This is a genomic window from Novosphingobium hassiacum (assembly GCF_014196055.1).
Taxonomy (GTDB): domain Bacteria; phylum Pseudomonadota; class Alphaproteobacteria; order Sphingomonadales; family Sphingomonadaceae; genus Novosphingobium; species Novosphingobium hassiacum.
In genome coordinates this window covers 1-57671 of record NZ_JACICY010000010.1, presented here as the reverse complement: position 1 = coordinate 57671, position 57671 = coordinate 1, and the positions used below count along the sequence as shown (strand labels likewise).

49 protein-coding genes and 1 pseudogene (1 of these 50 running past the window's edge) are annotated in these 57671 nt (G+C 60.9%); 32 read left to right on the top strand and 18 right to left on the bottom strand.

Going from position 1 to position 57671, the window contains the following annotated elements:
* The 4 genes in view from GGQ88_RS17005 to GGQ88_RS16990 are tightly spaced (at most 16 nt apart) and all read left to right on the top strand, a layout consistent with a single transcriptional unit that may run on beyond the window.
* A protein-coding gene (locus GGQ88_RS17005; protein ID WP_343057257.1) for an AMP-binding protein crosses the window boundary here: on the top strand, nt 1–467 show its final stretch. 1039 nt of this gene lie to the left of the window's left edge; only the last 467 of its 1506 coding nucleotides appear in the window; its start codon lies beyond the left edge, outside the window; its stop codon occupies nt 465–467.
* 12 nt (nt 468–479) lie between these two features.
* A complete protein-coding gene (locus GGQ88_RS17000) occupies nt 480–1880 on the top strand; it encodes an MFS transporter (protein ID WP_183614649.1) in 1401 nt (466 codons plus the stop codon).
* A 16-nt stretch (nt 1881–1896) separates the two neighbouring features.
* Nucleotides 1897–2706: an enoyl-CoA hydratase gene (locus GGQ88_RS16995; protein WP_183614648.1), complete on the top strand. Its 810-nt coding sequence runs from the start codon at nt 1897–1899 to the stop codon at nt 2704–2706.
* Entirely contained in the window at nt 2706–3857 is a 1152-nt protein-coding gene (locus GGQ88_RS16990) for a CaiB/BaiF CoA transferase family protein (RefSeq protein WP_183614647.1), read from the top strand. Before GGQ88_RS16995 ends, GGQ88_RS16990 begins: the two co-directional genes overlap by 1 nt.
* Before the next feature lie 25 nt (nt 3858–3882).
* Here GGQ88_RS16990 and GGQ88_RS16985 read toward each other — a convergent pair whose 3' ends face one another.
* The 5 genes from GGQ88_RS16985 to GGQ88_RS16965 all read right to left on the bottom strand — a co-directional run bounded on the left by GGQ88_RS16985 (nt 3883) and on the right by GGQ88_RS16965 (nt 10593).
* Entirely contained in the window at nt 3883–6057 is a 2175-nt protein-coding gene (locus GGQ88_RS16985; protein ID WP_183614646.1) for a molybdopterin-containing oxidoreductase family protein, read from the bottom strand.
* 163 nt (nt 6058–6220) lie between these two features.
* Nucleotides 6221–6967, bottom strand: coding sequence for an SDR family NAD(P)-dependent oxidoreductase (locus GGQ88_RS16980; RefSeq protein ID WP_183614645.1), 747 nt, complete (start codon nt 6965–6967; stop codon nt 6221–6223).
* Between the two features lie 23 nt (nt 6968–6990).
* Nucleotides 6991–7782 carry an SDR family oxidoreductase gene (locus tag GGQ88_RS16975; protein ID WP_183614644.1) on the bottom strand — a complete coding sequence of 264 codons (792 nt, stop codon included), beginning with the start codon at nt 7780–7782 and terminating at the stop codon, nt 6991–6993.
* Nucleotides 7783–7794: 12 nt separating this feature from the next.
* A complete protein-coding gene (locus GGQ88_RS16970) occupies nt 7795–9768 on the bottom strand; it encodes an oxidoreductase (protein ID WP_183614643.1) in 1974 nt (657 codons plus the stop codon).
* Nucleotides 9769–9825: 57 nt separating this feature from the next.
* Complete coding sequence (locus tag GGQ88_RS16965; protein WP_183614642.1) at nt 9826–10593, bottom strand: enoyl-CoA hydratase/isomerase family protein; 768 nt, start codon at nt 10591–10593, stop codon at nt 9826–9828.
* Nucleotides 10594–10763: 170 nt separating this feature from the next.
* On the opposite strand from GGQ88_RS16965, the gene GGQ88_RS16960 reads away from it, so the two are divergent.
* Complete coding sequence (locus GGQ88_RS16960) at nt 10764–11534, top strand: SDR family NAD(P)-dependent oxidoreductase (RefSeq protein ID WP_183614641.1); 771 nt, start codon at nt 10764–10766, stop codon at nt 11532–11534.
* 11 nt (nt 11535–11545) lie between these two features.
* A complete protein-coding gene (locus GGQ88_RS16955) occupies nt 11546–12307 on the top strand; it encodes an SDR family NAD(P)-dependent oxidoreductase (RefSeq protein WP_183614640.1) in 762 nt (253 codons plus the stop codon).
* Between the two features lie 51 nt (nt 12308–12358).
* Here the strand turns inward: GGQ88_RS16955 and GGQ88_RS16950 are convergent, their stop codons facing one another.
* Together GGQ88_RS16950 and GGQ88_RS16945 are read right to left on the bottom strand one after the other, a co-directional pair.
* Nucleotides 12359–13144, bottom strand: a complete 786-nt coding sequence (locus GGQ88_RS16950; RefSeq protein ID WP_183614639.1) for a glucose 1-dehydrogenase — start codon at nt 13142–13144, stop codon at nt 12359–12361.
* Nucleotides 13145–13192: 48 nt separating this feature from the next.
* Nucleotides 13193–14917: pseudogene (locus GGQ88_RS16945) on the bottom strand (FAD-dependent oxidoreductase); the annotation flags it as partial.
* Between the two features lie 216 nt (nt 14918–15133).
* On the opposite strand from GGQ88_RS16945, the gene GGQ88_RS16940 reads away from it, so the two are divergent.
* From GGQ88_RS16940 to GGQ88_RS16895, 10 genes are all read left to right on the top strand, one after another.
* Nucleotides 15134–16264 (top strand): acyl-CoA dehydrogenase family protein, encoded by a 1131-nt coding sequence (locus tag GGQ88_RS16940; RefSeq protein ID WP_246386205.1) that lies wholly within the window; start codon nt 15134–15136, stop codon nt 16262–16264.
* A 36-nt stretch (nt 16265–16300) separates the two neighbouring features.
* A complete protein-coding gene (locus GGQ88_RS16935) occupies nt 16301–17059 on the top strand; it encodes a crotonase/enoyl-CoA hydratase family protein (protein WP_183614636.1) in 759 nt (252 codons plus the stop codon).
* Between the two features lie 4 nt (nt 17060–17063).
* Nucleotides 17064–18629: a long-chain-fatty-acid--CoA ligase gene (locus GGQ88_RS16930; protein ID WP_221214739.1), complete on the top strand. Its 1566-nt coding sequence runs from the start codon at nt 17064–17066 to the stop codon at nt 18627–18629.
* A 117-nt stretch (nt 18630–18746) separates the two neighbouring features.
* Nucleotides 18747–19910, top strand: coding sequence for an NADH:flavin oxidoreductase (locus tag GGQ88_RS16925; protein ID WP_183614635.1), 1164 nt, complete (start codon nt 18747–18749; stop codon nt 19908–19910).
* Nucleotides 19911–20037: 127 nt separating this feature from the next.
* A complete protein-coding gene (locus tag GGQ88_RS16920) occupies nt 20038–21219 on the top strand; it encodes a thiolase family protein (RefSeq protein WP_183614634.1) in 1182 nt (393 codons plus the stop codon).
* 13 nt (nt 21220–21232) lie between these two features.
* Nucleotides 21233–21994, top strand: coding sequence for an SDR family NAD(P)-dependent oxidoreductase (locus GGQ88_RS16915; RefSeq protein WP_183614633.1), 762 nt, complete (start codon nt 21233–21235; stop codon nt 21992–21994).
* Nucleotides 21991–22791 carry a crotonase/enoyl-CoA hydratase family protein gene (locus GGQ88_RS16910; RefSeq protein ID WP_183614632.1) on the top strand — a complete coding sequence of 267 codons (801 nt, stop codon included), beginning with the start codon at nt 21991–21993 and terminating at the stop codon, nt 22789–22791. Before GGQ88_RS16915 ends, GGQ88_RS16910 begins: the two co-directional genes overlap by 4 nt.
* 20 nt (nt 22792–22811) lie before the next feature.
* Nucleotides 22812–24002, top strand: coding sequence for an acyl-CoA dehydrogenase family protein (locus tag GGQ88_RS16905; protein WP_183614631.1), 1191 nt, complete (start codon nt 22812–22814; stop codon nt 24000–24002).
* On the top strand, nt 23999–25060 hold the full coding sequence (locus GGQ88_RS16900) for an acyl-CoA dehydrogenase family protein (protein WP_183614630.1): 1062 nt from the start codon (nt 23999–24001) through the stop codon (nt 25058–25060). The genes GGQ88_RS16905 and GGQ88_RS16900 overlap by 4 nt, the downstream gene beginning before the upstream one ends.
* Before the next feature lie 3 nt (nt 25061–25063).
* Nucleotides 25064–25876 carry an enoyl-CoA hydratase/isomerase family protein gene (locus GGQ88_RS16895; protein WP_343057255.1) on the top strand — a complete coding sequence of 271 codons (813 nt, stop codon included), beginning with the start codon at nt 25064–25066 and terminating at the stop codon, nt 25874–25876.
* Nucleotides 25877–25939: 63 nt separating this feature from the next.
* Here the strand turns inward: GGQ88_RS16895 and GGQ88_RS16890 are convergent, their stop codons facing one another.
* The 8 genes from GGQ88_RS16890 to GGQ88_RS16855 form a co-directional block, all read right to left on the bottom strand.
* Nucleotides 25940–26356: a nuclear transport factor 2 family protein gene (locus tag GGQ88_RS16890; protein ID WP_183614629.1), complete on the bottom strand. Its 417-nt coding sequence runs from the start codon at nt 26354–26356 to the stop codon at nt 25940–25942.
* 49 nt (nt 26357–26405) lie between these two features.
* Nucleotides 26406–27395, bottom strand: coding sequence for a quinone oxidoreductase family protein (locus GGQ88_RS16885; RefSeq protein ID WP_183614628.1), 990 nt, complete (start codon nt 27393–27395; stop codon nt 26406–26408).
* A gap of 29 nt (nt 27396–27424) precedes the next feature.
* Nucleotides 27425–29041, bottom strand: a complete 1617-nt coding sequence (locus GGQ88_RS16880) for an AMP-binding protein (protein ID WP_221214738.1) — start codon at nt 29039–29041, stop codon at nt 27425–27427.
* Between the two features lie 8 nt (nt 29042–29049).
* On the bottom strand, nt 29050–29436 hold the full coding sequence (locus GGQ88_RS16875) for an EthD domain-containing protein (protein ID WP_183614626.1): 387 nt from the start codon (nt 29434–29436) through the stop codon (nt 29050–29052).
* Nucleotides 29437–29463: 27 nt separating this feature from the next.
* Nucleotides 29464–29853 (bottom strand): nuclear transport factor 2 family protein, encoded by a 390-nt coding sequence (locus tag GGQ88_RS16870; RefSeq protein ID WP_183614625.1) that lies wholly within the window; start codon nt 29851–29853, stop codon nt 29464–29466.
* Nucleotides 29854–30005: 152 nt separating this feature from the next.
* A complete protein-coding gene (locus GGQ88_RS16865) occupies nt 30006–31436 on the bottom strand; it encodes an aromatic ring-hydroxylating oxygenase subunit alpha (RefSeq protein WP_183614624.1) in 1431 nt (476 codons plus the stop codon).
* 480 nt (nt 31437–31916) lie between these two features.
* Nucleotides 31917–32285, bottom strand: coding sequence for an EthD domain-containing protein (locus tag GGQ88_RS16860; RefSeq protein ID WP_183614623.1), 369 nt, complete (start codon nt 32283–32285; stop codon nt 31917–31919).
* Between the two features lie 46 nt (nt 32286–32331).
* Nucleotides 32332–33132: a glucose 1-dehydrogenase gene (locus GGQ88_RS16855; protein WP_183614622.1), complete on the bottom strand. Its 801-nt coding sequence runs from the start codon at nt 33130–33132 to the stop codon at nt 32332–32334.
* Between the two features lie 198 nt (nt 33133–33330).
* Here GGQ88_RS16855 and GGQ88_RS16850 point away from each other — a divergent pair, with 198 nt between their 5' ends.
* From GGQ88_RS16850 to GGQ88_RS16825, 6 genes are all read left to right on the top strand, one after another.
* Nucleotides 33331–34215 carry a LysR family transcriptional regulator gene (locus GGQ88_RS16850; RefSeq protein WP_183614621.1) on the top strand — a complete coding sequence of 295 codons (885 nt, stop codon included), beginning with the start codon at nt 33331–33333 and terminating at the stop codon, nt 34213–34215.
* Between the two features lie 87 nt (nt 34216–34302).
* Nucleotides 34303–35358, top strand: coding sequence for a DUF2889 domain-containing protein (locus GGQ88_RS16845; protein WP_183614620.1), 1056 nt, complete (start codon nt 34303–34305; stop codon nt 35356–35358).
* An 87-nt stretch (nt 35359–35445) separates the two neighbouring features.
* Nucleotides 35446–36600 (top strand): acyl-CoA dehydrogenase family protein, encoded by a 1155-nt coding sequence (locus tag GGQ88_RS16840; protein ID WP_183614619.1) that lies wholly within the window; start codon nt 35446–35448, stop codon nt 36598–36600.
* The gene (locus GGQ88_RS16835) at nt 36597–37571 is read left to right on the top strand and encodes an acyl-CoA dehydrogenase family protein (protein ID WP_183614618.1); all 975 of its coding nucleotides are present in this window, start codon (nt 36597–36599) and stop codon (nt 37569–37571) included. Before GGQ88_RS16840 ends, GGQ88_RS16835 begins: the two co-directional genes overlap by 4 nt.
* A 1-nt stretch (nt 37572) precedes the next feature.
* Entirely contained in the window at nt 37573–38655 is a 1083-nt protein-coding gene (locus GGQ88_RS16830; protein WP_183614617.1) for an FAS1-like dehydratase domain-containing protein, read from the top strand.
* A 28-nt stretch (nt 38656–38683) separates the two neighbouring features.
* Nucleotides 38684–39217: a nuclear transport factor 2 family protein gene (locus GGQ88_RS16825; RefSeq protein ID WP_183614616.1), complete on the top strand. Its 534-nt coding sequence runs from the start codon at nt 38684–38686 to the stop codon at nt 39215–39217.
* Nucleotides 39218–39227: 10 nt separating this feature from the next.
* On the opposite strand, the gene GGQ88_RS16820 is transcribed toward GGQ88_RS16825, so the two are convergent.
* Complete coding sequence (locus tag GGQ88_RS16820; RefSeq protein WP_246386214.1) at nt 39228–41240, bottom strand: PQQ-dependent dehydrogenase, methanol/ethanol family; 2013 nt, start codon at nt 41238–41240, stop codon at nt 39228–39230.
* 121 nt (nt 41241–41361) lie between these two features.
* The gene (locus GGQ88_RS16815) at nt 41362–43818 is read right to left on the bottom strand and encodes a TonB-dependent receptor (RefSeq protein ID WP_183614614.1); all 2457 of its coding nucleotides are present in this window, start codon (nt 43816–43818) and stop codon (nt 41362–41364) included.
* Nucleotides 43819–44231: 413 nt separating this feature from the next.
* Here GGQ88_RS16815 and GGQ88_RS16810 point away from each other — a divergent pair, with 413 nt between their 5' ends.
* The 10 genes from GGQ88_RS16810 (at nt 44232) to GGQ88_RS16765 (ending at nt 56452) form a co-directional block, all read left to right on the top strand.
* On the top strand, nt 44232–45692 hold the full coding sequence (locus tag GGQ88_RS16810; protein WP_183614613.1) for an aldehyde dehydrogenase: 1461 nt from the start codon (nt 44232–44234) through the stop codon (nt 45690–45692).
* 32 nt (nt 45693–45724) lie between these two features.
* Complete coding sequence (locus GGQ88_RS16805; RefSeq protein WP_183614612.1) at nt 45725–46888, top strand: phosphotransferase; 1164 nt, start codon at nt 45725–45727, stop codon at nt 46886–46888.
* Nucleotides 46870–47079 (top strand): ferredoxin, encoded by a 210-nt coding sequence (locus GGQ88_RS16800; protein WP_221214737.1) that lies wholly within the window; start codon nt 46870–46872, stop codon nt 47077–47079. Before GGQ88_RS16805 ends, GGQ88_RS16800 begins: the two co-directional genes overlap by 19 nt.
* A gap of 27 nt (nt 47080–47106) precedes the next feature.
* The gene (locus GGQ88_RS16795) at nt 47107–48369 is read left to right on the top strand and encodes a cytochrome P450 (protein ID WP_183614611.1); all 1263 of its coding nucleotides are present in this window, start codon (nt 47107–47109) and stop codon (nt 48367–48369) included.
* Nucleotides 48370–48386: 17 nt separating this feature from the next.
* A complete protein-coding gene (locus tag GGQ88_RS16790) occupies nt 48387–49967 on the top strand; it encodes a GMC family oxidoreductase (RefSeq protein ID WP_183614610.1) in 1581 nt (526 codons plus the stop codon).
* Between the two features lie 143 nt (nt 49968–50110).
* Nucleotides 50111–50968, top strand: a complete 858-nt coding sequence (locus GGQ88_RS16785; RefSeq protein ID WP_183614609.1) for a helix-turn-helix transcriptional regulator — start codon at nt 50111–50113, stop codon at nt 50966–50968.
* A 38-nt stretch (nt 50969–51006) separates the two neighbouring features.
* Nucleotides 51007–52863 (top strand): outer membrane protein assembly factor BamB family protein, encoded by a 1857-nt coding sequence (locus tag GGQ88_RS16780; protein WP_183614608.1) that lies wholly within the window; start codon nt 51007–51009, stop codon nt 52861–52863.
* 2 nt (nt 52864–52865) lie between these two features.
* The gene (locus GGQ88_RS16775; RefSeq protein ID WP_183614607.1) at nt 52866–53324 is read left to right on the top strand and encodes a VOC family protein; all 459 of its coding nucleotides are present in this window, start codon (nt 52866–52868) and stop codon (nt 53322–53324) included.
* 160 nt (nt 53325–53484) lie between these two features.
* Nucleotides 53485–55890, top strand: a complete 2406-nt coding sequence (locus GGQ88_RS16770) for a TonB-dependent receptor (protein ID WP_183614606.1) — start codon at nt 53485–53487, stop codon at nt 55888–55890.
* A gap of 22 nt (nt 55891–55912) precedes the next feature.
* Nucleotides 55913–56452, top strand: a complete 540-nt coding sequence (locus tag GGQ88_RS16765) for a MaoC family dehydratase (RefSeq protein WP_183614605.1) — start codon at nt 55913–55915, stop codon at nt 56450–56452.
* 46 nt (nt 56453–56498) lie between these two features.
* Here GGQ88_RS16765 and GGQ88_RS16760 read toward each other — a convergent pair whose 3' ends face one another.
* On the bottom strand, nt 56499–57254 hold the full coding sequence (locus GGQ88_RS16760) for an SDR family NAD(P)-dependent oxidoreductase (RefSeq protein ID WP_246386202.1): 756 nt from the start codon (nt 57252–57254) through the stop codon (nt 56499–56501).
* Nucleotides 57255–57671 lie beyond the last annotated feature (417 nt).

The following is a 57671-nucleotide window of genomic DNA, read 5'->3' as shown; positions in this document are numbered from 1 at the left end:
AGATTCGTGGTCCCAGCGTGTTTTCCGGCTATTGGCGCAAGCCCGACAAGACCGCCGAGGACATGACCGCCGATGGCTTCTTCGTCACCGGCGATGTGGGCGAACTCGACGCAGATGGATGCTTGCGTATCTCGGGCCGCGCCAAGGACCTCATCATTTCGGGCGGATACAATGTCTATCCCAAGGAGGTCGAGCTTGCGCTCGACGCGATGGAAGGAATTGAGGAAAGTGCCGTTATCGGTGTGCCTCATCCGGATTTCGGAGAGGCGGTCGTCGCGCTGGCGATTGGACGTGGCGATGAAGCCGAGGTTCTGGCGCATTTGCGCGAACGGCTTGCGCGCTTCAAATGCCCCAAGCGCATCATTTTCGTCGATGAACTCCCGCGCAACGCGATGGGCAAGGTGCAGAAGAACCTCTTGCGAACCGCCTATGTGGATTGCCTCGCCGAGCCGCAGGAAGGTGCCTGATCTTCCGTGCTCATGGTGCGTGACATTCTGGTCGCCACATATCCTGTGAACAGTGCGCGCCAGCCTTCGACGACCAAGCTCTCGGCACAGGCCTGCAAGGACCCAACTTTGACGCAAACACCAACACCGGCGGCTGGCAGCGAGTTTGATCGCTCCACGGCATGGATGACGCTGCTCATGCTGACCGGGGCTAACGTGCTCATGTCGCTGGACCGTACCATACCCCAATTGGTGGCCGAGCCGGTGAAGCGAGAGTTCGGCCTCAGCGACGGTCAGCTCGGGATGTTCATCGGCCTTGCCTTCGGTGTGTCGTACGGCGTTGCAGGGCTCCTGCTCGGCCCCGTGATCGACCGTTACAGCCGCAGGAATTTCATCGCCGCAGTCCTGGCAATCTGGAGCACGATGACGTTTATGACCGGCTTTGCCGTCAACTACGTCATGCTGCTGCTGACACGCGGTGCACTCGGGGCTGCAGAGGCGGGCGGTAATCCTGCTTCCATTTCTATCATCAGCGACGTCTTTCCCCCGGCCAAGCGATCGAGCGCGATTGGCGTGTACAAGGTTGGCGTGCCATTGGGCATCCTGCTGGCCAGTGGGCTTACGGGGTGGCTGGCAACGGCCTATGGATGGCGCGCGGTCTTCTTCGCAGGGGGATTGCCGGGTCTGCTGTTGTCGATCCTGATCTTCTGGCGGCTGCGTGAGCCGTCTCGCGGGCAATTCGACGCGGAGACTCCGGCCGGCACCTACCAGGCCGCCTCGTATCGCAGCGCGCTTGCATTTGTGTTCAGCGACCGCCGCATGGCGCCTTTTGCACTGGCGCTGCTGCTCTCGGTTTTCGCCGGCGCGCCGCTCTCGGCGTTCGGCGCATCGCTACTACAACGAAATCATGGTTTCAGCCTTCAGCAAGTAGGACTGTTCACTGGCATCGGATCGGCGCTTGCGCTGGTGAGCCCGTTTCTCGTGGGCCTGTTGGCCGACCGGATGGTGCAGAAAGGACAGCATCGCCTGTTCCTTTTGTTGAGCGTGCTGAGCTTTGCCACGCTGGCTGCCGCCGTTGGTATGCTTGTCGCGCATGAAGCAGTCGTCGTCGTGATCTGCTTCGTGGGCTGGCAGTTCCTGTCACTCGGGCTTACCACGCCCGGCATGGCGGCCGTAATCGCTCTGACCCCGGTCGGAATGCGCGGGACACTAGTGGCGCTGATTTCTGTCGGCAACATGTGCATCGGCTTCGGGCTCGGTCCGCTCGCTGTCGGCTATGCGTCGGATATGATCGGTGGCGCAAATTCGCTTGGCATCGCCCTGCTGATCGTGACCGGCAGTGGGTATGTGATTGCGACTGCCCTGTTCCTTCTGACTGCACGCAGCGCGCAGCGCCTGTCCCTGATGCACGCACCAAGCAGCACAGCAGCCTGACCTGAGAGGATTGAAGATGTCGGATGAAAAGCAGGCGGTAGCCGTACGGCAGGTCCGATGTGAGGTGGATGGCGCTATCGGCTGGTTGCTGATCGACAATCCTGCCCGCATGAACGCGATGTCGCTTTCGATGTGGCGCGATCTTGAAGTTGGCGCCACCCGGCTCGCACAAGATGCTTCGATACGCGTGGTTATCGTGACCGGCGCTGACGGGCGAAACTTCTGTGCTGGCGGCGATATCTCGGAGTTCAGCGCGCTGCGCGCGGATGCCTCGGCGCTCGACGAATATGACCAGATCGGACGGATGGCGATGGCCAGTCTGAAACGCATGGAAAAGCCCACGATTGCCATGATCCGTGGCTATTGCCTTGGTGGTGGTATGGGCTTGGCTGCGTCCTGCGACATCAGGATTGCCGCGCACGATGCGAAACTGGGCATCCCTGCCGCCAAGCGTGGCTTGAGCTATGATCTCCAGGGCCTGCGCCAGCTGGTTGCGCTTGTCGGTCCGTCGCAGGCAAAGCGGATCATGTTTTCCGCTGCCAGTTTCGATGCGGCCGAAGCGTTGCGGATCGGACTTGTTGACGAGGTCTCGGCTTCGGACGGTCTGGCCGACCACGTAAAGGAGGTGGCCATGGCGTTTGCAGGAAACGCCCCGCTTTCGATCGCAGCTTCGAAGTTCATCATTGATATGATTGTGGGCCCATCGGGCGATCTGGACGAGGCGGCATGCCGGACCCGCGAGGCGCAGTGCCTGCAAAGCGAAGACTATGCAGAAGCAACCCAGGCCTTCCGCGAAAAGCGCGCCGCGATCTTCAAGGGGCGATAATGATGGACACGCAACGCCTGCCATTTTCTCATCTCCGTATCCTCGATCTCACCCGAGCCCGGTCTGGACCGACGGCCGCACGCCAGTTCGCAGACTGGGGCGCAGACGTCATCATGATCGAGTCGCCGGATGGCGGTGACGAGCTGACCGGCGGGAGGCACAGTCCCGATTTCCAGAACCTGCACCGCAACAAGCGCAGTATACTGCTGAATCTCAAGGACGAGGGCGACCGGGCCGTTTTCCTCGATCTTGTGCGCAGCGCCGACGTGCTGCTGGAAAACTACCGGCCCGACGTGAAGCACCGGCTTGGTATCGACTACGAAACGCTCCATGCGGTGAACCCTCGCCTGGTTTATGGTAGCATTTCGGGGTTCGGCCAGGACGGGCCGAACGCAATGCGCCCCGGCATCGATCAAATTGCGCAGGGCTACGCCGGGCTGATGTCGGTTACCGGCATTCCCGGCCAAGGGCCGGTTCGGGCCGGTTACGCCGTGACTGACAGCGTGGCGGGGCTTTACTGTGCGCTGGGTGTGATGACTGCGCTGATCGATCGTGAGATCAGCGGTGTAGGCCGATGGGTGCGCACGTCGCTGTTGGAGGCCGGGATTGCGCTGCTCGATTTTCAGGCCGCGCGCTATCTTGCCGAAGGGGTGGTGCCCGGTCAGGAAGGCAACCAGCACCCGACCGGCGTGCCGATGGGCATGTTCGCCACGGCTGATGGACATGTGAATATCGGAGCGGCAACCTCCGCGACATTCGCAAAGTTCGCCAGAGTGGTGGGACGGACGGAGTGGTTGGAAGATCCGCGTTTCGCCGATGCCAGTGCGCGCTACCAATCTCGCGATGCGCTGCGCGAGGAAATCGGTCACGCGCTCGCGCGCCGGACCAGCGCCGAATGGATCGCGGACCTGGCCGACGAGGGCGTGCCGTGCGGCCCGGTCTATGGCCTTGACGAAGTGTTCGCCGATCAGCAGGTCCAGCATCTCGGCATGACCCGCAATGCCACTTCGGCGACGCGCGGGGCCCAGATACTGGTGAGCCAGCCGATACAGATCTCGGGCATTCCCTTCGTAGTCCGCACGTCCGCACCTGAAGCAGGGTCAGATGGCGATGCGGTCATCTCGGCACTTCGTTCAGGTGGCCATAGCTGATTTCAGCGCTGGTATCCTTGCCATTTTAAAGACGCCGTAGATTAACCGGGATGGCGGACATGTGCGGCATCGCGTTGATGGCTTCGTAGTGGGTGCTGGTGTCGATCAGCCGGTTGACCGCAGTTCCGCTTGCTTCGACCGGTGCGTTGCTCCCCGATGGATCGCCCCAGCCGTGGGCGATTGAGACCACCCCTGCGCGCAGGCTTTCATCGGCATCGGCAATGGCCACTACGCGACCATGGGCAGATGTGATCTCGATCTTGTCGCCCGCAGCGATTCCCAGCTCCGCGAGGTCGGACGGGTGCAGGAAGGCCGGGTTGAAAGGCGTTCGCGCACGCACCGTATCGACAAAGCGACCGTTCGAGTTGAACAGATCGCGCATCCGGCGCGAGGAGAGCAGGTGGGTGAACGATTGCCCCTTGCGCAACCACTGCCCGGGAGTGGACCGATCGGTAATGAAGGTGCGCAGTTCGTCGGCGACGTCATCAGGCATGGGTGCAAACTGCCCAGATGATCCTGGATCGCTTGGCAGCACGGTCGTCTGTTCAATCACGGCGTGGAGCCCGTGAGGGTGCGCTTTCAAGGTCTCGAGTGAGTGCGGAGCCCCGGCCAGGACCGTCTCAAGCAATTCGTCGGTCGTTGGCGGCGTGGCCATGTCGAGCGGCTTGACCCCGCAATAGGTGATCGTGCGGCCCAGACGCTGCGCCAGCGACCAGAATACGTACCAGTCTTCCACGAGATCGGCGCCAACTGGCGGGGCGATGACGGGCGGGGTGTATTGCGACCAGGCTCCGGCCCAGTTGGCAAAACCCGGAAGATACATCGGAAGATCGGCCCGCTCGTACTGCATCATTGGCGGCAGGATGTAGTGCGCGAATTTGGTCGTAGGCGTGGGCCAAGGGTCGATGCAGACGAGAAGATCAAGCGATGCCAGCGCGGCTTCGGTCTTTGGCTGATCGGGCCACGAGGTCATTGGATCGCCGCCGTCAATTAACAGTGCCCGGATCTGGCCTTCGCCCGGCGTCAGGATCTCGTCGGCCAGCGTTGCCGTTGGGCGATCCTGAAACAGTCGCCGCGTGCCGCGGATACGGCTTGGGCCGCTTGCTTCCCAGAACCGCGTTGGTCCCATGGCTTGCGCCTTGAGCTGGCCGTTGGGTCCCATCCCGTTGATCTGGTGCACCGGATCGCCTTCGCGCAAGTAGCGGCCGCAAATGATATTGAGCGTCTCGATCAGATGGAAGGCAAGGTTCGAATGCGGCGCCATCGAAGTGCCCGTAGCCGCAGCGGCGCAGCCGGTCTGCGCGTCGCGAGCGAACATCTGTGCCACCTGTCGCAAAGAACCCGGCTCGATGCCCGCACGCCGTTCGACCGCGCCCTCGGTCAGTGGCTCTACCGCGAGCTGCAGCGCCGCCATTTGCTTCTCGCCCACCCAGCGGTCGCAGAAATCTGCATCGTGCCAGCCTTCGTCAAGGATCAGCCGGATGAGTCCGCCCGCGATGGCCGCGTCCTGTCCGGGGTAGGGTTGCAGTGCGATATCGGCAAAGTGGCCCGTCTCGGTCCGGCGAGGGTCGACCGTGATTAGCTTGAGGCCGCGTTTGCGCTCCTTCTTCAAGGTGCGGACGGGGTCCTCCTGCAGAAAGCCGAGCTGTGCATGGCTGACCAGCGGATTGGCGCCGAACAGCAACGCCACATCCATGTCGGCAAGTGCGGGGTAGCCTGCGCCCCATGTGCCAAGCCGCCCGGCGGTGACCATCTTGCCGGACTGGTCGATCGTTAGTGTTGAAAAGTACTGGTCGGAATCGAATGCCGCAAGGAAGCTTGGCAACATGTAGAAGCCGGCGATGTTGAACATGCCGCCGTTACCGAGAAAGATGGCCATGGCGTCGTTGCCATGCGTGTCGAGGACAGCACCCAGCTTCTCGGCAATCTCGGCCAGAGCCTGTTCAGAGGAGATCTGGACATAGCTTCCGTCGGCCAAGCGCTTCAAAGGATGCAGCAGGCGGTTGCGGCCATGGTGCGATGCAGCGGGCTGACGGCCCTTGAAGCAGGCATAGCCACGCGACAGCGGATTCTCGTCGTCGCCCCGCACCCCGACGATGCGGTCATCGTTGTCGATGGTCAGCACCACGCCGCACCCGCCAGAGCAGATGCGGCAGAAAGAGATCGCTTCGCGCGTTGTTGCGTCCGCTTGTGTTGCCATGACGTGCAATCTCCCCGGTATCATCGTTTTCTATTGCGTGGTCAGACGATACGCAGGTCTCCGCAGCGCCAAACATTGTGGCCTGATCGGACAAGGCAGGACACGCAAGAGACCGCCTGCAGACAAGCGCCGACGCGGCAGGGGCCGCGAACGGCATCCTGCATCACAGGCTGCGGCCACCATCGACGATGATCGTCTGCCCGGTTATATAGCTTGCAAGCGGCGAGACGAGATAGAGCGCAGCATTTGCAACGTCTTCCGGCAAGCCCAGGCGTCCAAGTGAAATGCTTTCGACTGCAGCTTTGAGCCGGTCAGGATGCTCGGTGGTCACGGCTGTCATCTTGGTGGCGATCATGCCGGGTGCGATGCCGTTTACGCGCACACCTTCACGCCCCCAGGCATCGCCCAGAGTGCGAGTGAGGCCTACAACACCGGCCTTCGATGCCGCGTAGCCCGGGTTTCCGATCACCGACTTGTAGGCGCCGATCGAACTGATCACGATGATCGAACCCTGCTTTGCGTGAATCGAAGGATAGAACCGGGTGCAGCAGTGCATCACGCTGATAAGGTTTATGTCGATAACGCGGCGGAAGGTCTCGATCTCGAACTCCTTGCGCCGGTAGACGACCGTCCCTTGCGCCAGAACGAGAATGTCCAGACCGTCGGGAAACGTCCCGGCAGCATCGATCGAGGCAGGGTCGGAAACGTCGACCTGCTCATATTCGAGACCGGTCAAGTCCGATCCCTTTTCGCCATCATAGTCTGCCGCACTCGCCCGCGTGCCCCACACGCGAACTTGTGCGCCCTGACTGCGGAAAAGCTGCGCGATGCCGTTGCCGATGCCGCTCGACCCGCCGACCACGAGTGCGGTCTTGCCCTCAAGGCCCAGCGTTTCCGCGCCTATGCTCATCTATCGTGTCCTTTTTCGTTCGTTCAGGGCGCGTTGGTCGGATCGGGACCGGCCATGTCGGGACGCTCGGCCAAGGTGGGCATTCGCGTCAGATGGTTGCCGCCGCTCACGGGCAGGTTGAGGCCGCTTACGAAAGAAGGTCCGGCCAGCCACAAGGCGGCATCGGCATAGTCTTCAGGCTCGCCGATCCGCCCGAGCGGAATCTCGCGGGTATAGGCCTTTTCCATGCCATCTACGGCCCACAGGCCTGAAGCCATGTCACTGCGGATCGGGCCGGGCTGGATGGAATTGACCTTTATGCCGCGCTGTCCGTATTCGATGGCCGCATAGCGCACCAGGCAATCGGTTGCGGCCTTGGCGCACGCATAGGAATAGACGAACTCCATCGGCTGTGGCGCCGCCATCGACGAGAAAAGTATGATCGAACCACCGTCGGTCATGGCCGCAGCGCTGTGGCGGATGAAGTGGACGCAGCCGAAATAGTTCACGTCCATCGAGGCGTGCGCGTCCTCGATGGGGGAGGCGGCTATCGTGCCCCCCATCGGCAAGCCAGCCGCGTTTACGGCGATGTCCAGCTTTCCGAACCTGTCGATGGTCTTGGCCACCAGCGCGGCGACCTCGGCCTCGTTGGCCACATCACAAGCGACTGCCATGCCTCCGGTCAGCCCCGCCAGTTCCTGCAGGGCACTTTCGTTGCGTGCGCCCACGACCAATTTTGCTCCCTCGGCTGCAAAGCGCCGTGCAATTGCCCAGCCACTGCCGCCGGGAGCGGATGCTCCCAGCACGATGGCGACTTTTCCTTCAAGTTGTCCCACAGCCTGTCCCCGTCAGATCGACGCGCCGGCCAGATGGCCTTCGCGAATGGCAACTTGCAGGAAACGCGGCGAATTGGCGTCGCCGACGATCCGCGTATCGGTGTTGCGATCGCTGATCGAGGCATAGAGTTCGCGGTTCGGCTGGTTAGCCGAAACGAACACAACCGTATCCGCGGGAAGGCGGCGCACATCGGCGTCATCGGTAAAGTGGGTCGGGCTGACTAACACTTCGTTTTCGGTGAACTCTACCGCGCGGTGACGGATCAGGTAATCGAACGGTTTGCCGCGCATGCGGGTAAGGAACGGTTCGACCATCAGCGGCGCCTGTGCAAGCTGTGCAAACATGCGCAAACGCGTCACATACGTGACCGAAAGGCCCGCAGCGATCAACTGTTCGGCTGCAGCCAGCCCTTCGTAGTGGCCGACATCATCGATCACCACGGCGGTCTTGCCCAAGTCTGCCGGCGGTTGCATGAACAGGTCGAATGCCGAGATTACGTTGCGTCGGTTGAAGTTGCGGATTGGCTGGCCAGGATGCGAGTGCTGCAGCCCGTCCATGCGCGGGAACGATCCGGTGGCCACGATCACCGCTTCGGCACCGCTTGCCGTGACGTCATCGGCGTCCATGTAGGTTGAAAGCTGGACCTCGACGCCGAGGCGGAACACCTCTGCCTCAAGCCATGTGGCAATATCGACCATACCGTGGCGCGTCGGCGCTTTCGCTGCCGCCCGCAGCGTGCCGCCCAGGACAGGGCTCGCTTCGGCAAGCGTGACCTTGTGACCGCGAAGGGCCGCTACGCGGGCAGCTTCGAGTCCGGCTGGCCCGCCGCCAACGACGAGGACCTTTTTCGGTTCGGCCGCAGGCGCAAGCAGCGCGTCTCCGCGATAAAGTTCATGGCCGTTGCCCGGGTTCACCGTGCATTCTAGGTGGCCATGTTCGGTTGAGACTTGCGCCACGCACGCCTGATTGCAGCCGATGCACGGACGCACTTCTTCCGCCTTGCCGGCAAGGCTTTTCGTAACGAGATCGGGGTCAGCGATCATCGCACGCACCAGCCCAACCATGTCTCCATCGCCCGCACGGATGACCTGATCGCATTCCTCAAGCGTACGGAAACGGCCCACCACCATGGTTGGCAGCTTGACCTTGCGGGTGATCGGAATGCTGGTCGGCAATTCATAGCCGACCGGTTCGTGCATACCGCCAACCATCTTGGTGTAGCTGTTGTAGTTGCCGACCGACACGTTGATGTAGTCGGTAAGCCCGCGTTCTTCGAGCATCAGCGCGATCGCCAGATTCTGGTCTTCGTCCACACCATTGACGGTGAGGTCCGGAGCGAGCCGCACGCCGACCACGAAATCACGCGAAACCGCGCTGCGCACGGCTTCCATCAGTTCGATCACAAAGCGTGAGCGCTCCTCGACCGTTGCGCCGCCGTATTCGTCCTCGCGCAGGTTGGTGTTGGCCGACAGGAACTGGCCGGGCAGGTATCCATGCGCACAGTGAACGTCGACGCCATCGATCCCCCACGCTTCCATGCGGCGCGCGGCGGTGGCGTAGGCCTCGATGATTTCGGCAATCATCGACTTGGTCATTTCGAGCGGGACGATACCGACTTCGACACTCGGCGTCGCACTTACGCCCCAGGGCGGGCTGCCATCCTTGGGCATGCCATGGTGCCCGGCGTGCCAAAGCTGCTGGAAGATCTTCATGTCGTACTTGCGGCCCATATCGCCCAGCTTGCGATAACCGGGCTCAAGCTCTGCCTTCCACAAGTCGATCGCGAGCGGGCTGGTGGGGTGGACCGAGCCGACTTCGACGATCGACAGCCCGGCGCCGCCCCGCGCACGCGCTTCGTGATAGGCGATCAGGGCATCGCTCATGCCGCCCTTGCCGAGGATGGTGGCGTGGGCAGGCCGGAAAATACGATTCTTGATCGTGGTCCGGCCGATTTGCAGCGGCGTGTGGACGTGAGTGTAGTTCATGATTCTAGACCTCTCCATTGCTGCCTTGTTCCCTGCCTTTGGCGGGGGACCGACAGGTTATTTTGCGCGCAGCTTTTCAACCGTTGCGGCCAGATCGGGGCTGGCCATGGCTTGCATCTCGTATTCCAGGCCGACTGCAAGCGCCTGTGCCGAAAGCATGCTGGTGATCCGGGCGAATGCGCGCTTGGTGCCGTTGATGCCGGCTGCAGGCATGGCCGCGATCCGCTGTGCCAGCTCTCGAGCCTTGGGCGCCGCATCTTCCGGATTTTCGACCAGTTCGGTCACAAGGCCCCAGGCGAAAGCTTGTTCTCCGGTGATGATGTCGCCCGTAAGCAGGTAGCGTTTGGCCCGGTTCACACCGATCGACTGCGACCAACTGATGATGCCGCCGTCTCCGGCCACAAGGCCGACGTTGACGTGGGTATCGGCGATCTTTGCGCCCTTCCATGCCACGACGATATCGGAAAGGGTCGCAATCGTCGCGCCCAGGCCGATTGCTGCGCCCTGAATGGCCGAGACCACCGGGATGTGCAGTTCTACTACGCCGTTGAACACGGCCTTGGCATACTTGACCATGTCGGCACGGATTGCCTGGCTGGCATGCGCTTCCAGCATTTCACCGAAATCGCCACCGGCCGAAAATGCGCGCCCTTCGGCGCTAAGCACAAGTGCCCGGATTTCGGGAACGCGGTTGGCAACCTCCTCAAGCGCGGAGGCAAACTCGATATGGGCCGGCATATCGAACCGGTTGAGCAGATCGGGCCGGGTAAAGCGGACCTCTGCCACACCATCGGAAAAAGTCAGCGCAAGGGTTTGATAGGCCATCGAGTCTTCCAGTTGTTCACCAAATGACACCTTAGCCGTGACCTGCGGGCTAAGACAGCAGCAGGCTTGTCTTGGGATGCACAGTTCTATGCGCGGGATTGTTACCTGCCAACCAATGCGCGACAGATCGCCTCACAGTGAATTTCGGTGATGAAAACCGGGAGAGTTCAATGGCCAGACTAACAGGTAAAGTGGCGCTCGTGACAGGCGGAGCAAAGGGGATCGGCAACGCTATTGCCCGTCGTTTCGTTGAGGAAGGGGCACGAGTTGCTCTTGCTGCGCGGACGATCGAGCAGGCGTCGGCTGCGGCACAGGCGCTGGGCGAGGGCGTGCTGCCGCTGGCGCTGGACACCACCAGCGATGCGCAATGGCGCGCCGCAATCGACGCGATCGACCAGGAGTGGGGGGGGCTCAACGTGCTGGTAAACTGCGCCGGCGTTACCATCGGTGCCAGCCTCGTCGATACAGACGATGCCAACTGGAACCAGCACATGGATGTCAACTTGCGCGGCCCGTTCATGGGCTGCCGTGCGGCGATCGGCCTTATGGGGCGCGATGGAGCGCCGGGAAGCATCGTCAACATTTCGTCCGCCTTCGGAGTGCGCGTCACGCCTGGCTTTGCAGCCTACAGCATCAGCAAGGCAGCCCTGAACGCGCTGACACGTGTTCTCGCACTGGAATGCGCGGCCCAGAAGCTGCCGATCCGCGTCAACACGGTAATCCCAGGCGGGATCGAGACCGAAATGTTCGAAGAAGAACTGCGCCGCACCGGAATGGAGCGCGACAAGGCCTACGCCTTGTTTTCGCGCATTCATCCGATGGGACGGATCGGCAAGCCGGAGGAAGTGGCGGAAGCTGCCACGTGGCTGGCGTCCGACGCTTCTTCGTTCACGACCGGCGTCGAACTTGCTGTCGACGGCGGCAGCACGATCCGCACATGAGGGATGCAATGATGAGTGGACAATCAGACAAGAGCGCGATCGTTTTTGGCGGATCGGGCGGGCTGGGCGCTGGTTGTGTTCGTGCGCTGGCCCGTGACTGGCCCGTGATCGGCATCGTCTACCACAACGGGCGCGAACGCGCCGAAGCGCTCGCCTCCGATTTGCCCGAGGGTTGCCGCGGGTTGCCCGTGCAGTGCGACACCACCAACAGCGCTTCGGTTCGCGCTGCGGTCGAGGCGGTCGTCGCACAAGGTGGGCAACTGGGGTGCGCTGTCTATTCGGCCGGCATCGCGATCGACCAGCCGTACATCTCGGAGATCTCCGAAGACCAGTGGCGTGCGGTATTCGAGGCCGAGACGATCGGCTTCACCCGCATGCTGTCGGTCGTGCTGCCAATGTTTCGCGCGCAAAGCGGGGGCAATATCGTGGCGGTCACCTCGATGGCTAACACCCGGGTAATCATAGGCGACACGATCTCCGCAGCGCCCAAGGCGGCGATCGAAGCGCTGTGCCGCGGGATCGCCAAGGAAGAGGGCAAGTACGGCATTCGCGCCAACACCGTTGCACCGGGGGCGATGAACTCGGGACTGGGCGAGCAGTATATGGCGGAGCGCTGGACGCCCCAATTCTGGGAAGGCTTCCGCAAGTCGATCCCGCTACGCCGTTTCGGCCTGGCCGAGGATATCGGCGAAGCGGCGGCGTTCTTCGCTTCGGATCGGGCAAGCTACCTGACCGGGCAGACGCTGATCGTCGACGGGGGCTACACCCTGTAATCCGTCAGAAGTACGTGCGGGCCGCCGCCCGAAGGCAGCGGCCCGTAACGATCATGCCTTTGCAGCGTCTTCGATTTCCTGGATGTTGGTGCCGAGCCCGGAACTCCAAGCCCCGTCGACGGCAAGCTCGGCACCGCTGACGTAGGATGCCTCGTCGCTGGCCAGGAACAGGCTGGCGGCCGCTACTTCGGCAGACTGCCCCACCCGTCCGAACGGAATGCCAAGGTCCTTGGCAAGCTTCGATGTGTCCGGGTCAGCAGCGGGATTGAGCATCGGTGTGTCGATCGCGCCGGGGTGCACCGAATTGACCCGCACGTTGAATGCGGCCCCTTCAAGCGCGATGGTCTTGGTAAGGCCTCGCACCGCCCACTTGCACATGTCATAGGCGCTCATGCCGGTAGTGCCGCGCAGGCCGTTGATCGAAGAGATGTTGACGATCGAACCCTTGCGCGCCTGCTTCATCAAGGGCAGCACCGCCTTGATGCCCAGAAACGGGCCGACGCCATTGACATCGAACAGACGGCTGAGATCGGCCCGTGTCGTATCCTCGATCGGCTTGAACAGGGGAATCGCGGCATTGTTGACCAGAATGTCGATCTTGCCGAATGCCGAAAGTGCCTCGGCCACGACTTTTGCCCAGTCGGCCTCGTTTGAAATGTCGTGCCGGCAAAAGCGGGCACCGTTACCGATGCTGGCTGCAACCGCCTGCCCTTCTTCCTCCAGTATGTCCGTCAGCACGACCGAACAGCCTTCGGCGGCGAAGAGACGCGCAGTGGCCTCGCCCTGACCGCGTGCTGCTCCGGTGATGATTGCGACTTTGCCTGCAAGACGTGCCATTGATTTGTCTCGATATTTTGAAGTGAATGAAAAGGATCGGCCAGTCGATCAGCCGGAGTTGTGGGTGAACTTTCCAAGTTCGCCCTTGGCTTCCTGCGCTATCATGTCGGCAGCGATGAAGCCAAAGACCATGGCAGGACCGATGGTGCCGCCGGCACCCGGATAGGCATTGCCGAATGGCGAGCCCGAAGCATTGCCTGCCGCGTAGAGGCCAGGGATCGGTCGATCGTTGCCATCCAGCACGCGCGCCTGCGCATCGCACTTCAGGCCACCCTTGGTGCCAAGGTCGCCGAGGTTCACGGGCATGGCATAGTAGGGCGCCTTGTCTATCGAACCAAGGCAGGGATTCGGCTTCAACTTGGGATCGCCAAAGTTGCGATCATAGGCGTTGCCGCCGCGTCCGAATTCCGGATCGACGCCAGTCTTTGCGTAGCCGTTCATGCGCGCAACGGTCGCTTCGAGCTTGGCGGGATCGAGATCGATCTTCTGCGCCAGCTCCCGCACGGTTGGGGCCCGGAAGATGTACTGGTCCCACCACGAAGCAGGGATCTTGCTGTCGGGCATCAATGCTGTCGGCATGATACCGCCCGCAGTGAACTTGTAACGGAAGGTCGCGTCGAAAATCAGCCAGCAAGGGGTGTTAGCCCCGGTTTTCAGCTGGTCTTCGAGCATGCCGTTGCCAAAGCGATCGTAGCCGCAGGCCTCGTCGACGAAGCGGTCGGCGTTGCGGTTGACGCAGACGCTGTGCGGACGGCCGACGTCGAATACGGCTTGATGGATCTCTTCAAAGTTGGAAGCGGTGGTCAGCGGCAGCGACATCGTCGGGACCCACCAGCCGGTCTCGGTGAACTCGGTCGCCGCGCCCAGCGCCATACCGGCCTCGAGCATTTCACCGCGATTGGCCTCTTCGGGCGTGCTGCTGAAGCGTGTGTCACCCGGGATCGTGAAGAAGCGATTGCGCAGTTCCTGGTTCCATTCGAACCCGCCTGCACAAACGATCACCCCATGGCGCGAGCGTACGGTCCGGCGCTTGCCAAACCGTTCGATCTCGACGCCGGTAACCTTCTCACCTTCGACGACGAGTTTCTTGACGCCCCAGCCGATCAGAAACTCTCCGCCCATGGCGCTGTAGCGTTCGACCAGCGGACCGATCAGCGCGGCACCAAGGCTGAACGCGCGGTCACGGCGATCGAGCCTGCGCGTACTAAAATCCAGCCAATAGCGCCCCATCACTTTAAGCACTTCGCGAATCCAGCCCGGGCTGCGGGTCGAGATCGTGTTGGCTTCCATGAAATCGAGCGTGTAGCGGTTCATCAGCTTGAAACGTGTGAACTGTTCGCGCACCAGCGGGAACAGCTCGCCAAGGCGGCGGCCATCATACTTGGGGAAGACAACAGAGCGATCGGCACGGGCGCCGGGCGCTTCAGGGTAGTAATCGGGCCAAGGCATGACCACCGGCTCCATGCCGATCTCCCGGAGGAAGGCGATCATTTGCGGGCCGGTTTCAAGAAAGGCGTCGATTCGATCTGAGCGGACGGGGCCATTGGCCACGGCGTTGATGTATTCGATCGCCTGCGCGCTCGAATCATCAGTGCCAAGGCCATGGTTCGGAATCCACGTCACGCCGCCGGACGTGGCCGAAGTTCCGCCGATCTTGTGGGCCTTTTCCACGACAAGCACCTTCAGGCCCTGCTTGGTGGCGCGTACCGCGGCCGTCATTCCGGCTGAGCCTGACCCGGCGATTATGACGTCGTAAAGTTCGCTCATGTAGCTCTCCCAGTTCGAGAGTGGCCTATCCGGTCAAATCGTCTGCCACGACATTGCGTACTCGATTTGCAAGTCCCGCAACGTCTCAATTCAGCTGGGGGCAAGTGCCCTGAAGACCTTCTGCTATAGCCAGCCTCGCTCGCGGGAGACCGCGATGTGGTGGGCAATCTTAAAGCAGGACCTAAACCCTTGGCAGCGTTCGACCTCCCGCGTCCCGGTTTCATGGACAATGAAGACATCCGCATGTTCGAGGACATGGTCGACAAATTCCTGGATGAGCACGCCGATCCGACTGCGCAACGTCGCTGGCGTGAACAGGGGTATGTGGAACATGATACTTGGCGCAAGGCCGGCGATGCGGGCATTCTGGGCGCGACCATTCCCGAAGTTTATGGCGGGTCTGGGCTGGATTTCCGTTACGATGCCGTGGTGATGGAGCGGCAGGGCCGGAAGAACGCTCTGAACTTCGCCTATTCGCTGCACACGACGGTGGTGGCGCCCTATCTTTACTATTACGCAACGCCCGAGCAGTGCCAGCGCTGGCTGCCCTCGGCCATTTCGGGCGAAACCTTGCTCGCGGTGGCGATGACCGAGCCTGGGGCGGGATCTGACCTGCAGGGCATGCGCACGACGGCACGGAGCGATGGCGACGATTACGTGATCAACGGGCAAAAGACGTTCATCTCGAACGGGCACGGCTGCTCGCTGGTCGTGGTTGCCGCCAAGACGGACGTGAATGCAGGCGCAAAGGGCATTTCGCTGTTCGTCGTCGAGGTCGACAAGGTCGAGGGCTTCGAGCGGGGCCGTCTGCTTGAGAAGCTGGGTCAGGAGGGGCGCGACACCGCCGAGTTGTTCTTCAACGACATGCGTGTCCCCGCCGAAAATCTGCTGGGGGGCGTCGAAGGGCAGGGCTTCCGCATGCTGATGGAGCAGCTGCCCAAGGAGCGTTTGGTCATTGCCTGGCAGGCCATGGGCATGATGGAAGCCGCGCTGGAAGTGACAGTGGAGCACTGCAAGGCGCGCAAGATGTTCGGTGGCACTCTGTTCGATCAGCAGAACACCAAGTTCAAGCTGGCCGAATGCAAGACGCGGGCAACAGTTGCCAAGGCTTTCCTGTACAATTGCACCGAGCGGCTGCTGGCCGGCGAACTCGATGCGGCAACTGCCTCAATGGCCAAGTTGTTCGTGACCGAGGCTCAGGCCTTCGTGGTTGACGAATGCCTGCAACTGTTCGGCGGCTACGGATACATGACCGAATATCCCATTGCAGAAATGTACAAGGATGCCCGCGCCTTCCGCATCTACGGCGGCGCAAGCGAAGTGATGAAGCTGCTGATTGCACGATCGATCTGATCGAAATGAACAGAAAAATCCTGAACGGAGAGTTGCATGCCGATTGAATTCCAGATCGACGATGGCGTTGCGGTCATCACCATCAATCGTCCCGAAGCGCGGAACGCGATTGATCGCGAGACAGCCCTGGCGGTTGAGGCGGCAGCGCAACAGGTCAACACCGATCCAGCCATCCGTTGCGCAGTGATCACTGGCGCTGGCGGCAATTTCTGTGCCGGCATGGACCTCAAGGCCTTCTTGCGCGGCGAAGTGGTACGTCTGCCGCAAACGGGTTTTGCCGGTATGACCCAGTCTGATCTACAGAAGCCTTTCATCGCCGCAGTCGAAGGGTACGCGCTGGCGGGTGGTTTCGAGATCATGCTGGCCTGCGACATGGTCGTTGCGGGAAGCACGGCCAAGTTCGGCCTCACCGAAGTGAAGCGTGGGCTTGTGGCCAACGCAGGCGGACTGGTGCGTTTGCCGCGGCAGATGCCGGTGAAGCTTGCCGCAGAATTCGTGCTGACGGGCGAGATCTATCCGGTCGAGCGGCTGGCAGATGCCGGTCTGGTAAACCGTGTCGTCGAGGAAGGGCAGGCCCTGGCCGAGGCGATCAAGCTGGCACAGGTTATCGCGGCCAATGGCCCCATGGCCGTTGCGGTCAGTCGCCGTGTACTCAAGGAAAGCCTTGAATGGTCCGAAGCCGAACTGTTCGAACGGCAGTTCGAGATCACTGCGCCGGTCTTTGCCTCGGCCGATGCGCGTGAAGGTGCAGCTGCCTTTGCAGAAAAGCGCAAGCCGGTCTGGAAAGGATGCTGAAAGTATGAACGGACAGGCAAGACTCGACCACGAGCGGATGACGACCGTGTGGTCGGTTCTTTCCTGTCATGCCGAACAGACCCCCGATCAGGTGGCTACCCTGTTCGAAGGGCGGTCCACGACCTATCGCGAGCTGTCCGGGCAGGCGGCTGCGGTGGCCGCTGCGCTTGTTGGGCAAGGGCACAACTCGGGCGACAGGATTGGCTACCTCGGCAAGAACAGCGATTATTACTTTGCGTTGTTCTTTGCGGTCGCCCGGCTGGGATGTGTACTCGTTCCGCTCAATTGGCGCCTGTCCGAAGACGAACTGGCTTACATCGTCGCCGATTCCGAGATGGCCTGCCTCTTCAGCGACGCGGAGTTTGCCGCGCTCGCCGCGCGCTTGGTGGGGGCTCGCGGATTGCCGCATCGACTGCTTGACCGTGCCATGCTTGAAGATCGGAGCGATGGCGCAGCATTGCCTGCATATGGGGTCGATCCGCAAGCCGTGGTTTTTCAGGTCTATACTTCGGGAACGACGGGACGGCCCAAAGGGGCCATGCTGACCAACCGGAACATGCTCGCGTTGCGAGAGCCCGGTTATCGCGCGGGTCTGGACTGGTTTCCGACGCCGGGCTGTACGATCGGGCAGGTGCTGCCCGTCGCCCATATCGCTGGCACCGCCTATGCGCTGTTTGGTTTTTACGCAGGTGCACGGGTTGTCATCACGCGCGAGTTCGAAGCCGGAGCATTGCCCGGTCTGATCGCCCGCGAAGGGATCAGTCACATCCTGCTGGCCCCCGCTGCCATGCAGCTCATGCTTGAACACCCGGAATCGGCCAGCGCGGACTATTCGTCGCTTGCCTACATTACTTATGGCGCAGCGCCCATTCCCGAAGCGCTTCTGCGCCAGGCGATCGCGCGGATCGGGTGTGGCTTCGTGCAGATGTATGGCATGAGCGAGGCCGCCGGTGGCGTCGTGGCGCTTCAGCCTGCGGATCACACGTCGGGTGTTCCCGGGCGACTGCGTTCGGCAGGAACCGCAATGCCCGGTGCCGAAATCGGCATTGTCGACGATGACTGGAACCTGCTGGGAGCTGACAGCACCGGCGAGATCGTGGTGCGATCAGGATCGGTCATGCCCGGCTACTGGAAGCGCCCCGATGCCAACGCCGAGGTATTTGGTCCGGACGGATGGATGCGTACCGGCGATATCGGGCGCATCGATGCCGACGGTTACCTCTATGTCCTTGATCGCGCGAAGGATATGATCATTAGCGGCGGTGAGAATGTTTATCCGGCCGAAGTGGAGAATGCCATTTTCGGCCACCCCGATGTTGCCGACGTTGCCGTTGTCGGTGCGCCTTCAGCGCGATGGGGTGAGGAAGTCGTGGCGCTGATCGTTCCCCGCGAGGGCACGTCCCCCGATCTGGCCTCGGTGCTTGCCTGGCTTGATGGAAAGCTTGCCCGCTTCAAATTGCCCAAGCAGGTGGTGCTGGCCCAATCCCTGCCGCGCAATGCAGGCAACAAATTGCTTCGCCGCGTGCTGCGCGAACCGTTCTGGCAGGGGCATGAGCGCCGGGTGAATTGAATTGCCCTGAATTGCATTCACAATTGCCTCGCGCAGGAAGGGCATTGGCAGTTCGCGCGTAGGCGGCAAGACGGGCGCCTTGAGACAAATCATCCCGACGTGAAGGAATGGGCATCGATGACTGAACAGCAGAGCGCAACCCGCGAGGCCCTGTTCCAACCGCTTGAAATTCGCGACATGCACTTGCGCAATCGCATCGTCATGTCGCCGATGACCCGCGGTTTCTGTCCCGACGGCGTGCCGACCGATGATGTCGTTGCATACTACCGCCGCCGCGCTGAGGGCGGCGTTGGCCTGATCGTGACCGAGGGCGTTGCGGTCGATCATCCGGCGGCGCTGGGCGATGCAGGCCTTGGTGAAAACAACATTCCGCTGCTGGGCAGCGCAGCTTCGATCGAAGGTTGGCGCAAGGTCGTCGACCAGGTTCATGCCAACGGGGCAAAGATCATCCCGCAGCTCTGGCATCAGGGCGTCATGCGCAAGCCCGGGACCGGACCTTACCCGGATGTGGCAAGCGTCAGTCCTTCCGGTATCTGGGGGCCGCTCGGTCGGATGACCTCGATCGATCCCAAGAGCATTCCGGCCGATCCTAACATCGGCGATCCGATGAGTGATGCGCTTATCGAGGATACTATCGAAGCGTTCGTTCGCAGTGCCGTGAATGCGGTGGAAGCCGGTTTTGATGGTATCGCGCTACACGGTGGCCATGGCTATCTTCTCGACAACTTCCTGTGGGAAGGCACCAACCAACGCACCGACCGATGGGGCGGCAGCCGCGAAAAGCGGTCGGCTTTCCCTGCCGAGATCGTGCGCCGCATCCGCGCCGCAATCGGGGAAGGCATGCCGATCTTCTTCCGCTTTTCGCAGTGGAAGCAGCAGGATTTCCGCGCGACGCTGGCCGACAATGCTGCCGAGCTGCGCGAGGTTCTCATGCCGCTGGCCGTCGCTGGCGTCGATGTTTTCGATGCCAGCGTGCGCTACTACAATCGGGCCGGGTTCGAAGGTGATCCTGCATCGCTGGCAGGCGTTGCGAAGAAGGTTACCGGCAAACTTTCGATGGCCGTTGGCGGCGTGGGCATCAACCAGGGCATGTACGATCGCGACAAGGCCGCCGCCGTCGTATCAGACTTCGGGCCATTGTTTGATCGCTTCAACGCGGGCGAGTTCGATCTGGTGGCCGTGGGTCGCGCAATCATCGGTGATCCGCAGTGGACCACCAAGTTCCGCAACGGTGATGCGACCGAGCCCTACAACATGGAAAACGACGGCATCTTGTCCTGAGTTGCAATCGTGATTTTCCTGGACCTCGTCGTGATGGCGCTACCGCGCAATTGCGAGCATGCCCACCCTGAAAACCGTTCACATTGCTAATCCGGCTGAAGGGTCGGGCGATCTAAGGTAGAAGCCGATGTCCAATGTTCCCGTTATCGTCGATATCGCCCGCTCGCCTATGGGGCGTGGAAAGATGGGCGGTGTGCTGTCCTCGCTTCATCCCGCCGATCTGCTGATGCAGGTATTGGTTGGACTGGTTGAGCGTAACAACCTCGATCCTGGCACCGTCGATGATCTGATCATGGGCTGCGTCAGTCAGGCAGGCGAGCAGGCCGTTCCTGTAGGCCGCACTGCGTGGCTGGGGGCGGGCTATCCCGTACACGTTCCCTGCACGATGGTCGAACGTCGTTGCGGATCGAGCCAGCAGGCCGTGCACTTCGCGGCTCAGGGCATCGCAGCAGGCGCGTACGATATCGTGCTTGCCGGTGGGATCGAATCAATGAGCCGCGTGCCGATGGGTATGGCGCGAATTGGGGCCGATCCGCATGGTGTGGCCTTTGAAGCGCGCTTTCCGGGCCAAGTGGGGCAGGGCATTTCGGCTGAACTGATCGCAGCGCGCTGGGGTATCTCCCGCGAGGAAATGGACGAGTATTCCGCCCGCTCGCATCAGCTGGCCGAAAGCGCCCGCGTTGCCGGCAATCTTGCCCGCGAGATCATCCCCATTCGTACTGCCGATGGCACCGTAGTCAGCCAGGACGAAACCATCCGCGCTACGACGACGGCTGAAGGCCTTGCCCAGCTCAAGACGTCATTTAACAACGATGAACTCGGCCAGCGTTTCCCAGAGATCAACTGGTCGGTCACTGCTGGCAACAGTTCGCAGATCACCGATGGTGCATCGGCGGCGCTCGTCATGTCCGAAGCCACTGCCAATCGCCTCGGTCTCAAGCCGCTTGCCCGATTCGTCGCTTTCGACGTCATCGGTGATGATCCGCTGCTTATGCTCACGGCGCCAATCCCGGCCACGCAGCGCGTGCTCAAAAAGGCAGGCCTCTCGATCGAACAGATCGATCACATTGAAGTGAACGAAGCGTTCGCGCCCGTTCCACTTGCCTGGCAGCGTGAAATGAAGGCCGATCCGGCGCGCCTCAATCCGCGCGGCGGTGCGATTGCGCTTGGTCACCCGCTCGGAGCGTCGGGCACGCGCCTGATGTCCTCGATGATCCACGGCCTGCATGAAACCGGCGGACGGTATGGCCTGCAGACCATGTGTGAAGCGGGCGGCCTTGCCAACGCGACGATCATTGAACGAATTTGAGTGGGGATCTAGGATGGAAATCAAGGGTATTGTCGCAGTCGTCACCGGTGGCGCATCGGGTCTCGGCCGCGCAACAGCAGAGCGCCTTGTCGCTGGCGGGGCCAAGGTTGTCATCGCTGATCTTGCCGAGAATGGCGACGATGTGGCGGCAGAAATCGGCGGCGGCACAAAGTTCGTACGCGCTGACGTGACCGACACCGATCAGATGAACGCAGTGTTCGATGCGGCTGAAGCGATGGGCACACTACGTGCTGTCGTGCATTGCGCCGGCCGCGGCGGGCCGATCCGCGTAGTTGACCGTGACGGCAACCCCGGCTCGCTGGAAATCTATGAAAGCGTTGTTCGCCTTAATCTGGTGGGCAGCTTCAACGTGCTGCGCCTGGGTGCAGCGCGCATGGCCAAGGCCGAGCACATCGATGGTGAGCGGGGCGTGGTCATCTTGACCGCCTCGGTCGCTGCGTTTGAGGGGCAGATCGGCCAGATACCTTATGCCTCTGCCAAGGCTGGCATCGTGGGCATGACCATCGTTGCTGCGCGCGATCTTGCCAGCCATCAGGTCCGCGTTTGCACGATCGCACCGGGTACGTTTGACACCCCGATCCTTCAGCGCGTGAAGCCCGAAGTTCGCGAAACACTGGCCGCTGCGGTTCCGCACCCGCGCCGGCTTGGCCGTCCCGACGAGTTCGCGCTGCTTGCGCAGCAGATCATCGAGAACCCGATGCTCAACGGTGAGACGATCCGCCTCGACGGTGCTATCCGGATGCCACCGCGATGAGCGAAGTCGTTCTTTCGGATCTGCAAGACGGGGTCCTCACGCTTACGCTGAACCTGCCTGAGGCACGCAATCCTATCTCGAACGCGGCAGTGATCGATGCCCTGTGTGCTGTCATTGAAAAGGCGGACCGGGACATTGACTGCCGCGTGGTGGTCATTACCGGCGCTGGATCGGCTTTCTCCACTGGTGGCGACATTGCCTCGATGCGTCTTGGCGGGGGTCTGAACGATCCGTCACCCACGACAACGCGGCGCAATTACCGCAATGGCATCCAGCGCCTGCCCATCCTGTTCGAGAGCATTGAAGTTCCGGTAATCGCGGCAGTTAACGGTCCGGCAATTGGTGCAGGTTGCGATCTGGCATGCATGTGCGACATTCGCATAGCGTCTGAAAAGGCGAAGTTTGCCGAGAGTTTCGTGAAGATGGGCATTGTGCCCGGCGATGGCGGCGCATGGCTTCTGCCGCGCGTTGTTGGTTGGTCGAAGGCCAGTGAAATGGCTTTTACCGGCCAGTTGCTGACCGCCGCTGAGGCGTTGGCATGTGGCCTTGTTTCAAAGGTGGTTCCGGTCGATTCCCTTATGGACGAGGCCAGAGCCATAGCTTTGCAGATTGCTGCCAATCCGCCTCACGCCGTGAGGATGACCAAGCGGCTGATCCGCGAAAGCCGCCTTGCCAGTCTGTCGACGATCCTCGAGGCATCTGCCGCGGCGCAGGCATTGTGCCATACGACCAAGGACCACGCCGAGGCAGTCGATGCCTTCTTCGAAAAGCGTGCTCCGACGTTTACCGGAAACTAGGCCAGGACAAGGTTGAACCGATGAGCGATCAGGACGCCGTGGCGCAGTTGCGGACCGAAGTCCGCAGCTGGCTTGCGCAAAATCTCCCACAGGACTGGCGGGAGCGGCAAACAGGCGATGACACTGCAAGTTTCCTTGCCATGCAGCGCGAATGGTTCGCCAAGCTGGTCGAGGCGGGATATGCCACGCCGCACTGGCCCAGTGAGTGGCATGGTGGCGGGCGTTCGCTGAACGAACAGATCGCGATGTTCGAAGAGCTGGCACGGGGCGGTGCGCCGCGGATGAGTTTGTTCTTCGTCTCGCTCTACCACGCGGCCATGACGCTGGTGGAATGTGGCACCGAAGCCCAGCGCGCGCGCCATCTGCCGGCAATTCTTAAAGGTGAGATCTGGTGTCAGGGCTTCTCCGAGCCTGGTGCTGGTTCGGACCTTGCTGCCCTGCGCACGCGTGCAGAGCGCAAGGGTGATCGCTACATCGTTTCAGGACAGAAAATCTGGTCTACTCTTGGCCACTTTGCCGACCAGTGCCTCTTGCTTGTCCGTACCGACAGCAGTGGTCCCAAGCAGGCCGGGATCACTTTCCTGCTGATGGACATGAAGTCCAAGGGAGTCGACGTTCGGCCGATCAAGCAGATCACCGGGGATGAGGAGTTTGCCGAGATTTTCCTCGATGAGGTAGAGATCCCGGTCGAAAACCTTGTCGGCAAGGAGAACGAAGGCTGGAAGGTGGCGCAAGTCACACTCTCGTCCGAACGCGGTCTGACGCTGGTGGAACTGACCGAACGGATGGCCTTGTCCCTGTGGCGGCTGGTGCTGGCTGCAACGGGCGGAACGGGCGACACCGCGATGCTCGATACATCGGTGGCACGTACGATCGTCGATATCTCGGCGCGGATCGAGGCAATGCGGGCGATGCTCGCCACGCTGATGGCCAATCGTATCGCAGGCCGGGAGGCTGTCGGTGACGCGTCCATCCTCAAGCTCGCCTATTCGCGCCTGTCGCGCGATTTCACTGCGCTTGGCCTTCGGTTAAAGGGTTATGCAGCCATGCGCGATACCCGGTATGTACTGGGCGCGGGCTACGAAACCGGCAACTGGATGTTCGATTTCCTGAACAGCTACCAATACAACATTGCCGGTGGCAGCAACGAGATCCAACGCAACATCGTAGCCGAAAGAGTCCTCAACATGCCGCGGGAGAAGCTGGGATGACTTCGACCATTGACGAAATGCGCATCGACCCGGAAGAGCTGCGCGACGTTGCAGTTCGCCTGCTGGCCGACAAGGTCGATCGGCGTGCCGGCTGGGAAGGTCGGGCAGAGCCAGCCCTCGCGCTAGAGGCGGAAGTCAGCGAATTGGGCTGGTATCAGCTCACCGCGCCTGAGGGGCAAGGCGGTCTCGGTCAGCGTTTCGACGTGCTGGCGCCTATCTACGAGGAGCTCGGACGTAGTCTGGCTCCGGTCTGGCTTTCGGGCACCATGGCAGCAATCGATGCGCTTCAGGCCGAAGGCACGAGTGCCGCCGAAGAAGTCACCGCTGCAATCGTCGAGCAGAGTTTGCGCATAGCGGTGGTCTGGCTCGAGGCTGGTCAGACGATGGCAAATGCCAAGCTGCCCATGGTGGCTGGCGCGCCGGGAGCGACGCACTTTCTCTTTGCTGGCCAAGGCGCAACACCTGTCCTTGTTGCCCGCGAGTCAGCAGGCCTGACGGTTACGGAAGTGAGCACCTGGGACCTTGGCAGGTCATGGGGTGCAGTAGACTGTCAGGGTGTTTCCGAAGCAGTCATTCGCCTCGAGACGGCAGAGGCTGCGGCCGTTCTGCTGGCGCACAGCGAACTCGCTCTGGCGTGGGACAGCGTTGGCGGTGCCGCGCAATGCCTTGCCGAGACGGTCGAGTACATGCTGGGTCGTCAGCAGTTCGGGCGTCCGATCGCCTCATTCCAAGCGCTCAAGCATCGCGCCGCAGATCACAAGGTTGCAATCGAGCTGGCGCGTTCGCTGGCGGTTCACGCAAGTGCGATGTTTGCGCAAAGGACGAGGGACTGGTCGGCGCTGGCAACCCAATCGCGGTTGCTGGCCTGCGAGGCCTATGCCGCCATGGCTGAAGATTGCGTTCAGCTGTTTGGTGGCGTCGGGTTCACGTGGGAATACAATTCGCACCTGTTCCTGAAGCGCGCTCTGACGAACCAAATTCTCGGCGGTTCACCCGATCAGCTTCGTGACCGTGTGGCTGCGGACGTCTGTCGGCAGGCGCTGGCTGCGCAGCCCTGAGCGGTGGCAGATATCGAGACAGACCTCGTCGTCCAGGACCTGACGCCCCAGATCGTCGTCGTTCGCCTCAATCGGCCTGATCGACTGAATGCGCTGACCCGAGAGACGGTCATGGCGCTTAACGATACGTTGGATTCGATAGCCGCGCGCGACGAAGTGCGCGCGGTTATTCTGACCGGCACCGGGCGTGGTTTTTGCTCGGGCCAGGATGTTGCGGCTGCTGACGCGCGCAATCGCACTGCGCCTTCTGGGCTGGTGGAGCGCATGTTCTGGCAGGAACAGTTTGCGGGCATGGTAGCGCGCATTCGCGCCATGCCGCAGGTTGTGATCGCGGCGGTGAACGGTCCCTGCGCCGGAGCCGGGATGGCGCTTGCGCTGGCGGCCGACATGCGCTTGGCGTCGCGCTCTGCCAAGTTTCTGAACGCTGCCGTACGGCTTGGGCTGACGGCAGGCGAAACCGGCATGAGCTATATGCTGCCGCGACTGATTGGCGCTTCGCGGGCCTTCGAAATCCTGATTACCGGCAGGCCCGTGCTGGCTGAGGAAGCGTTGGCAATCGGCTTGGTCGTCTCGTTGTCAGACGGTGATACCCTGATGAACGACGCCGAAGCTCTGGCTAGGCAGATTCTTGCAAACAGTCCCTTTGCAACCAAACATACGAAGCGGATTTTCTGGGAAAATTTGCATGCGCCGAGCTTTGGTGCTGCTCTTGAGCTTGAGAACCGCACCCAGATTCTGGCGTCGATGACAGACGATTACAAGGAAGCAACTGCCGCTTTCACCGACCGACGGGTACCTGATTTCAAGGGCCGGTAACGCCAAAATTCAATTGGCTAAGGCGGTGCGCCGGATTGCCCGGAGCACCGCCAGCCAGGTAGCTTATTCGGGACGTGCGCCGTCGAAGAAGACGTCGGTCAGATGCAGGCTGTCGAGATATTCGTGGCTGCTGCTGATCTTGCCGTCCTGGAAATAGAGCAGGAAGTGATAGCGGTTCTGGTATTTTTTGCCAGAAGCGTGAACCGCATCGGAATGTGCCCGGATTGAGACGCGATTGTCTTCGGCAGTGATGTCACCGATGATGATCTTGAGGCCAGTCTCGGGGAACATCTGCGGCAGTGCGGTCAGGAGCCCGCGCAGCGCTTCTTTGCCGCGCACTTCGGGCGGAAGCATGGTCTTGCTTTCAACGATGATGGCACCGTCGTCAGTGAACATATCGACCACGGCATCGACTTCGCCGCGGCCGATGCGTTCGATATATTCGCGGGCAAGCTTCTTGTTGGTTGCGAGATCGCTCATCTTGAATTTCCTCCACTTGGCGCAGTTTGTGCGCGATTCGATTGTTGCGTCAGAAGTTCAACGCGACGCCGCCAAACGGCCGGGCGTGGGCCATGTATTCGAGCGCCTCTGGTGCCTGATCGAAGGGGAAGCTGCGATCGAACAGCGGCTTGATCTTGCCTTCGTCAGCCAGCGTGGTGAACACCGTCCACGCGTCGGCCCATTCCTCGGGTGTGCACGTGTAGACGCCATAACCCTGAATGCTTCCGCGATAGAGGATCAGATCGGCCAGTGTGATCGTGCTGTCGCGCCCGGCAGCAAACCCTAGGCAGATGATCTTGCTGTAGCGCTTGATGCACTTGGCCGTCTCGGCAAGGATCTGGCCGCCGAGTGAATCGATGACAATGTCAACGCCCTCGCCGTTGTTCATGGCATGAACGCCTTCGGCCATTGATTGCTTGGACAGATCGATCACGTTTTCGAACCCGGCAGCGCGGGCCTGCTCTGCCTTTGCAGAGGAACTGGTGGTGCTGATAACGTTGGCAGCACCCAGCGCGCGAGCGAGTTGATAGCCGGCATTGCCGACCGAACCGCCGATACCGGGCACCAGTACGGTCTTTCCTGCGGCAAAGCCTGCTTCCATCAGCGCGCGATAGGCGGTGGGATAGGCGACCGACGCCTGCGCGGCAGCTCCGTCGCTCACCGAATCCGGGATCTTCCATGCGTGGTCCTGCTCGACCGTGCAGTATTCTGCCCAGCTGCCTGCGCGCATAAACCCATAAGGGAACGCGCCGAACATGACCCGATCGCCAACCTTGAGGCGATTGCAAGTCCCTGCATCCTCGACGATGCCGGCGCCCTGGTTTCCCGGAATAAGTGGCAGTGAGCAAGGAGGGAAGTTCGCCTCGTTCTGGTCGTTGACGATCGCGACGTCGAACGGGATCACGCCCGGTGCCGTCATCTTGACGAGAATTTCGGTGCCGCTTGCAACGGGCTTGTCGACCTCGACCTGCTTCAGCGAACTGACGCCGCTCTGTTCTTCAATCATCCACGCACGCATGGTAGTTTCCTTTATCAATATGAATTGGGTCACTTGCGGCGGCGGACAGAAATACCCGCTGCCTCTCTATCCCATGATGTCGGGGTGCAGCCTTCATCGCGCAGTTGGTACTTGAGCACGCGGCCAGTGGGGTTCTTCGGAAGGGCGTCGCGGAACTCGATGTAGCGCGGCACCGCGAAGTGCGGCAGGTTCTCGAGTGACCAGAGGCACAGTTCGTGCTCCGTCAGCTGCGCACCTTCGCGCAGCACGGCAGTCACCTTGAGCTCATCTTCGGTGGACTGCTCGCCCACGGCATGCACCGCGACTTCGGCAATGGCATGATGCGAGAGGAAGGAGCTCTCCACCTCGAAGCTTGAGATGTTTTCGCCACGCGAGCGCAGGTAGTCCTTGGCCCGGTCGCAGAAATACAGGTAGCCGTCGATGATCTTGCCGAGGTCCCCGGTGTGCATCCACAGGTTCTTCCACGCTGCTGCCGTAGAGTCAGGACGCTTCCAGTAGCCATCGAAGATAAGGCCCGGATGCCGGGGCCGCAGGACGATTTGCCCGACGGTCCCTTCCGGAACGGGCTGGTCCTGATCATCGAAGATCTGGATTTCGTATTCGTCCACCGCGCGGCCGGCGCAAGTCTCCGGCGGCGTTTCCCCCAAGGGAACAGCGGTCATCCTGATCGCCTCGGTCTGGCCATAAGACCAGCTCGACACGAGTTCTACACCGAAGCGCTCCTGCCACACCTTTCGGACAGGCGGCGTGATCGGGACACCGAACACCATCTTCAGCTTGCCGCGGTAGCGCTTTTCGGCTTCGCATTCCGGGGCTTGTGCAACGAGCGCGAAGATCGAGGCCATGAGCATGGCAGATGTCGCACCCGATGTCTCAACCTCGTCCCAGAAGCGGGTAAGCGAGAATTGGCTGGCAAGGGCGATGCACGACCCATCCGCCATTACCGATAGCACAGCACATAGCGCAGCCGCGTGGAAAACCGGCAGGCAGGTCCACAGCGTCTGGCCCTCATCGAGCCAGGTATAGCGCCGGTTGACCCTGCCGATGGCCGTGAGGTAATTGTGCGAGATCATGCAGCCCTTCGAAGGGCCGGTCGTTCCCGAGGTGTAGATCAGCGCGGCAAGGTCTGCGGGTTTGACTTCGAGCGGAAGCGGCGCGCTGTCGGATCCGCGGCAGGTATCGAGTGGCTTGATCGTGATTGGACATCCCTGATCGGTCGCGCCGCCCCGGGTCAGGATCAGCTGCACGTCCGGCAATGACGCAGCGATGTGCGAGAAGCGTTCGAGATAATGATCATCGCAGATCACGATCCGTGCTTCTGTATCCGACACCTGGTGCCGCAGGAATTCACCACGATACGCGGTGTTGATCGGCACCCATACTGCACCCAGCTTGTTGATCGCGAACCAGCACGTGAACACGTCTATGTTCGTATCGAACAACGTGACCACGCACTGGCCGGCCTTCACGCCAAGACTGGTGAGTTCCCTTGCCATAGCGTTCGATCTACGATCGACTTCGCCGTACGAATATGGCGTACCGTCAATCACCGTGAACGGACGATCAGGATACTTCGCCGCAGACCTTTGAATCAGTTCGACAACCGTGTCTCGCTGGGACGCGCTATAGGGTGCGTTGGCAGTCACTGGCTTTATCATCCAAGTGCTGTGCCATTGTTCAGTACGTCGACCGTGATCATCACAATCTGGTCGCGCTCCAGAAACTTGAGCTCGTCTTCGACAAGGATAGGATTAACTGCCGGGTCGTTGAATATCCGGGTCATTTCTTCGACAGCAGCCTGGTTCTCGACATGCATTTCGGTGATGCAGTCATAGCCGATGTCATAGGGTACAGGGTCCGTGCCTTCGGGGATGTTGCTCGGATTGAGCAGCGCGAAGGTGGGGTAGTTGCGGACATAGTCCTTTAGCAGGTGGCCGATGTACTTCTTAGCCAGAACCACGTGGCTCGTTTCATAGTGGTGCTTGAACTGTTCAGGGGTGATGCCGTTCTTGCGCTTCAAGAAGTAGATGATCTTGATCATAGTTCTCTCCCAGCCTGCAGGGTGTGATTATTTAAGCGCTTCGAGTATCGCAGCCGTATCGCTGTAAACGGGATTGATCAGCTTGATCTTCCCATCGACGACGCGGGTAGCTTCTGCCAGAGGGAACGAGACGGACTTTCCGGTGCTGCGCACGGTGACTGAAAACGTCCCGTAGGCAATCACCCATTCGTCCGCCGTTGTGAACACGTCGGGCTTAAACGAGAAAGCGCTGAACGTTTCCACCACCCGGAGTAGGGCGGTGCGAATGGCGTCGACGCCTACGTGCCGCCCCCCGTAGGGGAGGGAGTCGGCTTCGAGCAGGACCCCGTCCTCTGCGAAAAACGCAAGAAACGCTTCGAGATCGCCACGATCAAGCATGGCTTCATAGGATGCCTTGACAACTTCTACCGGTTTCATTGCTGCGGCTCTTTCAGGTTCACAATCACGCCCCGGCAGTTGAGCCGAATTGCGCGTTGCGCGCCACTCCGGCGAGTGCCTATGCGCCAGCAGTCAAGACTGGCTGCACGCAAGGCATTCGCCCTCATGCAGCCAGTGACCATCCGCTGTGATCAGAGCGTGATATCCATCGCCTTGATATAGGCTTCGTGGAAGTGCCGGATGCGGATTTCCTGCTCGGTGGCGAGGATCGGCCGCGCGACGGCCGGGTCTGCCGCCTTCATACCGCGGTGGACTTCCTCCATGTTTTCCATGTCTTCATCCATGATGAAGCCGACCTGGCCGGTCTCGGGATAGTCGCGGCCCTGCTCATGGAAATCGATTTCGACGCACTTGGGCAGTGGCGGGCGCGGCGCACCCTTCTCAATCGGCCGGAGCCAGCGGATCTCCATCACGCATTCGTCGGGGCTGTCGCCCAGCGGCGTGAAGTTGTACCACCACGAAAGACCCTCACCCCACCATGGGAAGTGTGCGGGGAATGCAAACCATTGGTGCATGTCGACCAGGTAGGAAATCGAACGGTCGCTGAAATCGACGCCGCGTTCGTTGAAATGCAGCTCGGCCGTCTTTTTTGCAGCATAGGCACGTGCCTCGCCAACGGTCTTGCCCACGCCCTCGGGGGGGAATGGCAGGCCATAGGTGTTGCAGAACAGTTCGAGCGCGAGGCGCGGGGTAACATCGTCCTTGACCCAGCCATCAGGCACGAGCGCTGGAGTGATCAGGCGGCTGACGCTGGCCTTGCCATCGTCCCAGCAATCGGTCTGTGTATAGGTCGAACCGAAAATCGGCATGCCGCTCGGGTGGGTTGTCAGCACGTGATAGCCTTCGAGGAACGCCTCAAGGCCCGACTTCCAGTTGATCTTGACCTTCTTGCGGATCCAGGCAGCTGTATAGCGATCTTCCTGCGGGCAATCGAGATAGTGGCTCGGCATCACGCCGAGCGCTTCGGAAAGCGGGCCGGCTTCAAGGTCGGGATTGATGAACACGTTGCCGCCCCAAGTGTCGCACTGCACGGGGCGCAGGCTGAACTTTTCGGCGTTGGCGCTCGGGAACTCCTCGTGGCGCGGTACCCATGCGAGCTGGCCCTTGAGGTCATAGCTCCAGGCATGGAACGGGCACTGCACCATGTCGCCCGACTCGGGCTTGCTGCCGCACAGACGACGAGCGCGATGGCGGCAGCTGTTCCAGAAAGCAGAAAATTCGTTCTCGCCCGAATGGACGATCAGGAAAGACAGCGGGCCGACGTCGTAAGCAACGCGGTCACCGATGTTGGGAATGTCTTCCTCGCGGCAGGCAACCTGCCACTTCTTCTTCCAGATCTTCTCGATTTCCTCGGGCACGTACTTCGGGTCGAGGTAATACTCATAGGGTAGCGGCTTGTTCTCGGGCCGGTGCGTGCCGCGATCGGCAGCTGTGGCAGGCACTTCCTCGCCCGCGCGTCGCAGGAAATCGACATACTGCGGCATGTCGTCGAATTGGGTTCCGAGCACTGCCCGCACGTAGCTGCGGTTGCCGTACTTGGTGAGGTCCACTGTCTCAGTCATTAGGATCGCCTCTCGACGTTTGTTTCAAGTATCATGCTGGTTCTGCGGACAAGCTGCGACCGCTTCACTGCACAAGCTGCTTTCGAGCGAGACGACGAAGGCCAGAGAAGTTTAGAACTGACGCCTGGATCACATGAAGTGCTTGATCTGACGGCCCGATGCCTCTTGGTTCGGTATCCGTACGACCATTGTTTCAGTGACCGGACGAGCTTCAGTCCGTCAATTCCGATCTGGCTGGCGTCTCCCGCGCCTGATGTTGTGCAGAGTAACCCCTTGCCTTGTCCGAGAGAAGCTGGGTTTGGTCTATAGTTGAGGGCCACATTGTCTGCAGATGCAATGGCAAGGGATCATTTCATCTGCAGACTGCAAAACCGTTCGATCCACGAGCAAACTTGCCCAAGCGGTAGCCCAGCATAGTCTGAAGAGGGCCCGCGAAGGCCTTGTCCACGCTGGGGTCCGCATGGATTCGGACGTTGGCAATCAGCCCAAAACCGTGCCGTTGTCTATCTCCTCGACCATCAGGAGCCGCGTGTGGATGCGATCCTGGAACTTTTCTTCGTCCTCGAGAATCAAGCGGTTGTTTTCCGGAATGTTAATGATGCGGGCCATTTCATCGACATCTGCCTGATCCTTGAACCAGATCTCGGTCACCGCGTCGTAGCTGTCATCGACCGAGTTCTCCTCGGGCTGGTATTCCATCAAGGACATTGGATAGTTCCGGACATATTTCGTCCACAGGTGCCCCAGCAGGCGTTTGCCGATCACGGCGTGGCTGGTTTCATAGTGATGGATGAAGTCGTCGCGGCTCATTCCCGGCTTTTTCCGGATGAGAATGATCATTTTCAGCATCGATGGGCTCCTTTTTCAGAAACAGGACGGGAATGCTTGCATCCGGTCACAGGCAGGTGAACCCGCCATCCACGGTGATCGTGCTGCCGGTCATGTGACGGGCGGCGGGGCTGCACAGGAACAGGACTGCAGCGGCAACGTCGTCCGCTTCGGCCGGCCCTCCGAGGGGCACTTTTTCCTTGAGTACTTTCTGCCATGCCGGATTGTCATATATCCAGCGGGTGTTGGTCGTTCGTACGGGCCCGGGGGCTACGGTGTTCACGAGTATCCCGTGCGGTGCGAGTTCGGTCGCGATCGATCGGCCGAACTGGACGAGTGCGGCCTTGGATGCATTGTATGCCGCAAGCTGGAAGTCGGGCTTGGTGGCGGCAGTGGATGCTATGTTGACTATTCGACCGGGCAGACCGGCCTTTACGAGATTGCGGGCAAATGCCTGGCTCAGGAAATAAGCCCCTTTAAGATTGCGTGCGAGTGTATCGTCGAAGGTTGCTTCGTCGACGTCCAGGAATGGCGTGAACGGGTGCATGCCCCCGGCGCAATTGACGAGAAGATCGACGTTGCCGGTCCATTGCGCGCCCGCTTCGATCGCGCGGGCATGGGCGGCCATGTCGGTCACGTCGAGCTCCAACGGCATCGCCTTGCCGTCCAGAGCAACGATTTCAGCTGCAACTTCGCCTGCTCCTTCGAGCCTGCGATGCGTGACAACGACAGATGCTCCTGCGGCAGCGAGCATGTGGGCAATTGCGCGCCCAAGCCCCTGTCCGGCACCTGTGACCAATGCGGTTCTGCCTTCAAGCTCCAGAAGGGCCTTCTTGCTTGCGGTCGCCATTTCGATCCTCTCCGTCACGCTTGGGCTCCCTCTGTGGGGTGCGTTCTTGAAGGGCGGACATGGGCCATTCGGCCGAGTCTGAAGAACCTGGCGCGCCATTTCACATCTGTAAGCAAGCGCCATGGACGCAGGCGTCATGAGCATGCGCCGAAACTGCCCCATGGGGAGCCTGCGGACTGGTTGCCAATGCCGCGCAGGCTGTCGATAACCGCAGCCATGGCAAACCGGCTTCCTTCATTGCGCGGCATCGAGACGTTCCTGTGCGTGGCTGAAGTGCTTAACTACCGCCTGGCCTCGGAGCGCTTGAATGTGACCGTTTCGGCTATCAGCCATCGGATTCAGGTTTTGGAACAGGAAGTTGGCCTGCAGCTGTTCGATCGTGGCCACCGCCGTCTGCGCCTGACCGACGCTGGCACGGCCTTTCTGGAAAGGCTCAGGCCCGGCATACGGCTGCTGCAGGACGCGACCATGGCATCGCGCGGCGAGCCGGCCCGCCCGCTCTTGCGTATCGCGGCTCCACCCTTGCTCAATGGCTGGTTCCTGCAGCATCTTGGTCAGTTCCAAGGCAGGCATCCCGGCATCCGCATCGAATTGCTCAGCAGCGGTCGTCGCCGCTCGGCAAGTGTCGATGTTAGCATCGTGCCGCTGACCGCGTTGCATCAGAGAGCAAATGTCGAGCTTTTGATGAATATCGCCATTTCTGTCGTATGCAGCCCGGCACTGCTTGCTGCCAACCCGGTGACCGAGCCGCGCGACCTTTTGCGCTCGCCGTTGATCGACACCATTCCCAGCTTGAAAGGCTGGAACGAGTGGTTTCTTGCAGCAGGCGTGGACGAGGAGATTCCACCACCTGCCCTGGCACTCGACGATCAGGCGCTTCTATACCCTGCGGTACTGGAGGGCAGGGGCTTCGGCATCGGCATGCGGAGTCTTACCGCAGGCTACCGTGCTGCCGGTCTACTGGTCGAACCATTTGCCATCGCCTGCAATTTTTCGCCGCCGCTTGGAATCAAGATCAACGAGGTTGGCAATGTCAGGCTGGCTCGGGCCTTTGCTGCGTGGATCAATGAAAGGCTGGTCTCACCCGCCGACGAATTTTGATCCCCCTTCAATAACTTTGAACACAAGCCGGGCCACGCTTCCCCTATCAGGATGCGCAGGACTGGTAGCCAGAAAGACCGATATGCAATGACCACGGCCACACCCCTGAGCAAGCAAGCCGCAGTCCTGAACCATCCTGCCGTTCGCCAGCCCCCGCTCAAGAGCGGCGTCGTGCGGCGCACCAGCTCGATGCAGGTCCTCTGGTCGGTCGGCGACGAGAGCCGATACCGCATCGTCGGCCGGGCACGCGATGTGGTGGGCAAGGGCAATCCTGCGCCGGAAATTCTCGGGGAAGCATCGATCGAGGCAACGATCGGCAAGGACGGCCGCATTGTCTCGCTTATCGGAGACCGCAGGCAGGAGACGCTGGCCGGATTCGGCGGGATGCGGTCAGGTGGCGAACTCCGAAAGGCCGTGGCGCACGAATTGCCGGAGGAGGTGCGGGGCGAGACGCTGCTGCATCGCCTGCTCGACGATCTTGCGGGAGCGTCCTTCATGTCCACTGCAGCCTGGTATGCATGGAAGGATGGCATCGAGGGGCACTCAGCAAGAATCGGCGTCGATTCGCTGGCGAACCGGCCTGTCGAAGGCGTCTGCCTGAGCTATGTGCAGGGCTCTTCTTCCATGAGCGCAGCAGGGCAGGGCATCGAAGACCATGCCAATCATCCGGTAGGACCGCTCCCCTTGCCGATTGAGGATCGCACGGGCTTTCACGCCCTGATCGAGACAGACCAACCCAACGAATGGCGGCTGCGACGGACCGACATCTGGCGGGAGGACGATGAACTGGTTGTCGATGCCTGGTTTCAGGACAGCAGCGTTATTCAGGGCAACATAGCGCAGCGTGTGATTTTCCACGAATACGGTATTCTTGCGAAATTCGATGCAAAGACGCTGCAACTGGGACAGATTGCCGTGTCACCGCATGTGCTTCCCTATGTTACCTGTCAGGCTGCGCCTGCCACCGCACAAGTGCTCGTCGGTCGCAGCGCGCACGAACTGCGCGATCAGGTGCTGCTCCACTTGCGAGGGTCTGCAGGCTGCACGCACCTCAACGACATGTTGCGCGCGCTTCAGGACATCACCGTCCTTGCCTCTTCGCTTGCGGCGCGGGAGGCGGCGAAAGGTTCCATTGCAGACTAGTCGTGCTGCAGGTCAGGCCAACGTTCATCTTCTAAGGCAATTCGAGGTACTCATGAGAATCTTTCTCCTACAGATCGAGAGAAGCGCGTGTCGCTGACATTGGAAAACTTCCCGCCCGCCACTTTGCCACCCCATGCCGAGGCATTGCGGCAAGAGGTAAAGGCCTTCATCGCCGAGCAACTCGCAGGGGTTCCGACCCACATACGCGCTCGGACATGGGCCGGGTTCAATGCCGACTTCAGCCGCGCCATGGCCGCGCGCGGTTGGATTGGCGTTACCATTCCCAAGGAATACGGCGGAGCGGGTCTTGATGCCTTTGCCCGTTTTGTCTTGGTGGAAGAGCTGCTCGCTGCAGGCGCTCCGGTTGCCGCGCACTGGATCGGCGACAGGCAGAGCGCGCCCTTGCTGCTGCACTATGGCACCGAGGAACAGCGTCGCACGATCTTGCCGCGCATCTGCAACGGCGAGCTGTTCTTCTGCATCGGGATGAGCGAGCCCAATTCCGGATCGGACCTTGCCAGTGTGCGGACGCGCGCCGAGAAGGTCGAAGGCGGCTGGAAGCTCAACGGTCAGAAGATCTGGACAACTTACGCGCACAAGTCGCACTACATGATCGCGTTGGTTCGCACGTCGGGCACATCGGAAGACCGCCAGAACGGGCTTTCGCAGTTCTTGATCGACCTCTCGCTGCCTGGCATAACCGTCAGGCCGATCATGATCGGCACCGGTGATACCGATTTCAACGAAGTGTTCTTCGAAGACGTCTTCCTTCCTGAAGATGCTATCGTCGGGACCGAGGGTAACGGCTGGAAGCAGGTCAACGCCGAACTGGCGTTCGAACGCAGCGGCCCCGAACGCATTTATTCCAGCCTTGTGCTTCTGGACCTGTGGGCGCGGTTGCTGGGCGATAACCCTGACACCGCGCAAGCTGCCCGGCTGGGGCGGCTCGTTGCCCGACTGGCGCCACTGCGTGAAATGTCGGTCGCGATGACTGCTCTTTTGACGCAAGGCCATTCACCGATCACCGAGGCCGCCCTGTTCAAGGACATGGGGACTGAAATCGAACAACAGATCCCGGCCGAGATTGCCGAGGCCGTCGCCGCGCATCCGGATGTGGCCGCCGATCCGGAATTGCTCCGGACGCTGGCATATCTCATGCAACTCAACCACGTGTTCTCCCTGCGGGGCGGGACGCGCGAAATCCTCCGGGGCATGATCGCAAGGGGGCTTGGCCTGCGATGAACGACGAAGACAATTTCCTGGCCGAGGCCTTCCGCCGCCAGCTTGGCGCGATGATCACGCCTGCCGCAATACGCGCAGTCGAAGAGGGCAAGTCAGCCACTGCGCTTTGGGCAGAGCTCAACGAATCCGGTTTTGTCGATGCGATGCTTCCCGAAGATGCGGGCGGAGCAGGCCTCGATCTTGCGCAGGCATTTCCCCTGATCTGTGCGGCCGGTGAATTTGCCATGCCACTGCCTTTTGCCGAAACGATGGTGGCACGCGGGCTGCTGGCCCGTCATGGGGTCGGCATTCCCGGCCCAGGCGCAATCGTGATGGCTGCATCGTCCAATCTCTTGCCCGGCGCACGGCATGCAGATCACGCGCTGGTCGGTGGCGATGGCGGTTCCGCCCTGGTTGCCATCACGGCGCAGGGCGACGACCTCTTCAATACCGGCGCAGCCACTTCGATCGAACAAGGTGAGCTTATCGCCACGTTCGCGGCGGAACCCGATACCGTGCTAGTCTGCGCGGCGGCAGTTTCCTCGGCGCTGATGGCCGGCGCCATGGCGCGCGTACTCGAAATGTCGCTGCGCCATGCCAGCGAGCGCCAGCAGTTCGGACGTTCGCTGGGCAAGTTCCAGGCGATCCAGCAGCAACTCGCCGTACTGGCCGAACAAGTCCTTTCAGCCCAGGTTGCCGCGCGCGGTGCCTTTGTCGGCGCTTCGTTCGATCCGGTAAGGGTTGCGGCTGCCAAATGTCGCGCCAACGAAGCTGCGACCGTGGTTTGCAACATCGCACATGCAATCCATGGCGCGATCGGAGTGACGGCGGAGTTCGACCTGCAGCTCTATACGCGGCGGATCAAGCAGTGGCAGCTGGCTTTCGGGTCGGAGGTTTACTGGGGTGCCCGCCTTGGCCTCGCACGCATTGCATCGCGCGCCGAAACGACGGCAGATTTCCTGCGCCTTCAGCTAGCCACGAAAGCCGATTGACATGAGCGGTCACAATTACCCTTCGCTCTTTTGGGAGGATGTTGCCGATGCGCAGGCACTGCCAGGCTTTGATTACGAATTGAGCATGCTGCGGCTCGTTGCCTTTGTGCGCGCGACGGGCCTTTACGACTACGTTCACCATGACCCGGACTATGCCCGCGCGGTCGGTATCAAAGATGCCTTTGCCGCAACGCCGCATATCGGTGGCCTGTTCTGCCGCGCTGTGACCGATTGGGCCGGCCCGCTGGCGATGATCCGCCGGATCGAATTCCGGATGACCGGCCAGTGCCTGCGGGGCGACATTCTGGTCGTCAGCGGTGCGGTTTCGAGCAAGCGCCGCCACACCGATGGCAGCGCGCTGGTCGATGTCGATCTGAACATTGCCAATCAGGAAGCGCCCAGCGTCGCCAGCGCGAAGGTCACGATCGCTCTGCCTTCGCGCGATGGCACCATGCCGCCCATCGTGCGTAAACGTGACCCGGACGAGATCGTCACCCCCAACGATGACATGCCCGACTTCGCGAAGGGCTATCTTGGTCAGGTTCGCGAAGGCAACTGGGAACCGCGTGATCCGCTCCTCGCTAGCGACATTCACCTATGGTGCGAGGCGCTGGAGGACTGGAATCCGCTGTATTGGGACAAGGACTTTGCAGCCGCCTCGCCGGTTGGCGGCTTGGTGTCGCCGCCGATCGGGCTGTTCTTCGGTGCGGGCAGCGGGCTGGTCGTTGGGCTGGGGCACCTCAAGCCAGGCGCGGCCGTACCCGAACCGATCGTTCAGGGGTTACACGGCATGGAACTGATGTCGGCATTGCGGCAGGAGCTGATCCGCGGCGGCGTGCCATTCCCGCCGCCTGACTGCCCGGAAACGGTCGTGACCAACGCCGTCTACAACTTCTACCGACCATTGCGGGTGGGCGATACGTTGAGGACCGAGCAGCGCCTCGCGACATGCAGCCAGCTGCGCAAAACCCGGCTGGGCGAGGGATACTTCACCTCCGGCGAAAATCTCCTGTTCAACCAGCACGACGAACTGGTGCGCACGACAACGCTCAACTTGTTCTGCTATCGTCAGCAACAGGGCTGATCTGTTCACAAGATCAAAGGAGCACGTGATGGACCCGGCAGCACTGCAGAACCTGCTCGACCGGGAGGCCATCCGCGACGTTTCGTTGCGCTATACCCGCGGCATCGACCGGCACGACGATGCCCTCCTGCTTTCGGCCTATCATGCTGACGCGGTGGACGATCACGGGGCTTTCATTGGTTCTCCCGATGGCTTTGTCGAATACGCCAACAGGGTGCATGGGCAGAACTGGGTCTGCCATCAGCATTTCGTTACAAATCAGGTGATCGACCTCGATGGGGAGGCGGCGCATTGTGAAAGCTATTTCATGGCGGTGCTCAAGCGGCCTGATGGAGCCTGCGATTTCGTGGGCGGGCGCTATCTCGATCGCATGGAAAAGCGCGACGGACGTTGGGCGGTGGCTGACCGCATCTGCATGGTCGAATGGAACGTCGAAGCGGCACCGGGGGGGCCTGCGCTGGACCCGTCGATGTTCGTTGCGGGCACCTGGGACCGTAGCGATCCTTCCTACGTCCGCCCGCTGCGGGCGGATCGTGCACCGCGCGATCTCAGCAAAGGTTGAGGAACGACCCTCAGGGCATGGTTGCGCCCGGTCGTGCCGCCGCTTGGTCGGTCATGGCGCGAATGAACTGGCGGATATCGGCCAGTTCGGCATCGCTCAGTTCGGCAAAGCGGGGCATTCCGTTGCCAGCCAGTCCACCGTCTCTAACAACCGCTTCGAAAACATCGCGATCTGGCGGGACCTCAGAACGCGCCAGATCCGGGGCAGTGCCTCCTGATTTGCCGGGCAGCCCGTGGCACGAGAAGCAGCGCTTGCCGAACAAGGCACCACCGCGCTGCATGGCGGGCATATCGCGCAGGAATGCCGCATCGACGACGACAGGTGCAGGCCTTGCAGGCGGGGTGATTCTGGCCCTTCCGCCCAAGGCAAAGGTAAGAATGCGGCGGGGCTGCGTGCGGTAGTCGACCGGCATGGCCAGATCGTCGGCTGATATTCCGGCAGTGCCACCGGTGCCTGCAAGGACGGTCACATATTGGCGGCCTTTGGCGGTGAAGGTGATCGGTGGTGCAAGCACCGGCACATGCGCATCGAACGACCAGAGCGGCTTTCCGGTTGCGGCGGCATAGGCGACGAATTTTCCGGCTGATTGTCCTTGGAAGACGAGACTGCCGCCCGTTGCCAGAACGCCACCGTTCCATAAGGCCGGGGTCGGCACCTTCCATGCTTCCCGACGTTTCACCGGGTCCCATGCCAGCAGGTAGCTGCCAGCGCCGCCTGCGCGCGCCACGTTCACTCCGGCGGCCCATTCGATGTGCGCGGGATGGCGCCAGCGCCGGGAATCGATGCCCTTGTCGGAGAAACTATAGCTGGCGTCCATCACCGGGATGTAGACCAGCCCTGCTGCGGGATCGTAGGCCGATGGCAGCCATGTGTGCGCGCCATGCGGACTGGGCCAAAGTTCGAAGCTGCTGCCATTATCATAGCGGGCTTCGGGGTTTTCGATGGGCCTGCCGCTGACAGGGTCGATCCCGCTCGCCCAAGTCACGCGAGCGATGGGATCGGCCGAAATGAAGGCCCCTGTCACCCGATCGATCACGTAGACGAAGCCGTTCTTGGGCGCCTCGATCAGAACCTTTCGGGGCTTTCCGGCAATGCTGAGCGTGGCCAGATGGATATCCATTGCGGCGTTGTAGTCCCAGGTCTCGCCGGGATTGAACTGGTAGTGCCACTTGTATTTGCCGGTTTCGGCGTCGAGTGCGACCACCGAACACAGGAACAAATTGTCACCCTTGCCCTCGCTGCGGATACGGTGATTCCATGGCGAACCGTTGCCTGTGCCAATGTAGATCGTCTTCAGATCAGGATCGTAAGCAAAACTGTTCCACGCGGTGCCGCCGCCGCCATGCTTCCACCATTCACCACGCCAAGTCTTGCTCGCCATCTCCATTGCATCGGATTCAAAGCCATCGGCTGGGTTGCCCGGAACTGTATGAAACCGCCAGAGCTGCCGTCCGTCATTGGCGTCGTAAGCGGTGACATAGCCGCGAATGGGCGAGGTGTCGGCGCCGCCATGGCCAATAACGACTTTGCCATCATAGATGCGCGGGGCGCCCGTGACGGTGCGACCATCATCCTTGCCAACAGTCAGGACGCTCCACACGGGTCTGCCCGTTTTTGCATTGAGCGCGATGAGGCGGCCGTCAGCGGTCGCGACGTATATCTTGCCATTCCACCAGGCGACCCCGCGGCTCCCCCAGTTCATGCGCAGTTTCTCGCCAGCCGCTTCTGCGGCTGCGGGATCGAACGTCCACAGTAACCGGCCATTGGTCGCGTCGATCGCGCGGACGACGGAATAGCCTGTCGAGGTATAAAGGATGCCATCCACCGCGATGGGCGCGCTCACCGGATTACCGACAGGCAGGTCCATACTCCAGGCAAGCCCGAGTCGCGCAACGGAGTTGACATCGATCAGTGCCAACGGGCTGAAATGCAATTCGTCGAGCGTTCTGCCATAGCCCGGCCAATCGCCAACCGGCACTTCCGTTTGGGTACTTGCGGAACCTGCTGCCCATGCCGGTTGCATCACAGCAAGGGCCAACGTTGCAATAACATTTGCGGCTGCGATCGTTTCTCTCACGATGGACCTTTGATGATAATGGCTCGCAGGGAAAGGCGGCGAGACGCTGCCCGCCGCCTTTCGTTGCTTATTGGCCGAAGCGGTAGGCCATCTGAACCAGCACTTCGCGACCACGCCCTATCGAGGCGAAACGATCGCCCAAAACGCCTGTTGCCGTTCCGGTGCCGCTGCCGGTGAAGGGTACGTCGGTGCTGGCATAGAAGACGTGCTTGTCGGTCAGGTTTCGGCCGATAACCGACAGCGTCCACCTGTCGTCGCGCGCACCGAAGCGAAGCCCCGCATCGATCATCGTGTATGCTGGCTGGCGACCGTTGGGGGCAGCCGTTGCATCGGTCAGGTAGCTGGACGAGTGCATCAGATTGGCGTTGAGGCCGAGCTTGTAGGAGGCGCCCAGTTCGCGCTCATAGACCATGCCCGCTTGCAGGTTCAATTCGGGCGAACGTGCCACGGGGGCGCCCGCCAGATTCTGCGTTCCGGCAGCGTTGCAGCCCTGTGCAGGTGTTTGCCCATTATAGCATGGTGCAGCCGGGAAGCTGGAATAGCGAGCCTTGTTGTACGCCGCCGCACCATTGATCGTGAGTCCGTCGAGTGGTGTGCGGTAAGTGAAATCGGCTTCGACGCCATCGATCTTCGAAGCAGCAGCGTTGCGGATCGTGCTGGTCGCGTTCGTAAAGTTGACGACCTGCAGATCCTTGACCCGATAGGAATAGACTGCGGAATTGAACAGCAGCGCGCCATCCAGAAGCATCGCTTTCACGCCGCCTTCGAAGCCCTCGATCGTCTGCGGACGATAGCTCAGATCCAGATTGGCAGTCGAGAAATTGACCGAGCTGGAGTTGAAGCCGCCCGACAGGAAGCCGTGCTTGTACGACGCGAACACGGTCAGCGCCGTGCTGGGCCGATACGTGATTGTCGCTTCAGGCGAGAAGTCGTCCCAGTTGTCACTGTCCTTGGTTAGCGTGCCACCTTGTGCTGTCGTCCGCAGCCTTGTGCTGTCATCCAGGACAAGCTTGAATATGGCAGGATTGAACACCTCTGAAATGCCGCCGCCGGTGCGAACGTCGGTCAGGCGCTTCTTTTCGTACGAATAGCGCACGCCGCCGCTGATTTCGAGCTGTTCGACCGGCTTGAAGCTGCCGCTGATGAATCCCGAATAGGCCCGTCCTTCCTGGGTCAAGCTGTAATCGTTGACCTGTGCGGGGGAATTGGCGCCGCCGTAGCCCGGAAACAACAGGTCGAAACCGCTGGCGAACAGGAAAGTCAGTGAACCTGTCGTGGCTTTGGTGTCACCGAAATAGAAACCGCCAGTGAAGTTCAACGGCCCGTCAAAATCGGTATTGATGTTGATTTCCTGCGAGAACTCCTTGTTCCTCAGCTGGTTGCAGCTCGGCAGGATCACTGCGTAGCTGTTTTCGTAGTTTTGGCACTGGTCAAGATCGACGTCGTAATAGCCAGTAGCCGTGCTGATCGTCAGCGTGTCGCTGGGATGGAAATTCAGCACCAGGCTGGTCAGAATCTGCCGCTGGTCGAGGAAATTGCGACCATCGGCGCGGAAATGGTTCAGCGTGCCACCCAGCTTGGTGAGGTTAGGGCCATAGCCGGCGTTGACATTGTACTTGCTGGCTCCGCACTGCGCATTGTCGGCACCGGCAGGAAGGAACGAGAATTGACGGGCGCCGAACGGACAACTGACGAAGCCGTTGAGCGCAGCGGGCCCATTGCCCTTGACCTTGGCATAGTTGACCTTGAAACGCGCATCGAAGCTATCGCCGCCGTCATAGGTGAGCGTGCCGCGCAGGCCATAGCTCGACGTATCGGGATTGCGCGCCTGATCGAAGTAGACCGAATTGCGTGGGGTCTGGTCCACCAGCCAACCCTCCATGGTCGAATACTGACCCGCAAGACGGATGCCCAGACTTTCGGTCAATGGTGCCGAGACAAAGCCCTCGGCGCGCATTTCGCGTGCGTTGGGTTCGTACGCAAGCTTCATGCCCATCTCGAAGTGATCGCCGGGGTCGGCAGAGCGCATATTGACGATGCCGGCCATGCTGTTCTTGCCGAAAAACAGCGCCTGTGGCCCCTTGTAGACTTCGACCTGTGCCATGTCGAAATCGGTCATGCGGCGAACGGTGGCCTTGGCGACCTGTATGCCATCAATGTCGAAGGAAACGGCCTGATCGCCAAACGGGTTGGAATCCGGACCGGCAATGCCGCGGATCGAAATATTGCCGCCCTGAACTGAGCCTGCCTGCGGACCGATTATCAGCTGTGGGACGATCCGCGCGATTCCGTCAAGATTGACGATGCCGCGCGCCTCGATTGCCTTGGCGTTGACTGCGCTGACTACCACCGGTGCGGAAATCAGCGTTTCCTCGCGCCGACGAGCGGTAACGACAATCCCGCCGTCCGCCGGTGCTGCAGCCGTCTGTTCTTCCACAGCGGGAGCCTCGGCCTGTGCGCTTGTCGAGCCGCACACGAAAGCTGCACCGCACATGAGTTGTGCGGCAAATTGCCTGCTGATCATTTATACCCTCCCATATGACCGAGTATCGTTGACCCGGCCTTGTCAAAAACCACAAGACGGCACGACCGGTGAGGACTTGCGCGACAGAAAACGCTGCACTCGCGTTACAAGCGAGTTTCCGCATCTTGCCGGGCATTCCGCATCACACTTGTCGCTGATCCCTCAAATCGAGATCGAACGTCCTTGGCTGTTAGGGCAGCACTTCCTCGCATTGGGCAATAGGGTGACGCGAACTTCGTAACAGAAGGGGCCAATGTCGAAACTCTTCGGCCTGTGCATTTGCCACTGCCCGGCTAGGTCTGGAGCAGCGAGCCGTGGCGCGTAAAGCAGCACCATCCGCCAAGGCTCATGGTCCAAGGGCTAGAATACTAATCGATAAGCCGGGGCATGATCCGCCGGCAAGGGATGATGCAATGATCGAGAATTCCGATAAGCTCTACATCGATGGGAAATGGGTGGCACCGTCATCCGATGCGATGTTCCGTGTCATCACGCCATCCACCGAAGTTCTCTTCGCCGAAGTTGCCGAAGCGCTTGAGGCAGATGTTGCAAGCGCAGTCACGGCGGCGCGCAGGGCTTTTGATCGCGGTGGGTGGGCGAGCACCAGTCCGGCCGAGCGCGCGGGCTACGTCAGGGCCATCGGCGACATCCTGATGGCACAGACGCCCGCCATTGCCAGGGACTGGTCGAATGAGATGGGAATCATCTTGCCTGCGGCCGAAGGCGTATCGGCTTGGGCGGCCAGCGCTTATCATTTCTACGCATCCCTTGCCGACAGTTTCGAATTCGAGAAGGTCATGCCCCTGCAATCGGGCAACTTCGGCCTGCTCGTGCGTGAGCCGGTCGGTGTTGTTGCGGCGATCATTCCCTGGAACGCGCCTCCATTGCTGATCGCCTACAAAGTCGCCCCGGCGCTGATGGCCGGTTGCACGGTGATCCTCAAGGCCTCGCCCGAAGCGCCGAGCGCTGCATACGCGGTGGCAGCTGCGGCCCATGCCGCAGGATTGCCTCCCGGCGTGCTCAATGTGCTCACGGCCGATCGCGCCGCATCCGAGACTCTGGTTCGCAACCCGGCGGTGGATAAGGTCACGTTTACAGGCTCGAGCGCTGCCGGAAAGCGCATCGCCTCGATTTGCGGCGAGAGGATCGCCCGGTGCACACTCGAACTCGGCGGAAAATCCGCCGCCGTCGTGCTCGATGATGCCGATCTCGATCTTGTTGCCGATGTCATGGCGGGCAACACCACGCTGATGACCGGGCAGGTTTGCGCATCGCTGACGCGCGTGATCATCTCTCGCGACCGGCAGCGGGATCTTGCCGATGCAATCGCTGCCCGGCTCGGCCAAGTCGTGGTGGGCGATCCGCTGGAGCAGGGGACGCAGATGGGGCCGCTTGCCATGAGCCGCCAGCGCGACCGCGTTGAACAGTACATCGCCGCTGGCAGGAACGAGGGTGCCACTCTCGTTTGCGGCGGTGGTCGGCCAGCCCACATCGACAATGGCTTTTTCGTCGCACCGACCCTTTTCAGTGATGTCACCAGCAATATGACGATTGCGCGCGAGGAGATCTTCGGGCCGGTCCTGAGCATTATCCCGGCCGACAGTGAAGCAGCCATGGTCGATATCGCCAACGATACCGAGTTCGGCCTTTCCGGCAGCGTTTTCACATCCGATGCCGACCGCGCTTACAGAGTAGCCCGCGGGATGCGCACCGGCACCGTCGGCCAAAACGGCGATGCTCTAGATTTCTTCAACATCGCTTTTGGCGGCTTCAAGCAGTCGGGCATCGGCCGCGAGGGAGGGGTGGAGGGCCTTATGCCGTTCCTCGAAACCAAATCGGTGGTGCTCCGCTCGGCACCCGCGCACCTTGCCTGAAACCAAATCTCTATCCAGCACCGGGAAATAAGATGAACATAGAAATCGAGAGGGTTGCCGGACTGTTTGCAAGCGAAGCGCTGGACATGCCGGTTACGCGCCGCGACGAAGTACCGCACAGCTACGCCGCCATTACCGATGCATGGCTTACCGATGTCCTGTGCCGCGACCATCGCGGTGCGGCGGTGATTGCGCACAGCTTTGACGAACGCGATGACGGATCGTCCAATCGCCGCCGCATCATGCTGGAATACAACAGCCCCGGGCGTGACGCAGGTCTGCCCGTTACGGTATTTTGCAAGGCTGCCGAGACACTGAACAATCGGCTCGTGCTGGGCCTGTCGCGCGCGGCACAGATTGAGGCGGATTTTTATAACCTCGTCCGTGGCCGCATGGAAATCGAAGCACCCGAAGGTCTCTACGCCAGTTTCGATCCCGAAAACTTCGCCTCATTGATCATGCTGCGTGACTTGCGCGGCGCGGCGACTTTCTGTGACGACAGGACAGAGATGACCCGGGAGCTTGCAGAGCAGCAGATCCGCACGCTCGCCAACCTTCATTCGCGTTTCTACCAAAGCCCGGAACTCAGCTCACCCACATTGCCGTTCATCACCTGGCCGCAGTGGTGGGCGCGGATGATGGCTGCATCGCCCGATTTCGAAGCGTGTTGCGACCGCGCATTCGGACAGTGCGAGGATATCATGCCGGCGCGACTGTTTGCGCGCAGAAGCGAAATCTGGCCGGCCACCATGGCCTCGGTGGCACAACACGACAATTTGCCGCAGACGCTGATCCATTGCGATGTCCATCTCAAGAATTGGTACATCGCGAATGACGGCGCAATGGGGCTCAGCGACTGGCAGATAACGACCGTTGGCCACTGGTCGCGCGATCTGATCTATACGATGACCACGGCTCTCACGATCGACAACCGCCGGGCTTGGGAAAAAGACCTTGTCGAGCTCTACCTTGATCTGATGGCAGAGCGCGGTGTGCCGCGCGAACCGATCGATCAGGTATGGGCCGCACTGCGTCAGCAATTGATGTCGGCTCTTGCCTTCTGGACGATCACGCTTTGTCCGGCAGAGGGTATGCCCGATATGCAGCCGCTGCGCACGACGCGCGAGTTCCTGAACCGACTCCTGACGGCGATCGACGATCATGCGTCGCTCGATGCGTGTCTGGCTGGGAAGTGAAAGTCGGCGTCGATCGCCGCCGCTGCGTGGGGCAGGGCATGTGCGTGCTCTATGCCCCGCAGGCCTTTGTCTTGAGCGACGAGGACGGCTGCGCGGAACCGCGGTTTGAAGACGTTCCGACCGATCAGGAAGACGCAGTGCGCCGCGCGTTCGATGCCTGTCCCGAACAGGCCATCGTCGTGATCGGGTGACCCCTGCGGCTACAAAGGAATTACAGGATGAACACGCAGTTTGGCAGCAAAGCCAACCCGATCGCCTTCGATCATGAATCGCCCGAACATGCCGACAACTGGGTGGCCGAGTTCCGCGACATGCGCGAAAAGTGCCCCGTAGGCTGGACCGAACACCATGGCGGCTTCTGGGTCGCCACATCCTATGCCGCAGTGGTTGACATGGCGCGCGATACGGGCAGCTTCTCCAGCCACAAGTCCTTCGATCCGCAAACTGGCACGGGCAGCGGCGGCATTACCATCCCGTTCACCCCAATTCCCCGGGGATTGCCGGTGGAATCGGACCCGCCTGAATGGAATGCCCTACGCGGGTTCATCAACCGCCGCTTCGCGCCCAAGGCTGTCGAAGCTTTCCGCGACGATGCGCGGCTCTATGCCACGGCCCTGCTGAATCGCGTGATTGAGACGGGCGAGATGGATCTCGTCAACGACTTCACCGGTCCGGTCCCGGCGATGGTCACCATGAAGATGATGGGGTTGCCGCTTTCCGAATGGCGGGAGTTCGCCGATCCGCTGCACGCCATGGTGTTTACACCGAAGGAAGCGCCCGAGTACGCCTCCGTCGTCGCAGGTGTGGAATGGATCTTCCGGCGCTGCGCCGAGGAGTTCGTGCGCTACAAGGACCAGCCTGAAGAGGACAACCTGTTGTCGTTCTTCGCGCATCAACAGGTGGACGGGCGCAAGCTGAGTCTCGATGAAGTGCTTTCGCTTGCCAACAACATCATCATCGGCGGGGTCGATACGACCACGGCGCTGACCACGCACGCACTGGCCTATCTGGCAGATCATCCAGAGGCAAAAGCCCGGCTGATGGCGGACCCGTCGCTCATTCCCTTCGCGCGCGAGGAATTTCTGCGATTCTTCACGCCGATTCACTGCCTCGCCCGCAATGTCACCCAAGACACCGCGATAAACGGACAGGATCTTGAGCAGGGCGACCGGGTGATGCTGGCGTGGGCCGCCGCCAATCGTGATCCCGAGATTTTCGAAAAACCCGACGAAGTGCAGTTCGATCGCAGCTCCAACCGGCACCTCGCGTTCGGTTCCGGAATCCATCGCTGCATCGGGTCTTCCTTTGCGCGAATGATGTTCGAGGAAATGATCGCGCAGATGTTCGCCCGCATTCCGGAATGGGAAGTCGATCGTGCTGCGTCCCAGCGTTATCGGTCGGTCGGCACGATCAATGGCTGGGAGTCCATGCCGATCCACTTTGCGCCTGGTTCCCGCGTTGCCTGCTCACTCGAAATCTGACGACGGCGGCGCATTTCATGAACGATCCTGATTACATCATCGTCGGCGCTGGCTCTGCCGGAGCAGTGCTGGCCGAACGCTTGTCTGCAGACGGCAGGACAAAAGTCCTGCTGCTGGAATCCGGACCCAGTCACCGCCACCCCTTTATTGCCATGCCCAAGGGCTTGGGCAAGATTCTCGGCCGCCCCAGCCATACCTGGCAATACCAGACCGAGGAAAGCGATGGGATTGCCGCAGAGCCGTGGGTGCGGGGCCGAGTGCTTGGTGGTTCCAGCGCCATCAACGGCATGATGTATTTCCGCGGTCAGATGGCGGACTATGAAGACTGGGAGAAGGCTGGCGCAGCCGGATGGGGTAGTGCCGAGATGGCCCGTGTCTTCAAGGAAATGGAAGGCGAGAACGGCGTAGCTGCCGATGAGGGATTTCTCGAACTGTCCACGCCGCGGCCAGGCGATCCTCTGGCAGAAGCGTTTATCGCCGCCGGTGTTCGAATGGGCGTGACGCGCGTGAACGATCTCAACAATCCGGCGCAGGAAGGCGTGGGCTATGCTGCCCAGACAATCCGGCGAGGCATCCGCATCAGCACGGGCCGCGCCTTCCTTGACCGTGCGGCACGGCGCTCCAACCTGCGGATCGTGACCGGCTTCGATGCTGATCGGGTCATCTTCAATGGTACGCGCGCCTGCGGGGTGGAAGGCAGGATCGGGCAGGATACAGTGCGTTTCACCACCGAAGGCGAGGTCGTTCTTTGTGCTGGCGCCTTGAATACGCCTGCAATCCTCCAGCGCTCAGGTGTCGGCGATCCGGGGTTGCTGGGGCGTCACGGGATTGGTGTCGTTGCCGATAACGCGGGAGTGGGTCAACATCTGCTCGAACATCGCGCGCTAATGCTGCACTACGATCTGGCGCAGCCGCTCGGGGAGAACAACGCGTATCGCGGAGCGCGCCTGCTGGGCAACACCTTGCGCTATGCCCTGACCCGTAGTGGACCGATGGCAGCACCGCCCTATCCGGCCGCCGGTTTTTTTCGCAGTCGCCCCGGTCTTGATCGTCCCGATGCCGAGATCATCTTCGCACCCTACGTCATGCAGATGCTCGAAACCGGCCTCCAGACCGAAACATGGCCAAGTTTCCACGTCTTCAGTTTCCCTGCGCGCTCACGGAGCCGTGGCAGCGTCCGGATCGCCACGAAAGACCCGGCGACCTTGCCGCGGATCCGCCCGAACTACCTGTCCGATCCATACGATCGTGAAGTCACGATTTCGTCCTATCGTTTTACCGTTAAATGGATGCGACAGCCCGATATTGCCCGCCTGATTTCAAGAGAGCGGGCGCCGGTAACCGAGATCGTGTCGGACGAGGATATCATTCGGTACTACAAGGAATCGGGCAGTTCGACATTTCATTCCTGCGGTACGTGCCGGATGGGCTCATCGTCGGACAGCGTGGTCGACGCGCGTCTGCAGGTGCGTGGGGTGTTCGGCCTGCGCGTGGCCGATGCCTCGGTCTTCCCGACAATGCCCTCGTGTAACATCAACGGGCCGGTCATGGCTGTGGGATGGCGGGCCGCAGAGATCTTTCGCGCCGGCAACGGTTGAGCCGCGGGGGTTCTGCCCTATCGTTCCTACAAGACAAACACCTTCTGCAGCGTGAGACTATTTCCGCGTGTCTAATCTCTTTCAGCATCGGCAGCGTCTGATAGCCTCGCCGCGAAAACGTCGCTGTTCTGGGGAGAGGAACGATGCGAACGATGCAATGGCAGCTCAACTTCGAGGGGTTGGTGCTGTCCCAAGAAAGTCATGCCTGGGACGCTGGTATCCAGTTCGCCCAGCGTGAGGAATATTTCACGATCCAGCAGGCGGGTACTCGGCGACCCGTTCGCGCGCGTTTGTCGCAGCCGGTCGGTACAGAGCAGCGTCTGGGACGGATCGTGTTGACGCCGGCGGGGTTCTCCACGCCTGTCGAAACGCTTGGCGTCGAATGCGATTTTCCGGTCCGCAAGTTCGCTTTCGACGTTGCCTGGCTGAACGCGCAGCTCCCGGATTCGATCGACTTCGACTTCCGCAACGCCTTCCCCCAGCCGATTTTTGACGAACCCATGGTTGCAGCCACGCTTGATCGCATTTCTGATGAACTCGTGAGCTTGCGGGATGATAGCGTGCCGATGCTCCGTTCGCTGGTGCGCATCCTAGCCATCGACACGGCCCGGTGCCTGATCGCGCGATCGACGCGTGCAGAGTTTTCAGTGAGTGGCCTGTCGCCCGAAGAAGTCGCGCGTATCAGGCACATGATCCAGACGACCGAGTTCAGGCATCTGACGCTGGGATACATCGCTGACAAGTTCGACATGCGTCAATCGCGCCTGCGCGAGCTGTTCAAGCGCGCCACCGGGCACCAGCTGCGCCAGGAAATCGAAGACGCGCGCGTCAGCACGGCGTGTCGGCAACTCGTCGAAACTCATCATCCGCTGAAGGTGCTCGCACACAAGCTCGGTTTCACGCACGCCAGCGGCTTTTGTTACTGGTTCAAGCAATCCACGGGCCAAACTCCAACCGAATTTCGCCTCAGTCGCGCGCCCTCCTGTGCAGGCGATTGCTGACCCGTCTTTCGTCAAGGGAAATGTTAAAAGTGTTTCGCATGTTAGCCCACACAACCGCGGCAATCGCGGCCCTCCTGTTCGCCGCGACCTTTGCTCACTCGCAGGAAAGCGCAAGCAAGGCCTGGCCCGGTGAGGCGCTTTTCCAGAATACATGCGCCGGTTGCCACGATGGCGGCAGCCCCAAGGCTCCGCCAGTCTATACCCTGCGCGCGATGTCTCCTGCCACCCTGCTCAAGATTTTGGAGCATGGTGTGATGAAGGACATGGCAGCCGGCCTCACGTCGCCCGAACGGCAACAAGTCGTCGAATATCTGACCCAAAAAAGCCTGGCCGACTACAAAGCGCCACCGCCGCCCAAGGCTTGCGATGCCAGGCATGCGCGTTTCGACCTCACCAGTCCGCCGCCGCCGGTCGGTTGGGGCTACGACAACCGTCGGTTCGTTCCGGCAAGCGTCGGAAGGCTGGTGGCCGCAGACCTTCAGCGCCTGAAGCTGAAATGGGCCTTCGCCTACCCCGATGCAACGCAGGCCCGTTCGCAGCCCGTAGTCGCCATGGGCGCAATCTTTGTCGGCAGTCATGACGGGCAAGTCTTCGCTCTTGATCTTGCCACGGGATGCGTCCGCTGGTCGTTTGCCGCTGCGGCAGAGGTGCGTAACACGATCGTTGTCGAATCTTGGACTGCCGGTTCGCGACCCAAGCACAACCCAAGGGCATTTTTCGGGGACGTTCTGGGCAATGCCTATGCTGTCGATGCTATTACCGGAAAGCAGCTCTGGCGCGTTCGCCCCGAAGCGCACCGTGCCGCGACGCTCACCGGCAGCTTCGCGCTGACGGAAGATATGGTTTACGTGCCTGTCTCGTCCTTGGAAACGGGATCGGCCGAGGACCCGAGGTATCCCTGTTGCACGTTCCGCGGGTCTGTCGTGGCGCTTGACTTGGCGACAGGTGAAATGCGCTGGCAGGCGCGCTCGGTGCAGCGAGAACCGCAGATCGTCGGACAGACTCGCATCGGTACCGAAATCCTGGCGCCTTCGGGAGCGCCGGTCTGGGGCTCGCCCACGGTCGATGCAAAGCGCGGCCTGCTCTACTTCGGCACGGGCGAGAACTACACATCTCCAGCGGATGGAAATTCCGACGCGATAATCGCCGTTGACCTGAGAACCGGGGTACGGCGCTGGTCCCACCAGATCTACGCCAACGATGCGTGGAACAACAGTTGCATGTACAACGACCACCCCAACTGCCCGAGCCAACGCGGGCTCGATCAGGACATCGCTACGTCGCCGATGCTGGTCGATCTTGATAACGGCAAACAGATATTGCTGGGTGGATCGAAGTCCGGCGTGCTGAGCGCGCTCGATCCTGACGCAGGAGGGGCTATGCTCTGGCAGACAAAGGTTGGTCGCGGCAGCCTGCAGGGCGGCATTCACTTCGGCATGTCCGCCGAAGGATCACGCATTTTTGTACCGATTTACGATTCCCGCACAACACCACTCGGCGGCACTTACGATGACCGTGGTTTTCCCGGCATGCACATGGTCGATGCAAACACGGGAAAGCTGGTGTGGAGTGCCCCTTTCTTTGACGCGTGCAACGGACGCATGCCGTGCGAATCCGGCATCTCTGCGGCAAGTACTGCCATTCCAGGAGCTGTCATTGCAGGGCACATAGATGGCTGGTTGCGCGCTTATGACCGAGAGACCGGCAAGGTCATCTGGCAGACCGACACCATTCAGGATTATACCACGCCAAACGGCACTGTGGCGCATGGTGGATCGATGAGCGGACCGGGGGCTGCCGTATACCAAGGCAACCTCATCACGAATTCAGGGTATGGGTTTGCCTTCAAGCTACCCGGCAACGCCCTGCTCGTTTACAGCATCGACGGAAAGTAATCATGGATGCTTCGGCGCAACCCCACTCGGTGGTGCTTGATGGCAAAGTCAGCCTGGATCACTGCGTCATTGCCTCCACCGATCTTGATCGCACCGATGCCTTTTATGAGGCGGTGTTCGGAGCGACGATCGAAAAGCCGCTTCCCCTGTTTCGGCAGTACCGTGTGGGTGCGCAGATGATCAATGTTCATGGACCCGGCCTGCCCGAATTGGCTCCACCGGAACTGGTGGCGCGTCGGCCGGTCCAACCTGGCAACAGCGATCTATGCTTTGCGTGGGATGGATCCGAAGCCGAATTGCTGCATCATCTGTGCACTTGCGGCGTGGTCATCACGGTCGGGCCTGAGCAGCGAACCGGGGCACGAGGGCCGGGCACCAGCTACTACTTCCGCGATCCGGATGGATCTCTCCTCGAGTTCATCATCTACGGTCACGAGGATCATGAACAGGCAAGAATGTAAGCGGTCAGGGGAAACGCGGCATCGCCAATGTGCTCTATATAAACAGCGACCGGCGTAAGTCGGCGATATTCCGATGAAGATGCCCAAGGGAGGGAAAGATATGAGATTGAACCGGCAGATACTGCGTGCAACCTTGTTGGCAACATGCGCGGGTTTCGCCATGCCGCAGATGGCTGCAGCGCAGGAAGCTCAGGTGCAGCCACAGGCTGAGGCCGAAAATACCGACGATATCGCCGGCATCATTGTCACGGCTCGTCGACGCAACGAAACTCTCATTTCCGTTCCGGTGGCCATCACCGCAGTAAGCGGTGCCGACCTGCAGCGCAGCGCTATCAACGGCACCGACGCGCTCGCGCGCAGGATTCCCGGCCTGGTGGTCGGTGAAGGCGGCGGCACCGTGCAGGGTGGATCGATCGCCCTTCGTGGCATTTCCGCAGCAGATTCGAACCCGCTGGGTGATCAGGCCGTTTCGTTCAACATCGATGGCGTGCAGGTCGCCCGCTCCTCGATCCGCCGCATGGGTGATTTCGACCTTGCCAGCGTCGAAGTGCTGAAGGGCCCGCAGGCTCTATTCTTCGGCAAGAACAGCCCCGGTGGCATCATCTCGACCCGTACAGCCGACCCGACGGATCGCCTTGAGGCACGGGCACTGGCCGGCTACGAATTCAACGCGCGCGAATTTCGTGGCGAAGGGTATGTCTCGGCTCCGCTGACCGACAGTCTTGGTGCACGCCTTGCATTCTACGGTTCGACCATGAAGGGATGGGTCAAGAACATCGTTCCTGCAAGCGATCCACTTGCCAGCGATTCGCGCACGCCCAATCGCGATGAATATGCGTTCCGCGGAACGTTAAAGTTCGACAATGGCGGCCCGTTCAAGGCGCGCTTCAAGCTGTCGTATAACAACGTCAAGGACAACGGCAGCAGCGGTAACATCCAGACCGTCGATTGCCCGTACGGCGTTGCATTTGCTGGCGGACCGGCTGACTGCAAGGCCGACGACCGTGTCGTGCTCGCCAATCTTGGTACTGACATGGCCAAGATTGCGACTCTGGCTGGACCGCTGTCGACCGCTGCCAATCCCGCGGGCAACCCGTCGCTTCCGTATGCGAAGTTCGGCGACGGCTCGCTCTACTCCAATTCGAAGCAGTGGCTGTCCGGACTTGAGCTGAATTACGATCTCTCACCGGAACTGCAACTGACCTCGGTCACTGGCTTCTATAAGCTGACCTTCTTCAACCGCGCGAACTTCACCGCCACCAACCGCCCGAGCGCTATCCTTGGCTCTGTCAACTTCCTCGACATCCGGGAAGTGAGCGAAGAAGTCCGTCTTGCCAGCAGCTTCTCCGGTCCGATCAACTTCCTGATCGGCGGTCAGTATCAGGACAGCAAGGCGATCAGTGCGTCGCTTGCCGCTTTTGGTGCGATTGCAGGCCAGCCTTCCGTTTTCGGACCAGCTCGCCCCAGCCCGTTTGTTGCGTCCAACTACTATCTCAACCAGGATGGCAGCGCCTATTCGTTCTTCGGGCAGGCCATGATCAAGCCGATCCCCGAAATCGAACTTTCGGCAGGTGGCCGCTATTCGCATGAAAACAAAGAGCTCGTCTCGGTCGTAAACCGCGGTGCGGAGCTTGTTGGCACGCAGACGTTCCTTTCGAACGGTAACAATCGCCGCAGCTTCAACAACTTCTCGCCCGAGTTTTCGCTCAGCTATCGTCCGACCAGCGATCTGACGATTTACGGCAACTACAAGTGGGGCTTCCTTTCGGGCGGCTTCAACGGCGGATCGTTCAATGCCGCTGGCGATTTCAGCTATCGTCCTCAGAAGGTTAAGGGCTTCGAAGGCGGCATCAAGAGCCGCCTGCTTGACGGCATGGTCACCGCTGAAGTGGCGTTCTTCTCCTATAAGATCACCGACCTTCAGGTGCAGGTGACGACGCAGGGGACAGTCCAGGAACTGCGAAATGCTGGCCGGGTCTCGTCGAAGGGCGTGGAATTCGCGCTGACGGTCCGTCCTACCGATGGTCTGTCGCTCTACGGCAACGTGGCCTACACTAAGGGTCGCTATGACCAATACTATGCTTCGTGCTATGTTGGTCAGGCCACGCTCAATCCGGGCACGGGCATCGGGCAGTGTGCCAGCCAGGCAAACCCCAACAATGGCAACCTTGTCGGTCTGTTGCAGAACCTTAGCGGAACCGAACTGGTGCGCACGCCGGAATGGGCTGCGAATGCTGGCTTCGTCTATGAAACCCCGCTTACGGCCTCGACCAAAATCGAGTTCGCCGGTGGCGTGACATATAGCGACAGCTATATCACGAATGCGATTTCGCAGCCGCGTTCGCGTTCGCCGCAGTACACGCTGCTCGATGCCTCGGTGCGCATTGCACAGGCAGACGATCGCTGGGAACTGTCGCTGATCGGGCGCAACCTCACCGACAAGTACTATTGGGTGCGTACCTCGGAAAATCCGGCTTCGTCGGCCAACCCGACCAAGCTTGCCGATCAGACTGCATCGGTAAGCCGCGGACGCGAGATCATGGTTCGCGTCGGCTTCAAGTACTGATCGGGACGACAACCTGAAAAAGATGGCCGCTCCCCGCATCGGGGGGCGGCCTTTTTTCGACGCGGCAAGGAGAACATCGTGCATGAATAATCAAGCGACTCCCAAGATGCTTTGGTTGGAGGATCTTTCGGTCGGACAACGCTTTCGGTTCGGCGATTACCCGGTTACGCGGGAAGAAGTGATCGCCTTTGCAACGGCCTATGATCCCCAGCCATTCCACCTTGATGATGAAGCTGCGGCGGCCAATCCACTTCTGGGCAAACTGTGCGCTAGCGGGATGCACACGCTCTCGATGTCACACCTGTTGCAGATGCGCGGATTTGACGAAGTTGGGATAAAGCCGCTTGCAGGCGCCGGCATGGACGAAATGCGGCTGCACCAACCGGTCTTTCCCGGCGATGTGCTCCATATCGAGGTGGAGATTGTTGAAGCGCGCCCGATCCGTTCAAGCCAGGATCGTGGGCTGCTGAGCTATCTCACGACGGCATCCAATCAGAATGACCAAGCCGTGCTGACGTATCGCAGCACGTTATTCATGGCCCGAAAGCCGCAAGCGGCCTGATCGGGGCGTGGCAGGCCGGGGAACTGATGCTCCCCGGCCGGACGCGTCATGCAGTAAAGCCGCCATCGGCAACCAGCATGCTGCCGGTGGTGAAGCTGCTCATGTCGCTCGCCAGGAACAATGCGGCTTTGGCAATTTCTCCTGGCTGGCCATGGCGACCCATAGGAATCATCGAGTTCATTAGCGCAGTAGCATCTGCGCCGCCAATCAACGGGCTGAATGAATCCTCGATATGGGTCTGGAACGCGTTGTCGATCGGGCCGGGGTGCAACGAATTTACCCGGATGCCTTTGCCCGCCAGTTCCTTGGCGAGCGAGCGCATCAGACCAATCTGAGCGTGCTTGGCGGTGCAATAGGCATAGACGCCCGGGCTGCCGCCAAGTCCGGCCACGCTGGAGTTGATGATGATCGAACCGCCCTTGTCCATGTGCGGGATCGCATACTTGCAGCTCAGGAAGGCTCCGCGCACATGCACGCGGAACACCTTGTCCAGAGCATCGTCGGGATAGGTTTCAATTCCGCCAATTTCGCCCGCATTGCCGGCGTTGCAGAACAGGACATCGATCTTGCCCCAACGGCTGACAGCTGCGTCCACAAATGCCTTCGTGCTGTCAACGTCACCCACATCGCCAACGCCGGTGATCACCTGGTCACCTGGCAGCGTGGCTGCAGCCTGCGCGAGAGCATCGGGTGCTAGATCGACGAGGACGACGTTCGCCCCCTCGTCAGTAAACAGTTTTGCGGTCGCCAGCCCAATGCTCCCCGAACCGCCGGTAATAATGCACGTCTTGTTCTGCAGCATGCCCAAGGTCTTGCTCCTCTTCGTATATTGTCTTCAACAACCCGGATCAGGTGTCGGCACTGGACCCGCACCCGATTTATCCCATCGTGATCCCACAGGTTCGGGCCGATCACGAGACATTTTGAGAGCTTCTCGGCGCAAATGGATTAGCCTGCGCCTGAGATGGCCCGGCCTGACACGCCAAGCGTTCGATAAATAGCGCTGCCGTGTCTGCTTCACCGCGCCAGACAAGTTGAAATGGAACCACGGTCATTGCCCATCAGGAGCCCGTCCTGCAGGCGATGCACGCATCATGACCGGCTGAACGGGGGACTTTTGGAAATGGCCGAGGCAATGAAGATCGCCGTCCTTCGGGAACGTGCGACAGGGGAGAGCCGAGTTTCGGCCACGCCGGAAACGGTCAAAAAGTTCATTGCC

Coding starts and splice junctions, on each gene's coding strand:
- GGQ88_RS17000 (WP_183614649.1), top strand. CDS start 480: ATGGTGCGTGACATTCTGGTCGCCACATATCCTGTGAACAGTGCGCGC.
- GGQ88_RS16995 (WP_183614648.1), top strand. CDS start 1,897: ATGTCGGATGAAAAGCAGGCGGTAGCCGTACGGCAGGTCCGATGTGAG.
- GGQ88_RS16990 (WP_183614647.1), top strand. CDS start 2,706: ATGATGGACACGCAACGCCTGCCATTTTCTCATCTCCGTATCCTCGAT.
- GGQ88_RS16985 (WP_183614646.1), bottom strand. CDS start 6,057: ATGGCAACACAAGCGGACGCAACAACGCGCGAAGCGATCTCTTTCTGC.
- GGQ88_RS16980 (WP_183614645.1), bottom strand. CDS start 6,967: ATGAGCATAGGCGCGGAAACGCTGGGCCTTGAGGGCAAGACCGCACTC.
- GGQ88_RS16970 (WP_183614643.1), bottom strand. CDS start 9,768: ATGAACTACACTCACGTCCACACGCCGCTGCAAATCGGCCGGACCACG.
- GGQ88_RS16965 (WP_183614642.1), bottom strand. CDS start 10,593: ATGGCCTATCAAACCCTTGCGCTGACTTTTTCCGATGGTGTGGCAGAG.
- GGQ88_RS16960 (WP_183614641.1), top strand. CDS start 10,764: ATGGCCAGACTAACAGGTAAAGTGGCGCTCGTGACAGGCGGAGCAAAG.
- GGQ88_RS16955 (WP_183614640.1), top strand. CDS start 11,546: ATGAGTGGACAATCAGACAAGAGCGCGATCGTTTTTGGCGGATCGGGC.
- GGQ88_RS16950 (WP_183614639.1), bottom strand. CDS start 13,144: ATGGCACGTCTTGCAGGCAAAGTCGCAATCATCACCGGAGCAGCACGC.
- GGQ88_RS16940 (WP_246386205.1), top strand. CDS start 15,134: ATGGACAATGAAGACATCCGCATGTTCGAGGACATGGTCGACAAATTC.
- GGQ88_RS16935 (WP_183614636.1), top strand. CDS start 16,301: ATGCCGATTGAATTCCAGATCGACGATGGCGTTGCGGTCATCACCATC.
- GGQ88_RS16930 (WP_221214739.1), top strand. CDS start 17,064: ATGAACGGACAGGCAAGACTCGACCACGAGCGGATGACGACCGTGTGG.
- GGQ88_RS16925 (WP_183614635.1), top strand. CDS start 18,747: ATGACTGAACAGCAGAGCGCAACCCGCGAGGCCCTGTTCCAACCGCTT.
- GGQ88_RS16920 (WP_183614634.1), top strand. CDS start 20,038: ATGTCCAATGTTCCCGTTATCGTCGATATCGCCCGCTCGCCTATGGGG.
- GGQ88_RS16915 (WP_183614633.1), top strand. CDS start 21,233: ATGGAAATCAAGGGTATTGTCGCAGTCGTCACCGGTGGCGCATCGGGT.
- GGQ88_RS16910 (WP_183614632.1), top strand. CDS start 21,991: ATGAGCGAAGTCGTTCTTTCGGATCTGCAAGACGGGGTCCTCACGCTT.
- GGQ88_RS16905 (WP_183614631.1), top strand. CDS start 22,812: ATGAGCGATCAGGACGCCGTGGCGCAGTTGCGGACCGAAGTCCGCAGC.
- GGQ88_RS16900 (WP_183614630.1), top strand. CDS start 23,999: ATGACTTCGACCATTGACGAAATGCGCATCGACCCGGAAGAGCTGCGC.
- GGQ88_RS16890 (WP_183614629.1), bottom strand. CDS start 26,356: ATGAGCGATCTCGCAACCAACAAGAAGCTTGCCCGCGAATATATCGAA.
- GGQ88_RS16885 (WP_183614628.1), bottom strand. CDS start 27,395: ATGCGTGCGTGGATGATTGAAGAACAGAGCGGCGTCAGTTCGCTGAAG.
- GGQ88_RS16875 (WP_183614626.1), bottom strand. CDS start 29,436: ATGATCAAGATCATCTACTTCTTGAAGCGCAAGAACGGCATCACCCCT.
- GGQ88_RS16870 (WP_183614625.1), bottom strand. CDS start 29,853: ATGAAACCGGTAGAAGTTGTCAAGGCATCCTATGAAGCCATGCTTGAT.
- GGQ88_RS16865 (WP_183614624.1), bottom strand. CDS start 31,436: ATGACTGAGACAGTGGACCTCACCAAGTACGGCAACCGCAGCTACGTG.
- GGQ88_RS16860 (WP_183614623.1), bottom strand. CDS start 32,285: ATGCTGAAAATGATCATTCTCATCCGGAAAAAGCCGGGAATGAGCCGC.
- GGQ88_RS16850 (WP_183614621.1), top strand. CDS start 33,331: ATGGCAAACCGGCTTCCTTCATTGCGCGGCATCGAGACGTTCCTGTGC.
- GGQ88_RS16845 (WP_183614620.1), top strand. CDS start 34,303: ATGACCACGGCCACACCCCTGAGCAAGCAAGCCGCAGTCCTGAACCAT.
- GGQ88_RS16835 (WP_183614618.1), top strand. CDS start 36,597: ATGAACGACGAAGACAATTTCCTGGCCGAGGCCTTCCGCCGCCAGCTT.
- GGQ88_RS16830 (WP_183614617.1), top strand. CDS start 37,573: ATGAGCGGTCACAATTACCCTTCGCTCTTTTGGGAGGATGTTGCCGAT.
- GGQ88_RS16825 (WP_183614616.1), top strand. CDS start 38,684: ATGGACCCGGCAGCACTGCAGAACCTGCTCGACCGGGAGGCCATCCGC.
- GGQ88_RS16820 (WP_246386214.1), bottom strand. CDS start 41,240: ATGCAACCGGCATGGGCAGCAGGTTCCGCAAGTACCCAAACGGAAGTG.
- GGQ88_RS16815 (WP_183614614.1), bottom strand. CDS start 43,818: ATGATCAGCAGGCAATTTGCCGCACAACTCATGTGCGGTGCAGCTTTC.
- GGQ88_RS16810 (WP_183614613.1), top strand. CDS start 44,232: ATGATCGAGAATTCCGATAAGCTCTACATCGATGGGAAATGGGTGGCA.
- GGQ88_RS16805 (WP_183614612.1), top strand. CDS start 45,725: ATGAACATAGAAATCGAGAGGGTTGCCGGACTGTTTGCAAGCGAAGCG.
- GGQ88_RS16795 (WP_183614611.1), top strand. CDS start 47,107: ATGAACACGCAGTTTGGCAGCAAAGCCAACCCGATCGCCTTCGATCAT.
- GGQ88_RS16790 (WP_183614610.1), top strand. CDS start 48,387: ATGAACGATCCTGATTACATCATCGTCGGCGCTGGCTCTGCCGGAGCA.
- GGQ88_RS16785 (WP_183614609.1), top strand. CDS start 50,111: ATGCGAACGATGCAATGGCAGCTCAACTTCGAGGGGTTGGTGCTGTCC.
- GGQ88_RS16780 (WP_183614608.1), top strand. CDS start 51,007: ATGTTAGCCCACACAACCGCGGCAATCGCGGCCCTCCTGTTCGCCGCG.
- GGQ88_RS16775 (WP_183614607.1), top strand. CDS start 52,866: ATGGATGCTTCGGCGCAACCCCACTCGGTGGTGCTTGATGGCAAAGTC.
- GGQ88_RS16770 (WP_183614606.1), top strand. CDS start 53,485: ATGCCGCAGATGGCTGCAGCGCAGGAAGCTCAGGTGCAGCCACAGGCT.
- GGQ88_RS16765 (WP_183614605.1), top strand. CDS start 55,913: ATGGCCGCTCCCCGCATCGGGGGGCGGCCTTTTTTCGACGCGGCAAGG.
- GGQ88_RS16760 (WP_246386202.1), bottom strand. CDS start 57,254: ATGCTGCAGAACAAGACGTGCATTATTACCGGCGGTTCGGGGAGCATT.